At 70.8% G+C, this 55,966-nt stretch carries 53 protein-coding genes and 7 tRNA genes (1 of these 60 cut by a window edge); 15 read left to right on the top strand and 45 right to left on the bottom strand.

Features of this window, described 5'->3' with window-relative positions; translation table 11 throughout:
• From aroB to ACWD5D_RS40420, 9 genes are all read right to left on the bottom strand, one after another.
• A protein-coding gene (gene aroB, locus ACWD5D_RS40460) for a 3-dehydroquinate synthase (RefSeq protein WP_451377752.1) crosses the window boundary here: on the bottom strand, positions 1–893 show its 5' portion. It extends 253 nt beyond the left edge of the window; 893 of the gene's 1,146 nt are visible here — the first part of the coding sequence; it begins with the start codon at positions 891–893; its stop codon lies off the left edge, out of view.
• Positions 890–1,408 (bottom strand): shikimate kinase, encoded by a 519-nt coding sequence (locus ACWD5D_RS40455; RefSeq protein WP_451377751.1) that lies wholly within the window; start codon positions 1,406–1,408, stop codon positions 890–892. Before ACWD5D_RS40455 ends, aroB begins: the two co-directional genes overlap by 4 nt.
• A complete protein-coding gene (gene aroC, locus ACWD5D_RS40450; RefSeq protein WP_451377750.1) occupies positions 1,405–2,589 on the bottom strand; it encodes a chorismate synthase in 1,185 nt (394 codons plus the stop codon). The genes ACWD5D_RS40455 and aroC overlap by 4 nt, the downstream gene beginning before the upstream one ends.
• 178 nt (positions 2,590–2,767) lie before the next feature.
• On the bottom strand, positions 2,768–3,607 hold the full coding sequence (locus ACWD5D_RS40445) for a shikimate dehydrogenase (RefSeq protein ID WP_451377749.1): 840 nt from the start codon (positions 3,605–3,607) through the stop codon (positions 2,768–2,770).
• Positions 3,588–5,294 (bottom strand): endolytic transglycosylase MltG, encoded by a 1,707-nt coding sequence (gene mltG / locus ACWD5D_RS40440; RefSeq protein ID WP_451377748.1) that lies wholly within the window; start codon positions 5,292–5,294, stop codon positions 3,588–3,590. Before mltG ends, ACWD5D_RS40445 begins: the two co-directional genes overlap by 20 nt.
• A 124-nt stretch (positions 5,295–5,418) precedes the next feature.
• Positions 5,419–5,883 (bottom strand): Holliday junction resolvase RuvX, encoded by a 465-nt coding sequence (gene ruvX / locus ACWD5D_RS40435; RefSeq protein WP_451377747.1) that lies wholly within the window; start codon positions 5,881–5,883, stop codon positions 5,419–5,421.
• Between the two features lie 14 nt (positions 5,884–5,897).
• Positions 5,898–8,570 (bottom strand): alanine--tRNA ligase, encoded by a 2,673-nt coding sequence (alaS, locus tag ACWD5D_RS40430; RefSeq protein ID WP_451377746.1) that lies wholly within the window; start codon positions 8,568–8,570, stop codon positions 5,898–5,900.
• Positions 8,570–8,932 carry a hypothetical protein gene (locus ACWD5D_RS40425; RefSeq protein WP_451377745.1) on the bottom strand — a complete coding sequence of 121 codons (363 nt, stop codon included), beginning with the start codon at positions 8,930–8,932 and terminating at the stop codon, positions 8,570–8,572. Before ACWD5D_RS40425 ends, alaS begins: the two co-directional genes overlap by 1 nt.
• 7 nt (positions 8,933–8,939) lie before the next feature.
• Positions 8,940–9,395 carry a DUF948 domain-containing protein gene (locus tag ACWD5D_RS40420; protein ID WP_451377744.1) on the bottom strand — a complete coding sequence of 152 codons (456 nt, stop codon included), beginning with the start codon at positions 9,393–9,395 and terminating at the stop codon, positions 8,940–8,942.
• Between the two features lie 163 nt (positions 9,396–9,558).
• Here ACWD5D_RS40420 and ACWD5D_RS40415 point away from each other — a divergent pair, with 163 nt between their 5' ends.
• On the top strand, positions 9,559–11,772 hold the full coding sequence (locus ACWD5D_RS40415) for an ATP-binding protein (protein WP_451377743.1): 2,214 nt from the start codon (positions 9,559–9,561) through the stop codon (positions 11,770–11,772).
• A 21-nt stretch (positions 11,773–11,793) separates the two neighbouring features.
• Here ACWD5D_RS40415 and rpsD read toward each other — a convergent pair whose 3' ends face one another.
• From rpsD to ACWD5D_RS40390, 5 genes are all read right to left on the bottom strand, one after another.
• Positions 11,794–12,408: a 30S ribosomal protein S4 gene (gene rpsD, locus ACWD5D_RS40410; protein WP_451377742.1), complete on the bottom strand. Its 615-nt coding sequence runs from the start codon at positions 12,406–12,408 to the stop codon at positions 11,794–11,796.
• A gap of 303 nt (positions 12,409–12,711) precedes the next feature.
• Complete coding sequence (locus ACWD5D_RS40405; protein WP_451377741.1) at positions 12,712–14,067, bottom strand: replication-associated recombination protein A; 1,356 nt, start codon at positions 14,065–14,067, stop codon at positions 12,712–12,714.
• Between the two features lie 67 nt (positions 14,068–14,134).
• Positions 14,135–14,791, bottom strand: coding sequence for a vitamin K epoxide reductase family protein (locus ACWD5D_RS40400; protein ID WP_451377740.1), 657 nt, complete (start codon positions 14,789–14,791; stop codon positions 14,135–14,137).
• Between the two features lie 209 nt (positions 14,792–15,000).
• A complete protein-coding gene (gene hisS, locus ACWD5D_RS40395; RefSeq protein WP_451377739.1) occupies positions 15,001–16,263 on the bottom strand; it encodes a histidine--tRNA ligase in 1,263 nt (420 codons plus the stop codon).
• Positions 16,264–16,276: 13 nt separating this feature from the next.
• Positions 16,277–16,984 (bottom strand): MBL fold metallo-hydrolase, encoded by a 708-nt coding sequence (locus tag ACWD5D_RS40390; protein WP_451377738.1) that lies wholly within the window; start codon positions 16,982–16,984, stop codon positions 16,277–16,279.
• A 178-nt stretch (positions 16,985–17,162) separates the two neighbouring features.
• On the opposite strand from ACWD5D_RS40390, the gene ACWD5D_RS40385 reads away from it, so the two are divergent.
• Both ACWD5D_RS40385 and ACWD5D_RS40380 read left to right on the top strand, forming a co-directional pair.
• Positions 17,163–17,981, top strand: coding sequence for a peptidylprolyl isomerase (locus ACWD5D_RS40385; RefSeq protein ID WP_451377737.1), 819 nt, complete (start codon positions 17,163–17,165; stop codon positions 17,979–17,981).
• 156 nt (positions 17,982–18,137) lie between these two features.
• Complete coding sequence (locus ACWD5D_RS40380) at positions 18,138–19,367, top strand: DUF349 domain-containing protein (RefSeq protein ID WP_451377736.1); 1,230 nt, start codon at positions 18,138–18,140, stop codon at positions 19,365–19,367.
• A gap of 63 nt (positions 19,368–19,430) precedes the next feature.
• Here ACWD5D_RS40380 and ACWD5D_RS40375 read toward each other — a convergent pair whose 3' ends face one another.
• The 15 genes from ACWD5D_RS40375 to pgsA form a co-directional block, all read right to left on the bottom strand.
• Entirely contained in the window at positions 19,431–21,986 is a 2,556-nt protein-coding gene (locus ACWD5D_RS40375; RefSeq protein WP_451377735.1) for a RelA/SpoT family protein, read from the bottom strand.
• 273 nt (positions 21,987–22,259) lie between these two features.
• A complete protein-coding gene (locus tag ACWD5D_RS40370) occupies positions 22,260–22,799 on the bottom strand; it encodes an adenine phosphoribosyltransferase (RefSeq protein WP_451377734.1) in 540 nt (179 codons plus the stop codon).
• The gene (secF, locus tag ACWD5D_RS40365; RefSeq protein WP_451377733.1) at positions 22,796–23,902 is read right to left on the bottom strand and encodes a protein translocase subunit SecF; all 1,107 of its coding nucleotides are present in this window, start codon (positions 23,900–23,902) and stop codon (positions 22,796–22,798) included. Before secF ends, ACWD5D_RS40370 begins: the two co-directional genes overlap by 4 nt.
• A gap of 4 nt (positions 23,903–23,906) precedes the next feature.
• Positions 23,907–25,694: a protein translocase subunit SecD gene (secD, locus tag ACWD5D_RS40360; RefSeq protein WP_451377732.1), complete on the bottom strand. Its 1,788-nt coding sequence runs from the start codon at positions 25,692–25,694 to the stop codon at positions 23,907–23,909.
• A 141-nt stretch (positions 25,695–25,835) separates the two neighbouring features.
• On the bottom strand, positions 25,836–26,342 hold the full coding sequence (gene yajC, locus ACWD5D_RS40355; protein ID WP_451377731.1) for a preprotein translocase subunit YajC: 507 nt from the start codon (positions 26,340–26,342) through the stop codon (positions 25,836–25,838).
• A gap of 178 nt (positions 26,343–26,520) precedes the next feature.
• Complete coding sequence (ruvB, locus tag ACWD5D_RS40350) at positions 26,521–27,615, bottom strand: Holliday junction branch migration DNA helicase RuvB (RefSeq protein WP_451377730.1); 1,095 nt, start codon at positions 27,613–27,615, stop codon at positions 26,521–26,523.
• A 28-nt stretch (positions 27,616–27,643) separates the two neighbouring features.
• On the bottom strand, positions 27,644–28,249 hold the full coding sequence (ruvA, locus tag ACWD5D_RS40345) for a Holliday junction branch migration protein RuvA (protein WP_451377729.1): 606 nt from the start codon (positions 28,247–28,249) through the stop codon (positions 27,644–27,646).
• A complete protein-coding gene (gene ruvC / locus ACWD5D_RS40340; protein ID WP_451377728.1) occupies positions 28,246–28,785 on the bottom strand; it encodes a crossover junction endodeoxyribonuclease RuvC in 540 nt (179 codons plus the stop codon). The genes ruvA and ruvC overlap by 4 nt, the downstream gene beginning before the upstream one ends.
• 159 nt (positions 28,786–28,944) lie before the next feature.
• Positions 28,945–29,697, bottom strand: a complete 753-nt coding sequence (locus ACWD5D_RS40335) for a YebC/PmpR family DNA-binding transcriptional regulator (protein WP_451377727.1) — start codon at positions 29,695–29,697, stop codon at positions 28,945–28,947.
• 49 nt (positions 29,698–29,746) lie between these two features.
• Positions 29,747–30,352 carry a pyridoxal 5'-phosphate synthase glutaminase subunit PdxT gene (pdxT, locus tag ACWD5D_RS40330; RefSeq protein ID WP_451377726.1) on the bottom strand — a complete coding sequence of 202 codons (606 nt, stop codon included), beginning with the start codon at positions 30,350–30,352 and terminating at the stop codon, positions 29,747–29,749.
• Positions 30,353–30,365: 13 nt separating this feature from the next.
• On the bottom strand, positions 30,366–31,271 hold the full coding sequence (gene pdxS, locus ACWD5D_RS40325; RefSeq protein WP_031161827.1) for a pyridoxal 5'-phosphate synthase lyase subunit PdxS: 906 nt from the start codon (positions 31,269–31,271) through the stop codon (positions 30,366–30,368).
• A gap of 118 nt (positions 31,272–31,389) precedes the next feature.
• Positions 31,390–31,932, bottom strand: coding sequence for a hypothetical protein (locus ACWD5D_RS40320; protein ID WP_451377725.1), 543 nt, complete (start codon positions 31,930–31,932; stop codon positions 31,390–31,392).
• A 229-nt stretch (positions 31,933–32,161) separates the two neighbouring features.
• Positions 32,162–33,322 carry a glycosyltransferase family 4 protein gene (locus ACWD5D_RS40315; protein WP_451377724.1) on the bottom strand — a complete coding sequence of 387 codons (1,161 nt, stop codon included), beginning with the start codon at positions 33,320–33,322 and terminating at the stop codon, positions 32,162–32,164.
• A complete protein-coding gene (locus tag ACWD5D_RS40310; RefSeq protein WP_451377723.1) occupies positions 33,319–34,227 on the bottom strand; it encodes a phosphatidylinositol mannoside acyltransferase in 909 nt (302 codons plus the stop codon). Before ACWD5D_RS40310 ends, ACWD5D_RS40315 begins: the two co-directional genes overlap by 4 nt.
• Positions 34,224–34,898, bottom strand: a complete 675-nt coding sequence (pgsA, locus tag ACWD5D_RS40305) for a phosphatidylinositol phosphate synthase (RefSeq protein ID WP_451377756.1) — start codon at positions 34,896–34,898, stop codon at positions 34,224–34,226. Before pgsA ends, ACWD5D_RS40310 begins: the two co-directional genes overlap by 4 nt.
• 281 nt (positions 34,899–35,179) lie before the next feature.
• Here pgsA and ACWD5D_RS40300 point away from each other — a divergent pair, with 281 nt between their 5' ends.
• Both ACWD5D_RS40300 and ACWD5D_RS40295 read left to right on the top strand, forming a co-directional pair.
• On the top strand, positions 35,180–37,378 hold the full coding sequence (locus ACWD5D_RS40300) for an elongation factor G-like protein EF-G2 (RefSeq protein ID WP_451377722.1): 2,199 nt from the start codon (positions 35,180–35,182) through the stop codon (positions 37,376–37,378).
• 212 nt (positions 37,379–37,590) lie between these two features.
• Entirely contained in the window at positions 37,591–39,243 is a 1,653-nt protein-coding gene (locus ACWD5D_RS40295) for a hypothetical protein (protein ID WP_451377721.1), read from the top strand.
• Positions 39,244–39,314: 71 nt separating this feature from the next.
• Here ACWD5D_RS40295 and ACWD5D_RS40290 read toward each other — a convergent pair whose 3' ends face one another.
• Positions 39,315–39,875 carry an HIT family protein gene (locus ACWD5D_RS40290; RefSeq protein ID WP_451377720.1) on the bottom strand — a complete coding sequence of 187 codons (561 nt, stop codon included), beginning with the start codon at positions 39,873–39,875 and terminating at the stop codon, positions 39,315–39,317.
• A gap of 67 nt (positions 39,876–39,942) precedes the next feature.
• Between ACWD5D_RS40290 and ACWD5D_RS40285 the strand changes: the two genes are divergently transcribed.
• The gene (locus ACWD5D_RS40285) at positions 39,943–40,614 is read left to right on the top strand and encodes a potassium channel family protein (protein WP_451377719.1); all 672 of its coding nucleotides are present in this window, start codon (positions 39,943–39,945) and stop codon (positions 40,612–40,614) included.
• A gap of 66 nt (positions 40,615–40,680) precedes the next feature.
• Here the strand turns inward: ACWD5D_RS40285 and thrS are convergent, their stop codons facing one another.
• From thrS to ACWD5D_RS40270, 3 genes are all read right to left on the bottom strand, one after another.
• A complete protein-coding gene (gene thrS / locus ACWD5D_RS40280) occupies positions 40,681–42,657 on the bottom strand; it encodes a threonine--tRNA ligase (RefSeq protein WP_451377718.1) in 1,977 nt (658 codons plus the stop codon).
• A 98-nt stretch (positions 42,658–42,755) separates the two neighbouring features.
• The gene (locus ACWD5D_RS40275) at positions 42,756–44,000 is read right to left on the bottom strand and encodes a hypothetical protein (RefSeq protein ID WP_451377717.1); all 1,245 of its coding nucleotides are present in this window, start codon (positions 43,998–44,000) and stop codon (positions 42,756–42,758) included.
• On the bottom strand, positions 43,997–44,563 hold the full coding sequence (locus ACWD5D_RS40270) for a DUF4365 domain-containing protein (RefSeq protein WP_451377716.1): 567 nt from the start codon (positions 44,561–44,563) through the stop codon (positions 43,997–43,999). The genes ACWD5D_RS40275 and ACWD5D_RS40270 overlap by 4 nt, the downstream gene beginning before the upstream one ends.
• Positions 44,564–44,731: 168 nt before the next feature.
• On the opposite strand from ACWD5D_RS40270, the gene ACWD5D_RS40265 reads away from it, so the two are divergent.
• Positions 44,732–45,457 (top strand): exonuclease domain-containing protein, encoded by a 726-nt coding sequence (locus tag ACWD5D_RS40265; RefSeq protein WP_451377715.1) that lies wholly within the window; start codon positions 44,732–44,734, stop codon positions 45,455–45,457.
• An 80-nt stretch (positions 45,458–45,537) separates the two neighbouring features.
• On the opposite strand, the gene ACWD5D_RS40260 is transcribed toward ACWD5D_RS40265, so the two are convergent.
• From ACWD5D_RS40260 to ACWD5D_RS40245, 4 genes are all read right to left on the bottom strand, one after another.
• A tRNA-Val gene (locus ACWD5D_RS40260) sits at positions 45,538–45,609 on the bottom strand.
• A gap of 39 nt (positions 45,610–45,648) precedes the next feature.
• A complete protein-coding gene (locus ACWD5D_RS40255) occupies positions 45,649–46,095 on the bottom strand; it encodes an SRPBCC family protein (RefSeq protein ID WP_451377714.1) in 447 nt (148 codons plus the stop codon).
• Between the two features lie 439 nt (positions 46,096–46,534).
• A tRNA-Val gene (locus tag ACWD5D_RS40250) sits at positions 46,535–46,606 on the bottom strand.
• A 96-nt stretch (positions 46,607–46,702) separates the two neighbouring features.
• Entirely contained in the window at positions 46,703–47,209 is a 507-nt protein-coding gene (locus ACWD5D_RS40245) for a TIGR02611 family protein (protein WP_451377713.1), read from the bottom strand.
• 191 nt (positions 47,210–47,400) lie between these two features.
• On the opposite strand from ACWD5D_RS40245, the gene ACWD5D_RS40240 reads away from it, so the two are divergent.
• Together ACWD5D_RS40240 and ACWD5D_RS40235 are read left to right on the top strand one after the other, a co-directional pair.
• Complete coding sequence (locus tag ACWD5D_RS40240) at positions 47,401–47,814, top strand: SsgA family sporulation/cell division regulator (RefSeq protein WP_004002642.1); 414 nt, start codon at positions 47,401–47,403, stop codon at positions 47,812–47,814.
• A 305-nt stretch (positions 47,815–48,119) separates the two neighbouring features.
• Positions 48,120–48,680, top strand: coding sequence for a CGNR zinc finger domain-containing protein (locus ACWD5D_RS40235; protein WP_451377712.1), 561 nt, complete (start codon positions 48,120–48,122; stop codon positions 48,678–48,680).
• 65 nt (positions 48,681–48,745) lie between these two features.
• Here ACWD5D_RS40235 and ACWD5D_RS40230 read toward each other — a convergent pair whose 3' ends face one another.
• Entirely contained in the window at positions 48,746–48,898 is a 153-nt protein-coding gene (locus tag ACWD5D_RS40230) for a hypothetical protein (RefSeq protein WP_451377711.1), read from the bottom strand.
• A gap of 165 nt (positions 48,899–49,063) precedes the next feature.
• A complete protein-coding gene (locus ACWD5D_RS40225) occupies positions 49,064–49,507 on the bottom strand; it encodes a hypothetical protein (RefSeq protein ID WP_451377710.1) in 444 nt (147 codons plus the stop codon).
• Between the two features lie 215 nt (positions 49,508–49,722).
• On the opposite strand from ACWD5D_RS40225, the gene ACWD5D_RS40220 reads away from it, so the two are divergent.
• The gene (locus ACWD5D_RS40220; RefSeq protein ID WP_451377709.1) at positions 49,723–50,244 is read left to right on the top strand and encodes a DsbA family protein; all 522 of its coding nucleotides are present in this window, start codon (positions 49,723–49,725) and stop codon (positions 50,242–50,244) included.
• A 76-nt stretch (positions 50,245–50,320) separates the two neighbouring features.
• Here ACWD5D_RS40220 and ACWD5D_RS40215 read toward each other — a convergent pair whose 3' ends face one another.
• The 3 genes from ACWD5D_RS40215 to ACWD5D_RS40205 all read right to left on the bottom strand — a co-directional run bounded on the left by ACWD5D_RS40215 (position 50,321) and on the right by ACWD5D_RS40205 (position 53,098).
• Positions 50,321–51,145 (bottom strand): GNAT family N-acetyltransferase, encoded by an 825-nt coding sequence (locus tag ACWD5D_RS40215; RefSeq protein WP_451377708.1) that lies wholly within the window; start codon positions 51,143–51,145, stop codon positions 50,321–50,323.
• A gap of 79 nt (positions 51,146–51,224) precedes the next feature.
• Positions 51,225–52,046 (bottom strand): aminotransferase class IV, encoded by an 822-nt coding sequence (locus ACWD5D_RS40210; protein WP_451377707.1) that lies wholly within the window; start codon positions 52,044–52,046, stop codon positions 51,225–51,227.
• Positions 52,043–53,098 carry a chorismate-binding protein gene (locus ACWD5D_RS40205; protein ID WP_451377706.1) on the bottom strand — a complete coding sequence of 352 codons (1,056 nt, stop codon included), beginning with the start codon at positions 53,096–53,098 and terminating at the stop codon, positions 52,043–52,045. The genes ACWD5D_RS40210 and ACWD5D_RS40205 overlap by 4 nt, the downstream gene beginning before the upstream one ends.
• 177 nt (positions 53,099–53,275) lie before the next feature.
• On the opposite strand from ACWD5D_RS40205, the gene ACWD5D_RS40200 reads away from it, so the two are divergent.
• The 5 genes from ACWD5D_RS40200 to ACWD5D_RS40180 all read left to right on the top strand — a co-directional run bounded on the left by ACWD5D_RS40200 (position 53,276) and on the right by ACWD5D_RS40180 (position 53,743).
• Positions 53,276–53,348, top strand: a tRNA-Gly gene (locus ACWD5D_RS40200).
• Positions 53,349–53,386: 38 nt separating this feature from the next.
• A tRNA-Cys gene (locus ACWD5D_RS40195) sits at positions 53,387–53,460 on the top strand.
• Position 53,461: 1 nt separating this feature from the next.
• Positions 53,462–53,533, top strand: a tRNA-Val gene (locus tag ACWD5D_RS40190).
• 37 nt (positions 53,534–53,570) lie between these two features.
• Positions 53,571–53,642 (top strand) — tRNA-Val (locus ACWD5D_RS40185).
• A gap of 29 nt (positions 53,643–53,671) precedes the next feature.
• Positions 53,672–53,743: transfer RNA gene (locus tag ACWD5D_RS40180), tRNA-Val, on the top strand.
• A gap of 47 nt (positions 53,744–53,790) precedes the next feature.
• On the opposite strand, the gene ACWD5D_RS40175 is transcribed toward ACWD5D_RS40180, so the two are convergent.
• From ACWD5D_RS40175 to ACWD5D_RS40165, 3 genes are all read right to left on the bottom strand, one after another.
• Entirely contained in the window at positions 53,791–54,075 is a 285-nt protein-coding gene (locus ACWD5D_RS40175; RefSeq protein WP_451377705.1) for a TFIIB-type zinc ribbon-containing protein, read from the bottom strand.
• An 80-nt stretch (positions 54,076–54,155) separates the two neighbouring features.
• The gene (locus tag ACWD5D_RS40170) at positions 54,156–55,112 is read right to left on the bottom strand and encodes a phosphotransferase family protein (RefSeq protein ID WP_451377704.1); all 957 of its coding nucleotides are present in this window, start codon (positions 55,110–55,112) and stop codon (positions 54,156–54,158) included.
• A gap of 218 nt (positions 55,113–55,330) precedes the next feature.
• Positions 55,331–55,507, bottom strand: a complete 177-nt coding sequence (locus ACWD5D_RS40165) for a hypothetical protein (protein ID WP_451377703.1) — start codon at positions 55,505–55,507, stop codon at positions 55,331–55,333.
• Positions 55,508–55,966: the final 459 nt, after the last annotated feature.

Below are 55,966 nucleotides of genomic sequence, written 5' to 3'. Positions count from 1 at the left end.
TCGGCGGCGAAGTGCATGCCGACAGCGACCGCGGCGCCGTGCCGCCACTTGTAGCGCTCGTTCTTCTCGATGGCGTGGGCGAGCGTGTGGCCGTAGTTGAGGATCTCCCGGCGGCCCGACTCCTTCAGGTCGTCGGAGACGACCTCGGCCTTGACCCGGATCGAGCGCTCGATCAACTCGGCCGTGTGCGGGCCCTGCGGAGAGCGCGCGGCCTCGGGGTCGGCCTCGATGAGCTCCAGGATCACCGGGTCGGCGATGAAGCCGGCCTTGATGATCTCGGCGAGCCCGGAGACGTAGTCGTTGACCGGCAGCGAGTCCAGCGCGGCGAGGTCGCACAGGACGCCGGCCGGCGGGTGGAAGGAGCCGACCAGGTTCTTGCCCTCGGCGGTGTTGATGCCGGTCTTGCCGCCGACCGCCGCGTCCACCATGGCCAGCACGGTGGTGGGGACGGCGATCCAGCGAACTCCGCGCAGCCAGGTCGCGGCGACGAAACCGGCGAGGTCCGTGGTCGCCCCGCCGCCGACGCCGACGATGACGTCGGAGCGGGTGAAGCCGGACTGGCCGAGCGCCTTCCAGCAGTAGGCGGCGACCTCGGCGGTCTTGGCCTCCTCGGCGTTCGGCACCTGGATGGCGACCGCCTCGTAGCCCTGCTCGACCAGGTCGGCGCGGAGCGCGTCGCCGGTCTCGGCGAGCGCCTCGGGGTGGATCACCGCGACCCGTTGGGCATCACTGCGGCGCGAAGCGCCTCCGCTGAGGGTGGTGGTGGGCGACGGGTGGGGCCTGGAGCCGATCAGCCCGGCCAGCTCGCCCAGGAGTTGCCGGCCCACCAGCACCTCGTAGGGGTCGGTGCCGGCCGTGCCGGCGACCTGGATCCGGGTGACTGCCTCGCTCATGCTTCCTTCAACTCCAGTGCGTCCAACGCTGCTTGGGTGACCTCTTCGGGGCTGCGCCCGTCGGTCGGTACGACGGCCGTGGCGACCTCTTCGTACAGGTGCCGCCGGGCCTCCATCAGCTCGCGCCACTGCTTGCGCGGGTTGACGGCGAGCAGCGGCCGGGCCACGCCCAGGCCGGTGCGCCGCACGGCCTCCTCGACGTCCATCGAGAGGTAGACGACCCGGTGCCCGGCGAGCAGCGCGCGGGTGTCCGCGTCGAGGATCGCCCCGCCGCCGAGCGCGAGGACACCCTCGTGCTCGGCGAGCGCGGTGTGCACCGCCCGCTTCTCGATGGCCCGGAAGGTGCCCTCGCCGTCGTCCACGAAGATCTCGGCGATGGTGCGGCCCTCGGCGGCGACGATGTCGTCGTCGGTGTCCCGGTAGCCGAACCCGAGTCGCTCGGCCAGCAGGTGTCCGACCGTGGACTTGCCCACGCCCATCGGGCCGACCAGGACGACGGCAGGCACGGCGCTCATCCGATCTTCAGGTTGGCGAGGTACGACTGCACGTTGCGGCGGGTCTCGGGGACGGAGTCGCCGCCGAACTTCTCGGCGACCGCGTCCGCGAGGACGAGCGCCACCATGGCCTCGGCGACGATGCCGGCGGCCGGTACGGCGGAGACGTCGGAGCGCTGGTGGTGAGCCTGCGCGGCCTCGCCGGTGGTCACGTCCACGGTCCTCAGGGCGCGCGGCACGGTCGCGATGGGCTTCATCGCGGCCCGCACCCGCAGCAGCTCACCGGTGCTCAGGCCGCCCTCGGTGCCGCCGGCGCGGCCGGAGACGCGCCGGATGCCCTCGGGAGTGTTGACGATCTCGTCGTGCGCCTGGGAGCCGGGCACCCGGGCCAGCTCGAAGCCGTCGCCGATCTCGACGCCCTTGATCGCCTGGATGCCCATCAGGGCGCCGGCGAGACGGGCGTCCAGCTTGCGGTCCCAGTGCACGTGCGAGCCGAGGCCGACCGGCACGCCGTACGCCAGCACCTCGACCACGCCGCCGAGCGTGTCGCCGTCCTTGTGGGCCTGGTCGACCTCCGCCACCATCGCCTTCGACGCGTCCGCGTCCAGGCAGCGCAGCGGGTCGGCGTCCAGCTTGTCGACGTCGGCCGGCGTCGGGTACACACCCTGCGGGGCCTTCACGGAGCACAGCTCGACGACGTGCGAGACGATCTCGACGCCGGCCGTCTCCTTCAGGTACGACCGGGCGACGGCGCCGAGCGCCACACGCGCGGCGGTCTCACGGGCGGAGGCGCGCTCCAGGATCGGGCGGGCCTCGTCGAAGCCGTACTTCTGCATGCCGGCGAGGTCGGCGTGACCGGGGCGGGGCCGGGTCAGCGGCGCGTTGCGGGCGAGGCCGTCCAGGATCTCGGGGTCGACCGGGTCGGCCGCCATGACCTGCTCCCACTTGGGCCACTCGGTGTTGCCCACCATGATCGCCACGGGAGAGCCGATGGTGAGGCCGTGCCGGACGCCACCCAGGAAGGTGACCTCGTCGCGCTCGAACTTCATCCGTGCACCACGGCCATAACCGAGCCGCCGCCGCGCGAGGTGGTCCGCCACCATCTCCGTGGTGATCGGCACGCCGGCGGGAAGGCCCTCCAGCGTCGCGACAAGTGCGGGACCGTGGGACTCCCCCGCGGTCAGCCAACGCAGCCTGCTCAACGGTGCTCCTCCGTGTTCGCGCCCGGTACTGCCCTGTGTACGCATGTCCTCGCGTACGGCGACGGCACGACCGGGTGCGCGATTCCGGCCTGCCACTCCCGATCCTCCCACGACGGGGGCCGGATCCGGCCCCCGGTCCAGCAGGCGGGACGTCGGCGGCAGAAACGGAATACGAGATTCAGCGTGCCGCGAGAGCCTTCTCGCCCGCGTGGCGCATGGCCTCCAGCGGGGCCGGAGCGTGGCCGGTCATGCGCTCAACCTGCAGAACTGCCTGGTGCACCAGCAGATCCAGGCCGCTGACGACGGCGCCGCCGAACATCGACCAGCGGGCCGCGAGCTCGGTCGGCCAGGGGTCGTAGAGCACGTCGAAGAGCGTCGTCGGACGCTCGGGCACGGCCGTCGCGAGGGCGTCCGTGGTGCCCGCGGGCGTGGTCGCGATCACCAGCGGGGCGCTCAGCGCCTCGGCCGCGTCCGCCCAGTCCGCGATGCGCACCTCGACCTCGAGCCGCTCGCCCCACCGCCGCATCTCGGCGGCGCGCGCCTCGCTGCGCACATAGGCGACGACCTCGCCGCTGCAGATCCGGGCCAGGGCGGCCAGCGCCGAGGACGCGGTGGCGCCGGCGCCGAGGATCGCGGCGGACTCGACCTGCTCGATGCCGTGCTCGCGCAGCGCGGCCACCATCCCCGGGATGTCCGTGTTGTCGCCGACCCGGTGGCCGTCCTCGGCGAAGACGACCGTGTTGACCGCGTCCACCGAGGCGGCCGTCTCGGTGATCTCGTCCATCAGCGGGATGACGGCCCGCTTCAGCGGCATCGTCAGCGACAGCCCCGCCCACTCCGGCCCGAGCTGCCTCAGAAAGTCCGGCAGCGCGGCCTCGTCGATCTCGAAGCGGTCGTACGACCACCCGGTGAGCCCGAGCGCTTCGTAGGCCGCCCGGTGCAGCACCGGCGAGAGGGAGTGGGCGATGGGCGAACCGAGCACGGCGGCCCGGCGGGCATCAGTTGCCCGAGTTGGCATTGAACTTGTCCTTGAGCTGCTTGAATTCTTCGTAGGTCTTGGCGAATTCGGTATTGGTCGTACCGTCGGTCGCCACGAAGTAGATCCAGCCGTCGTGCGTCGGATTCAGTGTCGCCTTCAGCGCGTCCTCGCCGGGGTTGCCGATCGGACCGGGCGGAAGTCCCTTGTGGGTGTAGGTGTTGTACGGGCTCTGGTTGCTGTTGATCTCCTTCTCGGAGATATGGATGTTGCTCGTGCCCTTGAGGTAGTTGTAGGTCGAGTCGAACTGCAGCAACTGGTTGGTCTCGGTGTTGTCGGGCTTCAGGCGGTTGAAGACCACCTCCGCCATCTTGCGGAAGTCGTCGTGCGTCTTGCCCTCGGCCTGGACCAGGCTGGCGACGACCACGAGCTGGAACGCGTTGTCCATGCCCAGGCTCTTGGCCTTGTTCTCCAGGCCGAGTTCCGCGTACTTCTCCTTGGCCCGGCCGACCATCGACTTCAGGACGGCCTCGGGCTTCTGCCCCTTGGTGACCGGGTAGCTGGAGGGGTAGAGGAAGCCTTCCAGCGGGTCCCTCACGTTGGCGTGATTCACTGCCCAGCCAGGCAGTCCCAGGGATTTGTACTTCTGCTTCGCGATCTTCTGCGTCGTGCCCGCAGGCACCTGGAGGCGCTTGTCGATCGCCGCGTAGACCGCGGCGTTGCGTGTGCCCTCGGCGATGATCAGGTTGCTCCGGCTCTTCGGGCTGAGCATCAGCTCGACGGCGCTGGCCGCGGACATGTGCTTCTGCAGCGTGTAGATGCCGTCCTGGAGCGACTTGCCGTTGGGGTTGGCCTGCTGTGCGGAGACGAAGGCGTCGACGCTCTCGACGACGCCGGCCTCCTTCAGCTTCTGACCGATGACATAGCCGCCGGCGCCCTTCGGGATGTCGACCGTCACCATCTGGCCGTTGCCGTCGCCCGCGTAGTCCGGAGCCGCGGCGAAACGATTTTGGTAGAACTGCCAGCCGAAGTAGCCGATGGTGCCGAGGCCGCCGCCGAAGACCAGGACGACGACCATGCAGGCGCAGCCGGTGCGCCGCTTCTTGGTCTTGACGGGTTTGCGGCCCTTGCCGCGCCGGTCACCACGACCGCTCCGGCTCTCCGCCTCGTCGTCCGCGTCGTCGTCATCGCCGCCGCCTCCGGCGAAGAAGGCGTGCTCACCCTGGTCCTCGCCGGGGTCCCAGCCGGTCTCCGGGTCGGGCCCGGGCGATGGTTCGGGGCGCCGGCGGCCGGGGGGCTGCGGCGGCGGATAGGCGTCCTCGGTGCCGTAGAAGTCGGGATGCTCTCCGCCGTACGCCACGGGCTGCTGGTTGTAGGGGTCGCCCGGGTCCGCGGCGTAGGGAACATGGCCGTGGGTGCCGGACGCGTCCCAGCCGTCCTGGGGCTGCTGGTGCTGCTGCTGGTACTGCTGAGTGTGCCCCGCGTACTGCTGGTCGTATGAGGACTGGCCCTGTGCGTCCTGGTACGGGTACTGCTGCTGGCCGTACCCGGAGTTCTGCCCCTGGGTCCAGTCGCCGTAGTGCGGCTGCTGCGGGTACTGCTGCGGCTGGCCGCCGTAAGGGGGCTGCTGACCCGCGTGGGTCTGCTGCCCTTCCCATCCGCCGTCCCCGAGCAACGGGTCCTGCGGATGCCACGGTTCGGAGCCAGGGCCCCGGCCATACTCAGTCATCGATCCCCTAGAGCCGCGAGGCCGACGGCCGCGCAGCCGGTGGACCCGCTTCCGTTCCGCCTCTTTGCTGTGCGGCGGCTGTTTCGAACGCCGCCGCATCGCGCGGAACGTTACCGTATCGCGATCAGATGACCACTTCGACGCCCTCGCCGGGTGCTTTACCTGACACCCGTTCGGATTCCAGGGCCTGCTGGAGGATGATGACGGCGGCCGCCTGGTCGATGACGGCCCGGCCCTTCTTGGACTTCACACCGGAGGCGCGCAGTCCCTGGCTGGCCGTCACGGTCGTCATCCGCTCGTCCACCAGCCGGACCGGCACGGGCTTGATGCCCTCGGCGAGTTCCCGGGCGAAGGCGCGAACCTTTACCGCGGCCGGGCCCTCACCCCCCTTGAGGGAGCGAGGGAGGCCGACGACGACCTCGATCGGTTCGTACTCCTCGACGAGCTGCCGCAGTCGGCGGTGGGCTGCCGGGATGTCACGTCCGGGGACCGTCTCCACCGGAGTGGCGAGGATCCCGTCGGGGTCGCACGAGGCGACCCCGATCCGGGCGTCCCCGACGTCGATCGCGAGTCGACGTCCTCTGCGCATGTCCTACCGTTTCCTTACTTCGCTGTCTCGGCGACAAGACGCTCGACGGCGTCGACGGCCTCGCCGACAGCGGCCGGGTTCTGCCCGCCGCCCTGGGCGACGTCCGGCTTGCCGCCACCGCCGCCACCGAGGGTCTTGGCAGCGGTACGGACCAGGTCACCGGCCTTGAGACCACGCTCACGGGCGGCCTCGTTGGTGGCGATGACGGTCAGCGGCTTGCCGTTGTTGACCGTGAACAGGGCGACCACGGCGGCCCGGCCGCCCTGGATGCGACCGCGCACGTCCAGGACCAGCTTGCGCAGGTCGTCCGGCGTGGTGCCGTCCGGGACCTGGCCGGTGACCAGCGCGACGCCCCGCACGTCCTTGGCGGACTCGGCGAGCCCGGCGGCGGCCTGCAGCACCTTCTCGGCGCGGAACTTCTCGATCTCCTTCTCGGCGTCCTTCAGCTTGCCGAGCATCGAGGAGACCTTCTCCGGCAGCTCGTCCGGGCGGCCCTTGAGCAGCTCGGTCAGCTGGTTGACGACCGTGTGCTCCCGGGCGAGGAAGTTGTAGGCGTCGACGCCGACGAGGGCCTCGATACGACGGACACCCGAGCCGATGGAGGCCTCGCCGAGCAGCTTCACCAGGCCCAGCTGGGCGGTGTTGTGCACGTGCGTGCCGCCGCACAGCTCCTTGGAGAAGTCGCCGATGGTCACCACACGGACCCGCTCGCCGTACTTCTCGCCGAACTCGGCGATGGCGCCCCGCTTCTTGGCCTCGTCGATGCCCATGACCTCGGCGTACACGTCGAGGTCGCGGGCGAGCACCTCGTTGATCTTCTGCTCGACGTCGGTCATCACGGCCGTCGGGACGGCGGACGGGGAGCCGAAGTCGAAGCGGAAGCGGCCGGGCTGGTTCTCGGAACCGGCCTGGGCGGCCGTCGGGCCGAGGGCGTCGCGCAGGGCCTGGTGGGTGAGGTGCGTGGCCGAGTGGGCGCGGGCGATGGCCTTGCGGCGGCGGGCGTCGATGGAGGCGTGGGCCTTGGCACCGACGGTGACCTCGCCGACCTGGACGACGCCCTTGTGGACGTACACGCCCGGGACCGGCTTCTGGCAGTCGCGGATCTCGATGACGGCACCGGAGTCGACCTTGATGCGGCCGGTGTCGCCGATCTGGCCGCCGCCCTCGGCGTAGAACGGGGTGCGGTCGAGGACGATCTCGACCTCGTCGCCCTCGGTGGCGGCCGGGGAGGAGACGCCGTCGACCAGGATGCCGACGATCGTGGACTCGCCCTCGGTGTCCGTGTAGCCGATGAAGTCGGTGGCGCCGGCCCTGTCGGCGATCTCGCGGTAGGCGCCCATGTCGGCGTGGCCGGTCTTCTTGGCCTTGGCGTCGGCCTTGGCGCGCTCCCGCTGCTCCTTCATCAGGCGGCGGAAGCCGTCCTCGTCCACGGACAGCCCCTGCTCGGCGGCCATCTCGAGGGTGAGGTCGATCGGGAAGCCCCAGGTGTCGTGGAGCAGGAAGGCCTTGTCGCCGGCGAGGACGGTGCCACCCGACTGCTTGGTCTCGGTGACGGCGGTGTCGAGGATGTTGGTGCCGGCCCTCAGCGTCTTGAGGAAGGCGTTCTCCTCGGCGACGGCGACCTTCTCGATGCGCTCGCGGTCGGTGACGAGCTCCGGGTACTGCTGGCCCATCATGCGGATCACGATGTCGATCAGGTCCTTGACGACCGGACCGGTGGCGCCGAGCAGACGCATCTTGCGGATGGCGCGGCGCATGATGCGGCGCAGGACGTAGCCGCGGCCCTCGTTGCCGGGGGTGACGCCGTCGCCGATGAGCATCGTGGCCGTGCGCATGTGGTCGGTGACCACGCGCAGGGAGACGTCCGAGGTGTGCGATTCGCCGTAGTGGACGCCGGTCAGCTCGGTGGCCCGCTTGATGACGGCCATGGAGGTGTCGATCTCGTACATGTTCTGCACGCCCTGCAGAATCATGGCGAGGCGCTCCAGGCCGAGGCCCGTGTCGATGTTCTTGCTCGGGAGGTCGCCGAGGATCTCGAAGTTGTCCTTGCCGGTGCCCTCGCCGCGCTCGTACTGCATGAAGACAAGGTTCCAGATCTCCACGTACCGCTCGTCGTTGACGGCGGGGCCGCCCTCGACGCCGAACTCGGGGCCGCGGTCGTAGTTGATCTCGGAGCAGGGGCCGCAGGGGCCGGGGACGCCCATGGACCAGAAGTTGTCCTTCATGCCCAGGCGCTGGATGCGCTCCTTGGGCACACCGACGACCTCGTGCCAGATCTGCTCGGCCTCGTCGTCGTCCTTGTAGACGGTGATCCAGAGCTTCTCCGGCTCCAGGCCGTAACCGCCCTTGTCCTGGGGGCTGGTGAGCAGCTCCCACGCCAACTTGATGGCGCCTTCCTTGAAGTAGTCACCGAAGGAGAAGTTGCCGCACATCTGGAAGAACGTGCCGTGGCGGGTGGTCTTGCCGACCTCTTCGATGTCCGGGGTGCGCACGCACTTCTGCACGCTGGTGGCGCGGTCGAAGGGCGGCTTGACCTCACCCAGGAAGTAGGGCTTGAAGGGCACCATGCCGGCCGGGACGAGGAGCAGAGTCGGGTCGTCCGCGATGAGCGACGCCGAAGGGACGACGGTGTGCCCGCGCTCCTCGAAGAAGCTCAGCCAGCGGCGGCGAATCTCGGCCGACTCCATCAGTGGTCCTCATTCCGGTTGTACGAGTACTTCGTGTGCGAAGACATCGGGGCCTCGATGTACTTCGGGGTGCTGCGGTTGTTCTCGATGGCGGCGAACCGCCGCGGCGCGGGGAGTTCGGGGCTCTCGTGGATGCCGAGCGCCTCCTCCAGTTCGGCCTCCCGCCGGGCCATGTTGTCGCGGACGTCGAGCGCGAATCCGACCGCGCGGTCCTTGAGGCGCTGACCGGTCTCCAGGGCCTTGTCGGCCGCGGTCGCGGCGAGGCTCTCGGGCGTCAGCTGCTTCAGCTTGCGGTTGACCTTGGTGGTGGCCCACACGCCGGCGGCGACACCCGTGGTGAACCAGAACGTTCGGCGGAACATCCTTGACCTAGTCCCTCTTTCCGCGGTTGTTCCGCTTGCCCCGCCGCGCGGCCGGGACCGTCCGGCCCACGATCACCGTACGCCTCGGGGCCTTCGCGGGCACGTCCTCCTTGCGGCCGCCCAGGGCCCGGCGGACCCCGTAGCCGAAGGCCGCGACCTTGACCAGCGGGCCGCCGAAGGTCGAGGCGACGGTGGAGGAGAGCGCGGAGGCGTTCGAGGTGACCTCCTGGACGTCGGAGGCGATCGCGTCGACCCGGTCGATCTGGGTCTGCGCGGACCGCACGGCCGAGGAGGCGTCGGCGAGCAGGGGAACGGCCTGATCGGTCACGTCCGCGACGAGCTTGGTGGTCGCCTTGAGCGTCTGGGCCAGCCTCGCCAGTGCGACGGCGAGGAAGGAGACCAGGATCGCCCAGAAGACGGCCACCAGAATCCCGGCCACCTCTCCACCGGACACTGTGCGCACCCGCTCCCTGAAACGTGCTCTGAGACATCGGAACCTTGAAAAAGCAGTGGACCGAGCCTATCGCGCCGCTGGTCGCGCTCCGTACCGGATTATCGCCCGCGGCGGGCGGAGTCGCGGGAAGCGATTGTACGGAATGAACATGCTTCAGTACGCTCCGTGTCCCATGCGAGGTCCTCAGCGCCCCGGCCCCCAGAACGACGGCGTCCCACCCGTCGAACTCGCCGAACTCACCCAACTCACCGCGTTCGTCGGGCGCTCGGCCGAACTCGCCGAGCTGGCAGGGATCCTGGAGACGGCCCGTCTGGTCACCGTCACCGGGGTCGGCGGCGTCGGCAAGTCACGGCTGGCCGCGCGGGTGGCGGCGCGCTGGGCGTCCGAGGACGCTTCCCGGGCGGCGCGGGCGGAGTCGGGTGCGTGGGTGCGGGTCGAACTCGCGGCGGTACGGGATCCGCAGTTCGTGCCGTACGAGGTGGTAGAGGCGCTGGGGCTGACCGACCACACCACACGGGAGCCGGCGCAGACGCTGTTCGACCACCTCGCGGGCCGCCGGATGCTGCTCGTGCTCGACGGGTTCGAGCATCTGGTGGCGGCCTGTGCCGCGCTGGTCGCGGATCTGCTGCGCAGGCTGCCGGAGCTGCGGGTGCTGGCGGTGGGCCGGCGCCCGCTGGCCCTGACCGGCGAGCGGCTGTTCCCGCTGGAGCCGCTCGGCGAGGACGAGGCGGTCGAGCTGTTCGCGGACCGGGCCCGGCAGCACGGGCTGGACATCGGCGACCGTCCCGAGGTGCGGGAGCTGTGCCGTCGACTGGAGGGGATCCCGCTGGCGGTGGAGCTGGCCGCGGGACGGCTGCGGGCCCTGTCCCCGGCCCAGCTGCTGGAGCGGCTGGACGACCGGTTCCGGCTGCTGACCGGCGGCGGCCGGGACGCGCTCCCCCGCCATCAGACGCTGCGGACCGCTATCGGCTGGAGCCACGAACTGTGCACGCCCGCCGAGCGGCTGCTCTGGGCGCGTCTTTCGGTGTTCGCGCAGACCTTCGACCTGGAGGCGGCCGAGTACGTGTGCAGCGGGGACGGGATGCCGGCCGAGGACGTCCTGGACGTGCTCTCGGAGCTGCTGGCCCAGTCCGTGCTCTCCCGCGAGGACACGGCGGCGGGTCCCCGCTACCGGATGCTGGGTACGGTCCGGGCCTACGGCACCGACTGGCTGGAGTCGGCCGGGGACGCGGCCCGGCTGCGGCGCAGGCACCGGGACTGGTTCCTGGGGCTGGCGACCTGGTGCGAGCTGGACTGGTTCTCGCCCCGGCAGCGCGAGGTGGCCGCGCGGGTCGAGGCCGAACTTCCGAACCTGCGGGACGCGCTGGAGTTCTGCCTGACCGAGCCCGAGGAGACGCACCTCGGCCAGTACCTGGCGGGCTCGCTGTGGTTCTGCTGGGTGGGCTGTGGCCGGCTGTCGGAGGGGCGGCGCTGGCTGGAGCGCAGCGTGGAGCTGGAGTCGGAGTACGAGCAGTCCCGGTTCAAGGCGCTGCGGGTGCTCGGCCATGTCGCGATCCTCCAGGGCGACACCGTCTCGGCACTGACCACGCTGCGGGAGTGCCGGGAGCGGGCGGAGGGGGCCGCGGACGCGACGGCGGTGGCGTACGCGGAGCACCGCACCGGGTGTCTGGCCCTGGTCACGGACGACATGGCGCGCGCGGAGACGCTGCTGCGGTCGGCGCTGGACCGCTACCAGGAGATCGGCGAGCTGAACAGCAACGTCCTGATGGGCCAGGTCGAGCTGGCGATGACGCGGGCGTTCCAGGGGGACCTGGCGGCCGCGGTGCGGCTGTGCGAGGACGTGCGCCGGGTGTGCGAGGACCACGGGGAGCGGTGGACCAGGTCGTACGCGCTGTACGTGCTGGCGTACGCGGCCTGGCAGGACGGGGATCCGGTGCGCGCGCGGGAGCTGCTGGCGGAGTGCCTGGGCACCGCGCACGCCTTCCACGATCTGCTGGGCTCGGTGCTGGCCCTCGAGCTGCTGGCCCTGGTGACGGCGTCCCAGGGCGAGGCGGCCGAGGCGGCGGTGCTCCAGGGCGCCGCGAGCCGGCTGTGGCCGTCGGTCGGTCTGCCGCTGTTCGGCTCGGCGTACTACAACGCCCCGCACGAGCTGTGCGAGGCGACGGCCCGCAAGGCCCTCGGCGACGAGCGGTACGAGGAGTGCGTACGGGAGGGTGCGCGGCTGGACCGGGCGACGGCCGTGGCGCGGGCGCTGGGGCAGGGCGGTGTCCGGCCGCTGCGGGCGCTGCCCGCGCCCAGGGGGCCGGTGCGGCACGCGCGCGAGGAGGCCGGGAAACGCGAACCCGCCGCCTCGCCCACCCGCAAGGGTGGCGAGACGGCGGGCTGAGATGCCACGCCGGGGCTGGGATCAGCGGGCGTAGTACTCGACGACGAGCTGCTCGTCGCAGATCACCGGGATCTCCTTGCGGTTCGGCTCACGGTCCAGGCGGAACGCCAGGGCCCTGAGGTTCACCTGGAGGTAGCGCGGGGTCTCGCCGTCGGGGGCGAAGCCACCCTCACGGGCGATCGTGAAGAGCGTCTTGTCCTTGGAGCGGTCGCGGACCTGCACGACGTCGTCCGGGCGGACACGGAAGGACGGCTTGTCGACCTTCTGGCCGTTGACCTGGATGTGGCCGTGGACGACCATCTGGCGGGCCTGGTAGATCGTGCGGGCGATGCCCGAACGCAGGACCAGCGCGTCGAGGCGGCGCTCGAGCTCGATGATCAGGGCCTCACCGGTCTTGCCCTGGACCTTGGCGGCACGCTCGTAGGCGCGGACGAGCTGACGCTCGGACACGTCGTACTGCGCGCGCAGACGCTGCTTCTCGAGCAGACGGACCTTGTAGTCCGAGTTCTGCTTGCGGCCGCGGCCGTGCTCACCCGGCGGGTAGGGACGGGCCTCGAAGTACTTGACGGCCTTCGGGGTCAGCGCGATACCGAGGGCACGCGACTTCTTGACCTTGGGGCGGGACTGGTTCGCCACTGTCTTTCTCTTTCCTCGTTTTCGGCTTGTCAGAGTTGAGGGAGGTCGCATCCGCAGCCGGGGAAACCCGCCGGGTCCGCATGGGACCTGTCGGGCAGCCGCTCCCCTGGTCTGGGCACATACGTGCAGCACGCGAGTGGCCCACCGACCCTCCCCGGGATTCCGGGTGGTGGTGGGCTGCCCGCGACACCGTTCGACGGTGCGCGACGCTCCTGGAGCCGATCCGGGAAGGACCGGGTCTCCGGCTGGCTGTCCCGCTCTGACTGCGCGGGACTCAGCACTTCGGGGCAGTCTACAGGGTGGTCAGGGGCGCCTGCGACCGAGGTGTCTGCGGGTCCATTCGGCGGCGTCCGCGTACCGCGCCTCGGCGCCGTGGCGGGTCGGAGTGTAGTACTCGCGGTCCTTGAGGGCGTCAGGGGCGTACTGCTGCTCGGCGATGCCCTCGGGCAGGTCGTGCGGGTACACGTACCCCTGGGCGTGCCCCAGTTTCCTCGCACCCTGGTAGTGCCCGTCCCGAAGGTGCGGCGGCACCGGGCCGGCCAGTCCCTTGCGTACGTCCTCCATGGCGGCGCCGATGGCGGTGGTCGCGGCGTTGGACTTTGGGGCGAGGGCGAGGGCGATGGTGGCGTGGCTGAGGGTGAGGGCGGCCTCGGGGAAGCCGATCATGGCGACGGCCTGGGCGGCGGCGACCGCGATCGGCAGCGCGTTCGGGTCGGCCAGGCCGATGTCCTCGCTGGCGGAGATCATCAGACGGCGGGCGATGAAGCGGGGGTCCTCGCCGGCCTCGATCATGCGGGCCAGGTAGTGCAGGGCGGCGTCGACGTCGGAGCCGCGGATGGACTTGATGAGGGCGCTGGCGACGTCGTAGTGCTGGTCGCCGTCGCGGTCGTACTTCACCGCGGCACGGTCGACGGTCTGCTCCAGGGTCTGCAGCGTGATGGCGCTCTCGCCCTGGTCGAGGGCGGCTCCGGCGGCGGCCTCCAGGGCGGTCAGGGCGCGGCGGGCGTCGCCGCCGGCGATGCGCAGCAGGTGTTCCTCGGTGTCCTCGGGGAGGGTGACGGCTTCCTTGAGCCCGCGCTCGTCGGCGAGGGCCCGGCGGAGCAGGCCGCGGATGTCGTCGTCGGTGAGGGGTTCGAGGGTGAGGAGGAGGGAGCGGGAGAGCAGCGGGGAGATCACCGAGAAGTACGGGTTCTCGGTGGTCGCCGCGATCAGGGTCACCCAGCGGTTCTCGACGGCGGGGAGCAGGGAGTCCTGCTGGGCCTTGCTGAAGCGGTGGATCTCGTCCAGGAAGAGGACGGTCTCCTTGCCGAAGCCGCCGGTGGCGCGGCGGGCCCCGTCGATGACCGCGCGGACCTCCTTGACGCCCGCGGTGATCGCGGAGAGCTCCACGAACCGCTTGTTGGTGGCCTTGGAGACGACGTAGGCGAGGGTCGTCTTGCCGGTGCCGGGAGGGCCCCAGAGGATGACCGAGGACGGTCCGGCGGGGCCGCCGTTGCCCTCGCCGACCAGCCGGCGCAGCGGGGAGCCCGGCTTCAGGAGATGCTGCTGGCCCACCACCTCGTCGAGCGTGCGCGGGCGCATCCGCACCGCCAGGGGACTGGCCGCCGGGTCCTTCTCCTGGCGTTCTTCTGCTGCGGCGGTGAAGAGGTCGGGTTCCACGTCGAAAACCCTATGCCACACCACTGACAACCGGATCCGGGCTGTACCGACAACCGGATCCTGGCCGTCAGCTGGTCCAGAAGTCCCACCAACGAGTGAGGATCAGCATGCCGATGATGCCGATGTGCAGGACCGGCATCACCCAGGTGAACTCGCCGAAGAAGGACTTCAGCCAGCGCGGGGCCGGCAGGAAGTCGTTGCGGATGTTGAACGACGTGACGTACCAGAACATGGTGATCGTCGCGACCCAGGCGAGCGAGCACCACAGGCACAGGGCGTTGATCCGGTACAGGGACTGGAACTGCAGCCAGGTGCAGAAGGCCACGCCGAAGAGGGTGCCGAAGTTGAAGGTCAGCCAGTACCAGCGCGGGAAGCGGGCGCGGGCGAGCAGGCTCATGCCGACGCAGATGACGATGCCGTAGCAGACCAGGCCGAGCATCGGGTTCGGGAACCCGAAGGCGGCGGCCTGCTTGCTCTCCATGACGCTGCCGCAGGAGACGACCGGGTTGAGGCTGCAGCCGGGGGTGAAGGTCTTGCCCTCGACCTTGGCCTCGAGCAGCTTGAACTTGTCGATCGTGATGACCCAGGCGGCCAGCAGCCCGGCCGCGCCGGTGATCAGCAGCAGCAGGGCGAAGGCGCGACTGCCGCCCACCACGCGGGGCGCGTCGACGGCACGCTCGGGCCCGGGCTCGGTGGAGACGTCCTTGACTGTCGTCTTGCTCATCACGCCGATTCCGTCACTGGAGACTTGGACCATCTTCGGGCAGGGCCATTGTGCCGCACCCGTGCGGGTGCGCACCGTCTGCTCCGCATAAGCATGTACGTATGACCGGGGCCGTCCGCTCGGTTCCGGACAGCGTCCGCACCCGCCTACGACAAGGGCGCCGGACGCTCCTCGGGGAGCATCCGGCGCCCACGCGCGCGTGTGTGCGGCTAGCCGAGCCGCGCCTCCAGCTCGGCCACGATCTCGTTCACGCCGATCGCCGTCTGCTCGCCGGACTCCATGTCCTTGAGCTGGACGACGCCCTCGGCGAGGTCGCGCTCGCCGGCGACGATCGCGTAGCGGGCCCCGCTGCGGTTGGCGTTCTTCATGGCGCCCTTCAGGCCCTTGCCGCCGTAGGCGAAGTCCGCCGCGACACCGGCCTTGCGCAGCTCGGTGACCTTGGCGAACAGCACCCGGCGGGCCTCCTCGCCGAGCGGCACCGCGTACACGCTGGTCGAGGACGGGATGTCGAGCTCCACACCCTCGGCCTCCAGGGCGAGCACCGTGCGGTCGACGCCGAGAGCCCAGCCGACGGACGGCAGCGCGGGGCCGCCGATCATCTCGGACAGACCGTCGTAGCGGCCGCCGCCGCCCACCGCGGACTGGGAGCCCAGACCGTCGTGCACGAACTCGAAGGTGGTGCGGGTGTAGTAGTCCAGGCCGCGCACCAGCTTCGGGTCGTCCTCGAAGGAGACGCCCGCCGCCGTGATCAGGTCACGGACCTCCTCGTGGTACGCCTTGCAGGCGTCGCAGAGGTAGTCCCGCAGGAGGGGTGCGTCGCCCAGCTGCTTCTGGACCGACTCACGCTTGTCGTCGAGCACCCGGAGCGGGTTGATGTCGACGCGGCGGCGTGTGTCCTCGTCCAGGTCGAGGCCCCGAAGGAAGTCCACCAGCGCGGCCCGGTACACCGGACGGCACTCCTTGTCGCCCAGGCTGTTCAGCAGGATGCGGAAGTTCCTGAGGCCCAGGGAGCGGTACGCCTGGTCGGCCAGGATGATCAGCTCGGCGTCCAGCGCCGGGTCCTCGGCGCCGATCGCCTCCGCGCCGACCTGGGAGAAGTGCCTGTAACGGCCCTTCTGGGGGCGCTCGTAGCGGTAGTACGAGCCGGAGTACCAGAGCTTGACGGGGAGGTTGCCCGTCTTGTGCAGGTTGGCCTCGAGGGCCGCGCGCAGCACGGAGGCCGTGCCCTCGGGGCGCAGGGCGAGCTTGTCGCCGCCCTTGGTCTCGAAGGCGTACATCTCCTTGGTGACGATGTCGGTGGACTCGCCGACTCCGCGCGCGAACAGCTCGACGTTCTCGAAGCCGGGCGTCTCGATGTAGCCGTAGCCGGAGTTGCGCAGCGGAGCGGCGATGGCCTCGCGGACGGCCAGGTACGTCGCCGAATCCGGCGGAATCAGGTCGTAGGTGCCCTTGGGGGCCTGGAAGGTACTCACGGAAGCTCTCTCGTCACATTCCTCGTCGGGGAGCCGGGGAGGCTCCCTGGCCGGCCGCCACCTGCCGCAGATAGGGGTTGGTGGCGCGCTCCTGGCCGATGGTCGTGTGCTCGTTGTGGCCGGGCAGCACCACGGTGGAGTCGTCGAGCGGCAGGCACACGCGGGCCAGCGATTCGAGCATGTCCTCCATGGAGCCACCGGGCAGGTCGGTGCGTCCGATGGAGCCGGCGAACAGCAGGTCGCCCGAGAACATGATCGGCGGGATGTCCGCCGCCCCGGGCAGGCCGAAGGTCACCGACCCCTTGGTATGGCCCGGTGCGTGCGCGACGGAGAACTCCATACCGGCCAGCGCCAGCTTCGCGCCGTCGGTCAGCTCCAAGACGTCGTCCGGCTCGCCCACGGTCAGCTCGCCCATCAGCGGCATGCCGATGGACCGGCCGAGGGCCTTCTCGGGGTCGCTCAGCATGTACCGGTCCTCGGGGTGGATCCAGGCCGGCACGTCGTGCGCGCCGCACACGGGGACGACCGAGGCCACATGATCGATGTGGCCGTGGGTGAGGACGACGGCGACGGGCTTGAGCCGATGCTTCCTGAGTGCGTCCTCGACTCCTGCGGCGGCCTGGTGGCCCGGGTCGATGATCACGCACTCCTCACCGGCGGCGGGGGCGACGAGATAACAGTTCGTCCCCCAGGCCCCGGCGGGGAACCCGGCAATGAGCACGATCGTCCTTCGTTGTGTCGATACGGGAGGGCTCACGGGCGCGACGCCCGTGGCCCAGAGCCTACCGGCGCTGCCGTTTACTCAGCGAACCCATATACGGTACGGGGCTAGACGCGGCCGTCGGCTCACAGACGCACGCGTACCGGTCGGCACACGACACGCATGAGGAGAGAACCCGGTGGTCAGCCAGGAGCAGCGGCGGCGTCAGCTCGCCCGGGAGAAGTTCTTGCGGCAGCAGCAGCGGCGCACCAGCGCACGGCGCAAGTCACGCATGCGCAACTCCGTCATCGCGTCGGTGCTCGGCGTGGTCGTGATCGGCAGTGTCGCGCTGTACACGACCGGGGTGCTGAAGAACGACGACAAGAAGGCGAACGCGAGCGCCGACGTGACGCCGAGCCCGTCCGCGCCCAGCAAGGCTCCGGACCCGTGCGAGAAGCCCGCCAAGGGTTCGGTGGAGAAGCTGAGCTGGAAGAAGGAGCCGGCGATGACCATCGACACGTCGGCGAACTACACGATGAAGCTCGCGACGACGTGCGGTGACATCGACGTGGCGCTGAAGGCGTCCGCGGCGCCGCACACGGTGAACTCCTTCGCCTTCCTCGCCGGCAAGGGCTACTTCGACCACACCAAGTGCCACCGTCTGACGACGAACGGCATCTACGTGCTGCAGTGCGGCGACCCGACGGGCACCGGCAGCGGTGGTCCGGGCTACCAGCTCAAGGACGAGAACCTGAAGGACAAGAGCCTGAAGGGCAGCACCTACCCGACGGGCACGGTGGCGATGGCCAACGCCGGTCCGAACACCAACGGCAGCCAGTTCTTCCTGGTCTACAAGGACAGCCCGCTGCCGCCGAACTACACGCCGTTCGGCACGATCGACAAGGCCGGCCTGAAGGTGCTGGGCAAGATCGCCGCGGCGGGCGAGAACTCCGGCGCCGGTGACGGGGCCCCGAACGCGACGGTCGTGATCGACAAGGCGACCGTCACGAAGTCCTGACGCCGTACCGAAGCCCGAGACCGCCAGCTGCGGAATTTCGGTCGCGCTGGATGCGGACAGGCCACCCGCTGGTCGCCTATGTTGGCCGTGACGAAACTGTGGACGATGCCCGGGGGCCGGGAGGCACCTCGCACGGCATCATGTGGAGGAGGCGCTGTGAGCAGCGACCCGTGGGGCCGCGTCGACGAGACGGGGACCGTGTACGTGCGTACGGCCGACGGCGAGCAGGTCGTCGGTTCCTGGGCGGCAGGCTCCCCTGAGGAGGCGCTTGCCTACTTTGAACGCAAGTACGAGGGCCTGGTTGTCGAGATCGGCCTCCTCGAGAAGCGAGTGCAGACCACCGACCTGTCGGCGAAGGACGCCCAGACCGCGATCGACCACCTGCGCGAGCAGGTGGAGGCGCACCACGCGGTCGGCGACCTGGACGTTCTGCGGACCCGCCTCGACAAGCTCGTGGCGACGGTCGCGTCCCGGCGTGAGGAGCGCAAGGCGCAGCGCGCCAAGCAGTCCGACGAGGCCCGCAAGGCCAAGGAGGACCTGGTCACCGAGGCCGAGCAGCTGGCGCAGTCCGACCAGTGGCGGGCCGCCGGTGAGCGGCTGCGCGCGCTGGTCGACACCTGGAAGGGGCTGCCGCGGCTGGACCGCAAGTCCGACGACGAGCTGTGGCACCGCTTCTCGCACGCCCGGTCGGCGTTCTCCAAGCGTCGCAAGGGGCACTTCGCGCAGCTGGACGCGCAGCGCGAGGAGGCTCGCAAGATCAAGGAGCGGCTGGTCGCCGAGGCCGAGTCGCTGTCCGCCTCGACGGACTGGGGTCCGACGGCGGCCCGGTACCGCGAGCTGATGGCCGACTGGAAGGCCGCCGGCCGTGCCCAGCGTGAGCACGAGGACGACCTGTGGAACCGCTTCCGCGGTGCCCAGGACGTGTTCTTCGCGGCGCGCAGCTCGGTGTTCGCCGAGCGGGACGCGGAACAGTCGGAGAACCTCAAGCTGAAGGAGGAGCTGGCCGGGGAGGCCGAGAAGCTCCTCCCGATCGCGGACCTGAAGGGCGCGCGGGCTGCCTTCCGCTCGATCAACGAGCGCTGGGAGGCCATCGGTCACGTCCCGCGGGACGCGCGTCCGAAGGTCGAGGGCCGGATGCACACGGTCGAGCGGGCGCTCCAGGAGGCCGAGGAGGCCGAGTGGCGCCGGACGAACCCGGAGGCACGCGCGCGTGCCGAGGGTCTGACCGGTCAGCTCCAGACCGCCGTGGACAAGCTGAAGGGCCAGATCGAGCAGGCACGCGCCCAGGGCAACAGCTCCAAGGCCGACAAGCTGGAGCGGGAGCTGGAGGGCCGTCAGGCGCTTCTGGACCAGGCTCTGAAGGGCCTTCAGGAGTTCGGCGGCTGAGGTCACCCCTCACCCGCATGTGAAAGGGCCCCGTACGCGTACGGGGCCCTTTCACATGCGCTGTCACGAGCGGCTGCGGCCCGACGTCACGCGGTAGACGTCGTACACGCCTTCCACTCCGCGCACGGCCTTCAGGACGTGGCCGAGGTGCTTCGGGTCGCCCATCTCGAAGGTGAAGCGCGAGGTGGCCACGCGGTCGCGGGAGGTCTGCACGGCCGCCGAGAGGATGTTGACGTGCTGGTCGGACAGGACGCGGGTGACGTCCGACAGCAGCCGGGAGCGGTCCAGGGCCTCGACCTGGATGGCGACCAGGAAGACCGACGACTGCGTGGGCGCCCACTCGACGTCGAGGATGCGCTCCGGCTCACGGGACAACGACTCCACGTTGACGCAGTCGCTGCGGTGAACCGATACGCCGCTGCCCCGGGTGACGAAGCCGATGATCGGGTCGCCGGGGACCGGCGTGCAGCAGCGGGCCAGCTTGACCCACACGTCGTCGACACCCTTGACCACGACGCCCGGGTCGGAGCTGGAGCGGCGCTTGCGGCCGCGCGTGCGCGTCGGCGGGACCGCCTCGTCGATCTCCTCGGTGGCGGCCTCCTCGCCGCCGAGCGCCGAGACGAGCTTCTGGACGATGTTCGGTGCGGACACGTGGCCCTCGCCGATCGCCGCGTACAGCGCGGAGATGTCCGAGTAGCGCATCTCGTGCGCGAGCGTGACCAGCGAGTCACCGGTGAGGATGCGCTGGATGGGCAGGTTCTGCTTGCGCATGGCCCGGACGATGGCGTCCTTGCCCTGCTCGATCGCCTCGTCGCGGCGCTCCTTGGAGAACCAGGCGCGGATCTTGTTGCGGGCACGCGGTGACTTGACGAAGCCGAGCCAGTCGCGGGACGGACCGGCGCCGGCCGCCTTGGAGGTGAACACCTCCACCAGGTCGCCGTTGTCCAGGGTGGATTCGAGCGGTACGAGACGGCCGTTGACCCGCGCTCCTATGGTGCGGTGGCCGACCTCGGTGTGGACGGCGTAGGCGAAGTCGACCGGGGTGGCCCCGGCCGGGAGCGCTATGACGTCGCCCTTCGGGGTGAAGACGAAGACCTCGTTGCGGGACAGGTCGAAGCGCAGGGACTCCAGGAACTCGCTGGGGTCCTCGGTCTCCTTCTGCCAGTCGAGCAGCTGCCGCAGCCACGCCATGTCGTTGAGGTGGTCGTCCTTGCCCTTGCCGGACGACTTGGGCACGTCGGTGCGGACCTTGGAGGCACCGGCGACGGCTTCCTGCTTGTACTTCCAGTGCGCGGCGATGCCGTACTCCGCGCGCCGGTGCATGTCGAACGTGCGGATCTGCAGCTCGACGGGCTTGCCGTTGGGCCCGATGACCGTCGTGTGCAGCGACTGGTACATGTTGAACTTGGGCATCGCGATGTAGTCCTTGAACCGGCCGGGGACCGGATTCCATCGCGCGTGCACGGTGCCGAGGGCGGCGTAGCAGTCGCGGACCGTGTCGACAAGGACACGAATCCCCACCAGGTCGTAGATCTCCGCGAAGTCACGGCCGCGGACGATCATCTTCTGGTAGACGCTGTAGTAGTGCTTGGGGCGGCCGGTGACGGTCGCCTTGATGCGGGCGGCGCGCAGGTCGGCCTGGACCTCGTCGGTCACTATGGCGAGGTACTCGTCGCGCTTGGGCGCCCGCTCGGCGACGAGCCGCACGATCTCGTCGTACATCTTGGGGTAGAGGATCGCGAAGGCGAGGTCCTCCAGCTCCCACTTGATGGTGTTCATGCCGAGGCGGTGGGCGAGGGGCGCGTAGATCTCGAGGGTCTCGCGCGCCTTCTTCTCCTGCTTCTCGCGCTTGAGGTAGCGCATGGTGCGCATGTTGTGCAGGCGGTCGGCGAGCTTGATGACCAGGACGCGCGGGTCCTTGGCCATGGCGACGACCATCTTGCGCACGGTCTCCGCCTGCGCGGCCTCGCCGAACTTGACCTTGTCCAGCTTGGTGACGCCGTCGACGAGCAGGGCGACCGTGTCGCCGAAGTCGCGGCGCAGCTGGTCGAGACCGTACTCGGTGTCCTCGACGGTGTCGTGCAGCAGCCCCGCCATGAGCGTGGCCGGGTCCATGCCCAGCTCGGCGAGGATGGTGGTCACGGCGAGGGGGTGCGTGATGTACGGGTCGCCGCTCTTGCGCTTCTGGCCGCGGTGCCAGCGCTCGGCGACCTGGTAGGCGCGCTCGACCTGCCGCAGGGTCGAGTTCTCGATCTTCGGGTCGTTGCTGCGCACTATGCGCAGCAACGGTTCGAGAACCGGGTTGTACGGGTTCGCGCGCTGCACGCCGAGGCGGGCGAGACGGGCGCGGACGCGGTTGGAGGAACCGGAGCGGGGCGTGGGCTGGACGGCGGCGGGACGCACGGGAGATGGGGGTCCCCCCGCTCGAGCGGAGCCGAGAGCGGGGGAAGGCTTGGGCCGCGCGGCGTCCGAGGTCTTCTCGACAGGCGCGGACTGGGCGTGCTCCACCGTCCCGCGGGCGTCGTTCTTCGCGTCGGACGCGTTCGGCGCGGGCTTCACCGTGGAGGCCGAGGCAGGCTCGGGCTTGGCGGCGGTCAGTGGCTGGGCCTCGTCTGGCAAGAGGGCTCCTCGTGCGCGATCCGGGTCCCCCGGTCAGGCTCCGGAGACCCCATGGTAGCGATCCCGGGGCTTGTCATCGCCTTCAGACGAATGTGAGGACCCGGTACCAGTGAAACGCCGAGAGTCGAGAAGGGATTCCTGCGAACGGCCGAGAGGTGTTGTGCCGGTGGCCGAGGGGTGTCACGGGGATGGCGGAGGCGCCGGAGCGGAGGGCGGGAAACGCGGAACGGCCCCGGCGGGGCCGGGGCCGTTCCGTGTGCGCATACCGTGCGCTCAGATCTGGAGCAGCGCCTCCAACGGCGCCCCGCTCAGCGCGGACTCCAGCCGCGCCCGGCCTCCCAGGAAGCCCAGCTCCATCAGCACCGCGAGCCCGCAGACCTCGGCACCCGCCCGCTGGATCAGCTGGATCGCGGCCTCGGCCGTACCCCCGGTGGCGAGTACGTCGTCGACGATCAGCACCCGGTCCTCGGAGGTCAGGTCCTCCGCGTGCACCTCGATCTCGGCCGACCCGTACTCCAGGTCGTACGCCTGCCGCAGCGTCGCACCGGGGAGCTTGCCCGCCTTGCGGACGGGGATGAACCCGAGCCCGGCCCGCACGGCCACCGGCGCGCCCAGGATGAATCCCCGGGCCTCCAGCCCGACGACCTTGGTCGCCCCGGTGTTCGCGGCGATCTCGGCCAGCGCGTCGGTCAGCGCCGTGAACGCGGCCGGGTCCGCCAGGAGCGGCGTGATGTCCTTGAACATCACGCCCTGCTCCGGGTAGTCGGCCACATCGCGGATGCGGCTGAGCAGCAGCTCCTGGATGTCCGTCATCGACGCTTCCCCGAGGTGCGGCCGCGTCCCCGGTTGCGGGGTGCGACCTGGTCGCGCGGACCCACCACGGCGTGCGCTGCGTCGTCGGCCTCGGCACCGGCGGGCCGGGGGTCCTCCGTGTCCGCCTCGGTGGCGGCCTGCGCCCGCTTGGCCAGGACCCGCTTGCGCAGGGCCTTCATCGCCGGCTCGCGCTCCTTGAGGTCGGCGACGAGCGGCGTGGCGATGAAGATCGACGAGTACGCACCGGCCGCGAGGCCGACGAACAGCGACAGCGAGATGTCGTTCAGCGTGCCGGCGCCGAGGAAGCCGCCGCCGATGAACAGCAGGCCCGCCACGGGCAGCAGCGCGACCACGGTGGTGTTGACGGAGCGCACCAGCGTGCCGTTGATCGACTGGTTGGCGATGTCGCTGTAGGTGAAGCGGGTCTGCTTGGTGATGTCCTTCGTCTGCTCCTTGAGGCTGTCGAAGACGACGACCGTGTCGTAGAGCGAGTAACCCAGGATCGTCAGCAGACCGATGACCGTACCGGGCGTGACCTCGAAGCCGACGAGGGCGTAGATACCGGTCGTGATGGTGATGTCGTGGATCAGCGCGACGAGTGCCGCGATGGCCATGCGCCACTCGAAGGCGATGGCCAGGTAGATCACCACGAGCACCATGAAGATCGCCAGGCCCTGCCAGGCCTTGCTGGCGATCTGCTCACCCCAGCTGGGGCCGACGAGGTCGGCGTTCAGCTTCTCGGGGTTGAGGTTCAGGTCCTTGGCCAGCGTCTGCTTGATCTGGTCGGACTTGTCGGTCTCGATGCCCGCGATCTGGATGCGCAGGCTGCCGTTGCCGAGCTTCTGCACGACGGCCTCGTGGCCCGAGGCGTCCTTGGCGTAGCCCTCCGCCTGGGCGACGGAGGTGCTCATGCCCGTCGGCGTCGTGAAGACCGCTCCGCCCTGGAACTCGATGCCCATGTTCAGGCCGCGCACCGCCAGGCCGACGATGGCCGTGATGGTGATCAGGATGGAGATGCCGTACCAGAGCTTGCGCTTGCCGATGAAGTCGTAGCTGATCTCGCCGCGGTGCAGCCGGGCGCCGAGGTTGCCGAGTTTCGACATTCGCTCACGCCTCCTTCGGGTCGACGGAGCCGGCGGCAGGACCGGCGGGACGGCGGGTACGGCGCAGCGGCGGCTTGGCGCCCAGGCTCTTGGGGTCGAGTCCGGACCACTTGTGGCCGTTCGCGAAGAACGGGCGGCGGGCGAGGAGCGTCATGAGCGGCTTCGTGAAGAAGAAGACCACGACCACGTCGAGCACGGTGGTCAGGCCGAGCGTGAACGCGAAGCCCTGCACCTTGCCGACGGTGACGATGAACAGCACGGCGGCGGCGAGGAACGACACGAAGTCGGAGACCAGGATGGTGCGCCGGGCGCGCGGCCAGGCCCGCTCGACGGCGGGGCGCAGCGAGCGGCCCTCGCGGATCTCGTCCCGGATGCGTTCGAAGTACACGATGAACGAGTCCGCGGTGATACCGATGGCCACGATGGCGCCACAGACGGCCGGCAGGTTCAGCGCGAAGCCGATGGCCGGGCCGAGCAGCGACATGAGCACGTAGGTGAGGATCGCCGAGACCAGCAGGGAGGCCATGGCCACGAGCGACAGACCGCGGTAGTAGGCGACCAGGTAGATCACGACCAGGGCGAGGCCGATGGCGCCTGCGAGCAGACCGGCGTGCAGCTGCTCGCCGCCGAGCGCGGCGGTCACCGTGGTGACGGTCTCCTCCTTGAAGGAGAGCGGCAGAGCACCGTAGGACAGCATGTTGGACAGGCTCTGCGCCTCCGCTTGCGTGAACCTGCCGGTGATCTCCGCCTGGCCGCCGGTGATGGCGCTCTGCACGTACGGGCTGGAGACGACGTTGCCGTCGAGGACGATGGCGAACTCGTTCTGCGGCTGCTGGTTCTTGGCCAGCGTGCCGGTGATGTCCGCGAACTTCTTGGACCCGCCGGAGGTGAAGTTCATCTGGACCTGCCAGCCGGCGGCGCCCTGGGTGTCGAAGGTCGCCTGGGCGTTCTTCACGTCGGTACCGTCCACGGCGGCCGGGCCGAGCAGGTACTTGTACCAGACCTTGTCGACCTCACCACAGGCCACGGTGGGCTCGCCGGGCTTGGCGCTGGTGCCGGCCTTCGCGCGGTCGGCGGGCTTGGAGCAGTCCAGGGCGGCGTACTGGGCCTGGAGCTTGCTTTCGGCGCTGCTGCCGGAGGGCGACGCGGAGGGGCTCGCGGAGGAGCTGGAGCCGGCCGAGGCGCTCGGGGAGGACGACGGCGTGGCGTCGGCCTTGAGAGCGTCGGTGACCGCGCGGCCCTGCGAGGTGGCGGAGGCCGTCGGGGTGGGCGAGGACGCCTTCTGGCCCGAGGAGGCGCTGCTCGACGGGCTCGCGGACGTGCTGCCCGAGGGGCTCGGGGAGCCGCTGCCGCTGGAGGAGGCGCTGGGCGACGGGTTCGCCGCGGGGCCGGTGGGCTGGCTGGCGAGGACCGGGCGGAAGTACAGCTTGGCGGTGGTGCCGACCTGCTGCTGGGCCTCCTTGGAGTTGGTGCCCTTGGGGATGTTGACGATGATGTGGTCGTTCCCCTGGGTCTGCACCTCCGCCTCGGAGACACCAAGACCGTTGACACGGCGGTTCATGATGTCGACCGCGGTGTCCATGTTGGCCTTGTTGATCGCCGACCCCTGGTCGGCCTTCGCCTTGAGCGTGATGCTCGTGCCACCGGCCAGGTCGATGCCGAGACGCGGAGTGGTGTGTCCGGAGAGGAACATCCCCCCGGTGAGCGCCACGATGGCGATCAGGATGAGGGCCAGCGAGCGCCCTGGCTTGCTCTGGGCACTCGCACTCCGGCCCCTCTTAGGTGCTGCCACCTTCTCGTACTCCCTCTCGGGCCGCTCGGCGCCCGGTCGGCGCGGTCGGCCATGACATGGTGTCGGGTTCCTCTGCGGGAAACAGAAGCGCCCGGGGACGCGCAGTGCGGTCAAGCCGCGCCGCGCCGCCCCGGGACGTGACTACTTCGCGTCGGAGTCGCCGTCGGTCTTCTTCGGCTCTTCGTCGGACTTCGCCTCGGCGGCCTCGGCCGTGTCGGCCTTGTCCTCGGCCTTGTCCTCGTCAGCGTCCTTCTTACCGAGGTCGACGGCCTTGTCGTCGGAGGCGGCGGCAACGGCGTCGGTCGCGTCGCTCTCGGTGAGGGAGGAGGCGTCGTCCGGGACGATGTCGGACTTCAGGTCGTGCTCGATGCCGTGGACGATGCGGTTGTACTCGTCGTCGGAGAGGACGGCGCCGATGGCGTTCTTGGCGAAGAGGAGATCGATACCAGGGCCGGCGTCGAGGAGGACCGTGTCCTCGTTGACCTCCTTGACCGTGGCGTACATGCCCCCGATGGTGCGGACACCGGATCCGGGCTGCATCTCGTTCCGCATGTTCGCGGCCTGCTGCTGCTTCTTCTTCGCCGAGCGCGTCATCAGGAACATGGCCGCGATGAGCACGATGAACGGGAGAAGGGTCAAGGTATTCACGGGACGGAATTTCCTTCGCGCGACCGCGCGGTGAGAGCGGCCTGTTGTATGGGGGTTGGTCGACGCCGCCCGCATGGGCGGCATCGGCGGAGTCTAAGCGAGTCCGCGTGCATGGAACAACGCTCAGCATGGCACCTGGGTTCCTGACCCCGCCAATGCCCTCGTCACCGCGGCGCCGTCACGCCCCGAACAGGTCCTGTTGTCCGTTTCCCGCAGCTGACGAGCGTGGTGCGGTCAGGCCGAGATGTGCCCACGCAGCGGGCGTGGCGACCCGGCCGCGCGGAGTGCGGGCGAGCAGACCCTCCCGGACGAGGAAGGGCTCGGCGACCTCCTCCACGGTCTCGCGCTCCTCCCCCACCGCGACCGCGAGCGTCGACAGGCCCACCGGACCGCCGCCGAAGAGCTTCAGCAGCGCTTCCAGGACGGCCCGGTCCAGGCGGTCGAGGCCGCGCTCGTCCACCTCGTAGACGGCCAGGGCGGCCGCGGCGATCTCGCGGGTGATCACGCCGTCCGCCTTGACCTGCGCATAGTCGCGCACCCGGCGCAGCAGGCGGTTGGCGATGCGGGGCGTGCCCCGGGAGCGGCCGGAGATCTCGGCGGCGCCGCGCGGGTCGATCTCGACGTCGAGCAGACCGGCCGAGCGGTGCACGACCCGCTCCAGTTCGGTCGGCTCGTAGAACTCCATGTGCGCGGTGAAGCCGAAGCGGTCGCGCAGCGGGGGCGGCAGCAGGCCCGCGCGCGTGGTGGCGCCGACCAGGGTGAACGGGGGCAGTTCCAGGGGGATGGCGGTGGCGCCGGGTCCCTTGCCGACGATGACGTCGACGCGGAAATCCTCCATCGCCATGTACAGCATCTCCTCGGCGGGCCGGGACATGCGGTGGATCTCGTCGAGGAAGAGGACCTCGCCCTCCTGGAGGGAGGAGAGGATCGCGGCGAGGTCGCCTGCGTGCTGGATGGCGGGGCCCGAGGTGATGCGGATGGGAGCGCCCATCTCGGCCGCGATGATCATCGACAGAGTGGTCTTGCCGAGGCCGGGGGCGCCGGAGAGCAGCACGTGGTCGGCGGTGGCGCCGCGCGCGCGTGCGGCGCGCAGGACGAGGTCGAGCTGCTCGCGGACCTTCTCCTGGCCGATGAACTCGCCGAGGTCCTTCGGGCGCAGGGCCGCCTCGACGGCCTGGTCCTCCCCGCCGGCCACCGAGTCCACCAGCCGCTCGGCGGCGGGGTCAACGAGCCGCTCCTCGGCGGACGTGTCGGTGGTGTCGTCCCAGTTCACTGAGGTACTCCTAGCTGGGTGGCGCAGGTCAGCGGGCGCGGTTCAGGGTCTGCAGGGCGGCCTTCAGCAGCGGGCCCACCTGGGGGGTGCCGCCCGCGGCCTCGGCCTGGGGGGCCACGGCGGAGACCGCCTCGTCGGCCTCGCGGGTGGCATAGCCGAGACCGATGAGTGCCGCGTGCAGCTGGTCGCGCCAGCCCTGGCCGGCCGGGGCGCCGACGGAGGGGGCGCCGGTGGGTGCGCCGAGCCGGTCCTTCAGCTCCAGCAGCAGCTTCTGCGCGCCCTTCTTGCCGATGCCGGGGACGGCGGTGAGTGCCTTCTCGTCACCGGTGGCGACGGCACGGCGCAGGGCGTCCGGAGTGTGCACGGCGAGCATCGCCTGAGCGAGGCGCGGGCCGACCCCGCTCGCGGTCTGCAGCAGTTCGAAGACCTGGCGCTCGTCGTCGTCGGCGAAGCCGTAGAGGGTCAGCGAGTCCTCGCGGACCACGAGGGAGGTGTGCAGCTTGGCGGGCCGGCCCATGCGGAGCGTGGACAGCGTGTTCGGCGTGCACTGGACGGCCATGCCGACGCCGCCGACCTCGACGACCGCGGCGTCGGGGGCGAGTGCGGCGACCGTGCCGCTGACGAAGGCGATCATGCCGTACGGCCTTTCGTTGCGTTGACTGTGTGGCGGGCGACCGCCTGCTGGAGCCGGTTCTGGGCGGGGGCGCGCCAGATGTGGCAGATGGCGAGCGCGAGAGCGTCGGCGGCGTCGGCCGGTCTGGGCGGCGCGGAGAGCCGCAGCAGCCGGGTGACCATGGCGCCGACCTGCGCCTTGTCGGCCCGTCCGCTGCCGGTGACGGCGGCCTTGACCTCGCTGGGCGTGTGCAGGGCGACCGGGATGCCGCGCCGGGCGGCGCACAGCATGGCGACGGCGCTGGCCTGGGCGGTGCCCATGACGGTACGGACGTTGTGCTGGCTGAAGACGCGCTCGACGGCGACGAACTCGGGCCGGTGCGTGTCCAGCCACTCCTCGAGGCCCTGCTCGACGGCGAGCAGCCGGTGGCTCAGATCCGCGTCCGCGGGCGTACGTACGACGCCCACGCCGAGCATGGTGAGCGGGCGGCCCGCGACCCCCTCGACGACGCCGACACCGCAGCGTGTCAGCCCGGGGTCCACCCCCAGTACGCGCACGCGCGCCCCTCCCTCCGCCGACTCGATCAGCCGACTCGATCAGCTGTTTGTGCAGGCTATCGGTTGCCACCGACAACGCCCCGCACCGTCGACGGTACGGCGACGGGCCGACGGGGTGTGTCCCGTCGGCCCGTAAGACCTGCGAAGCTCGCGGCAGCGCTACGCGTCGACCTTCTCCATGATCTCGTCGCTGACGTCGAAGTTGGCGAAGACGTTCTGCACGTCGTCGCTGTCCTCCAGCGCGTCGATCAGCTTGAAGATCTTCCGGGCGCCCTCTTCGTCGAGTTCGACCTGGACCGAGGGGACGAAGCTGGACTCGGCGGAGTCGTAGTCGATGCCGGCCTCCTGGAGGGCGGTGCGGACCGCGACCAGGTCGGTGGCCTCGCTGATGACCTCGAAGGTCTCGCCGAGGTCGTTGACCTCCTCGGCGCCCGCGTCCAGCACGGCGTCGAGGACGTCGTCCTCGGACAGCTCACCCTTGGGAACGATGACGACGCCCTTGCGGCTGAACATGTACGACACCGAACCGGGGTCGGCCATGTTGCCGCCGTTGCGGGTCATGGCGACGCGCACGTCGGAGGCGGCGCGGTTGCGGTTGTCGGTGAGGCACTCGATCAGCACCGCGACGCCGTTGGGGCCGTAGCCCTCGTACATGATCGTCTCGTAGTCGGCGCCACCGGCCTCGAGTCCACCGCCGCGCTTGATCGCGGAATCGATGTTCTTGTTCGGTACCGACTGCTTCTTGGCCTTCTGGACGGCGTCGTAGAGGGTCGGGTTACCCTCCAGGTCGACGCCACCCATGCGCGCCGCGACCTCGATGTTCTTGATCAGCTTCGCGAAGAGCTTGCCGCGCTTGGCGTCGATCACGGCCTTCTTGTGCTTCGTCGTGGCCCATTTAGAGTGGCCGGACATCTGCCTGTCTCCTTCGCGTAACCCATCTCTGTAACGAACGCCAGAGATCCTACAAGGACTCCGCCGCCGTGCTCGCGCGCACCATGTCCACGAACAGGGAGTGCACGCGGTGGTCGCCGGTCAGTTCCGGGTGGAACGACGTGGCGAGCGCGTTGCCCTGACGGACCGCGACGATGTGGCCGTCGTGCTCGGCGAGCACCTCGGCCCCGGCGCCCACGGACTCGACCCAGGGGGCGCGGATGAAGACGCCCTCCACAGGATCGCCCGGGACGCCCAGGACGTCGACCGAGGCCTCGAAGGACTCGTTCTGGCGGCCGAAGGCGTTGCGGCGCACGATCATGTCGATGCCGCCGATGGTCTCCTGGCCCGAGCGCGGGTCGAGGATCTTGTCGGCGAGCATGATCATGCCGGCGCAGGTGCCGTAGACGGGCATGCCGTCCCGCACGCGCGCGCGGAGGGGCTCCATCACTCCGAAGAGGACGGCCAGCTTGGAGATGGTGGTGGACTCGCCGCCGGGCAGGACGAGACCGTCGACCTCGGCGAGTTCCTCGGGGCGCCGCACCGGCCTGGCCACGGCGTCTGCCGCGGCCAGGGCGATGAGGTGCTCCCGTACGTCGCCCTGGAGGGCCAGGACGCCAATGACGGGGGTGTTCATGTGTTCCGGCGCCTTACCAGCCGCGGTTGGCGTAGCGCTCGGTCTCGGGGAGCGTGTCGCAGTTGATGCCGACCATGGCCTCGCCGAGGTTGCGGGACGCGTCCGCGATGATCTTCGGGTCGTCGTAGAAGGTGGTGGCCTTCACGATGGCGGCGGCGCGCTTGGCCGGGTCGCCGGACTTGAAGATGCCGGAGCCGACGAAGACGCCCTCGGCGCCGAGCTGGCGCATCAGAGCGGCGTCGGCCGGGGTGGCGACGCCACCGGCGGAGAAGAGGACCACCGGGAGCTTGCCCAGCTCGGCGACCTCCTTGACCAGCTCGTACGGGGCGCGCAGCTCCTTGGCGGCGGCGTACAGCTCGTGGTTGTCGAAGCCGCGCAGCTTGGCGATCTCGTTCTTGATCTGGCGCAGGTGACGGACGGCCTCGACGACGTTGCCGGTACCGGCCTCGCCCTTGGAACGGATCATCGCCGCGCCCTCGGCGATGCGGCGCAGGGCCTCGCCCAGGTTGGTGGCACCGCACACGAAGGGGGTCGTGAAGGACCACTTGTCGGAGTGGTTGACCTCGTCGGCCGGGGTGAGGACCTCGGACTCGTCGATGTAGTCCACGCCGAGGGACTGCAGGACCTGGGCCTCGACGAAGTGGCCGATGCGGGACTTCGCCATGACCGGGATGGAGACGGCGTCGATGATGCCTTCGATCATGTCCGGGTCGGACATACGGGCCACGCCGCCGTCCTTGCGGATGTCGGCCGGGACCCGCTCCAGGGCCATGACGGCGACGGCGCCCGCGTCCTCGGCGATCTTCGCCTGCTCCGGCGTGACGACGTCCATGATCACGCCGCCCTTGAGCTGCTCGGCCATGCCGCGCTTCACGCGCGCGGTGCCGGTCTCGGGAGCCTGGTTCTCGGTGGTGGACACGGGTGACCTCGCTGAAGGAAAAAAGAGGGTTTCTGGTGCCAGAGCAGGAAACGTGAACGGACCAGGCCACAGCAAGGGCCAATGGCAACCCGGTGGATCGTTTTCGTCCACCGCGGGTTCAGGCGGCCCGCTCCACCAGGGCCGTGGGCGGCTCGTCGTCCATCTCGAAGGCCAGCGGGAACGGGGCGTGACCGGCCAGCCGGAACCAGCGCACCTTGCGGTGCTCGCGGAGCCTGCGAGCGGCCCCCACGGCGTCGTTGTGGAAGCGGCGGGCCATCGGTACCCGGCGCACCGCCTCGGCGAGCTCACGGGCCGCCTCCTCGCCTCCAGGGGCCTCTCGTACGGCCTCGACCTGCTGCGGATCCGCGAAGACCGCGCGAAGGGCCTGGCTCAGCTCGCTCTCCGCGACCTCCCGCTGCTCCTCCTCGGCCTGCCGGGCGGCGTGCGCGGCCTCGTAGAGCACGATCGAGGCGGCCGGGTCCAGCACGCCCGAGGTGGCCAATTCCTGGGCCACGGACGCCCTGCGCAGCAGCTGTGCGTCGAGGGCCGCGCGGGCGGCGTCCATCCGCACGTGCAGCCGGTCCAGCCGCCCGGCCGTCCAGCTCAGGTACAGGCCGACGGCCACGAGGGCGACGAGGATCCAGATGAGGGTTGGAGTCACGGGCGAAGGCTATCGGGGCATCGCGGCCACGCACGAAGGCGTCGGCGCCCCGCTCCGTCCGGCTCCTACCTGCTCCACCCCGCTCCGACCCGCTCCGCCTCGATCCCGAGGCGGTGCCGCGTCGGTCTCCGGTCTCAGGCCGGTGCACCGCCGCGGTCTCAGGTCGGCGCCGCGTCGGTCTCAGGTCGGCGCCGCGTCGGCCCCAGGCCGGTGCCGCGCCGCTCTCGCGTCAGTCCCGTGCCAGCCCGAACCGCGCCCGCAGCCTCGACCGCTCGTCCGCCGCCACCGCCGCCGTGCCCGTCGTCACCGTCTCGTACACCGACAGGATGTCCGCGCCGACCGTGGACCAGTCGAACCGCCGCACGTGGGCGCTCCCCCGCTCGCGCAGTTCGGCCCGCCGCTCCGGGTCCGCGAGCAGGCGTACGGCCGCTTCGGCGAGCGCGTCCGCGTCCTCGTTGGCGAAGACCTCGCCGGCCGCGCCCTGGTCGAGGACCTGGACGAAGGCGTCGAGGTCGGAGGCGAGGACGGGGGCGCCCGCCGACATGGCCTCCACGAGGATGATGCCGAAGCTCTCGCCGCCGGTGTTGGGCGCGACGTACAGGTCGACGCTGCGCAGGAAGCGGGCCTTGTCCTCGTCGCTGACCATGCCGAGGAACTCCACGCGCGAGCGCAGTTCCGCGGGCAGGTCCTCGACGGCCGCCTCCGCGTCGCCCCGGCCCGCGACCAGCAGGCGCGTCTGCGGGCGGGCGGCCAGGATCTTCGGGAGCGCCTTCATCAGCACCGGAAGGCCCTTGCGGGGCTCGTCGATCCGGCCGATGAAGCCCATCGTGTCCCCCTGCCACTCGGGCTTGGGCTCGGCCCCGGCGAAGAAGTCGACGTCGACACCGTTGGGGATGACCACCGCGTCCCCGCCCAGGTGCTCGACCAGGGTGCGGCGGGCGTACTCGCTGACCGCGATGCGGGCGCTGATCTTCTCCAGCGCGGCCTGGAGGATCGCGTACGCGGCGATCATCGCGCGCGAGCGCGGGTTGGAGGTGTGGAAGGTGGCCACGATGGGGCCCTGTGCCGCCCAGCAGGTCAGCAGGCCCAGCGACGGGGACGTCGGCTCGTGGATGTGGACCACGTCGAACGCGCCCTCGTGCAGCCAGCGCCGCACCCGCGCGGCCGACAGGAACCCGAAGTTCAGGCGGGCCACCGAGCCGTTGTACGGCACCGGGACCGCGCGGCCGGCCGAGACGACGTAGGGCGGCAGCGGGGTGTCGTCGTCGGCCGGGGCGAGGACGGAGACCTCGTGACCCAGCCGGATGAAGTACTCGGCGAGGTCGCGGATGTGGAACTGGACGCCACCGGGCACGTCCCAGGAGTACGGGCAGACGATCCCGATTCTCACGAGGGTCCCTTCGCGGGGTCGAGGTCGGCGAGCCACAGCCGCTGGAGCATGTGCCAGTCCTCCGGATGATCGGCGATCCCGGTGGCGAAGGCGTCGGCCAGCGCCTGTGTCATCACAGACGTCTTCTCGGCCCGCGTACCTGACTCCGGTACCTCGATCGGGGGATGCACCCGGCCTTGCATGACGGGCGACTCGTCGTACCAGAGCGTGACGGGCAGCAGCAGGGCGCCGGTCTGCTGGGCGAGCAGGGCCGGGCCCGCGGGCATCCGGGTGCGCTCGCCGAAGAACTCGACCTCGACGCCGGAGGCGGACAGGTCCCGGTCGGCGACCAGGCAGACCAGGCCGCCGTCGCGCAGCCGCCGGGCCAGGGTGCCGAAGGCGGAGCCGCCGCTGTGCGGCAGCACCTCCATGCCGAGGCCCTCGCGGTAGGCGACGAAGCGGTCGTAGAGCGTCTCGGGCTTCAGGCGCTCGGCGACCGTCGTGAAGGGCGTCTCCAGCTTGGTGGTGACCCAGGCGCCCGCGAGGTCGTAGTTGGCCATGTGCGGCAGCGCGAGGAGAACGCCCTGGTCCGAGGCGAGGCCGTCGGTCAGGTGGTGCACGTCCTTCGGGTCGAATCCGTTCCGTACGCGCTCACGGCTCCAGGCCGGCAGCCGGAAGGACTCCATCCAGTAGCGCAGGTAGGAGCGCATGCCCGCGCGCGAGAGCTCCGCGAGCCGCTCGGGGCCGGCGTCGGGCACCACGCGCGCGTAGTTGCTCTCCAGCCGCTGGACGCCCTTGCCGCGCTGCTTCCAGGCGAGGTCGGCGATGGTCCGCCCGAGACGGACCGCGACGGGTTCGGGGAGCTTCTTGACGGTGCTCCAGCCGAGGCCGTACAGCGCGTCGGTGAAGCGGTCGGCGGTGCTCACTTGGCCGCCTCGCTCCCCCGGGACGCGTTGTGCCGCGCGGCCTCGTCCGCCTCAGCGGACTCGCGGCGGACGGTGACGACGCGCTGGACCAGCGTGACCAGGCTGCCCACGGCGACGATCCACAGGGCGATCGGCAGGAGCCACTGGATGCCCGGCACGCCGAACTTGTGAAGGCCCGCGAAACCGGCCGCGACCAGCGAGATCACCAGGCGCTCGGCGCGTTCGACGAGCCCGTTGACGGCGACGGGCAGCCCGATCGACTCGCCGCGCGCCTTGGTGTACGACACCACCTGGCCGCTGGCCAGGCAGAAGATCGAGACGGCGCACAGGACGTTGTCGTCGCCGTTGCCCGCGTACCACAGGGCGAAGCCGCCGAAGATCGCGCCGTCGGCGACCCGGTCCAGGGTGGAGTCCAGGAAGGCGCCCCAGCGGCTGGAGCGGCCCAGCTGGCGGGCCATGTTGCCGTCGACGAGATCGGAGAAGACGAAGAGCGTGATCACGACCGTTCCCCAGAAGAACTCGCCCCGGGGGTAGAAGACCAGCGCGCCCGCCACGACACCGGCCGTGCCGATGAGCGTCACCGTGTCGGGGCTCACGCCCCGGCGGATGAGAAACGCGGCGAACGGTGTGAGGACACGCGTGAAGAATGCACGCGCGTACTTGTTCAGCATGGCCTTCCCGACGGTCGGTGTCGCCGCGGCCCTGGTGGTCGCCGGCTGGCCCATCGTAGCCACGCACGCGCGCACGTGGCGGGCGGGCACCCGCAGCCGGTGCCGCGATCCCGTGATCATGCCTGCGAGCGTCCCGGGCGGTGCTTCGTGGTCATTCGTATGGACGCGACGTGACGGGAGTGGAAAGCTCGAAGGACCGCGGGCGTCGCCGGAGCCGCCACCGCACGCGGTTCCGCGTGTCCGTGCCCGCAGTGACCTCACCGTGTACGGGAGGCAGGATCATGGGCGACAAGGCGCAATCACACCCCGGGGCCGCCGGCAGGGCAGTGGCGGCCGACCAACCCGCGTCCGTACGGAATGTGGTGCTGGTCGGCCACTCCGGATCGGGCAAGACAACTCTGGTGGAGGCCCTCGCGCTGACCGCGGGGGCGGTGAACCGGGCGGGCCGCGTGGAGGACGGCGGCACCGTCTCCGACTACGACGACATCGAGCACCGGCAGCAACGTTCGGTACAGCTCTCCCTGGTCCCGGTCGTATGGGACGGCATCAAGATCAACATTCTCGACACCCCCGGCTACGCCGACTTCGTCGGGGAACTGCGGGCCGGTCTGCGCGCGGCGGACGCGGCCCTCTTCGTCGTCTCGGCCTCGGACGGGGTGGACGGCTCGACCCGGATGGTGTGGGAGGAGTGCGCGGCGGTCGGCATGCCCCGCGCGATCGTGATCACGCACCTGGAGGCCGCCCGCGCGGACTTCGAGGAGATGACCCGGATCTGCGCCGAGGCCTTCGGCGCCGACGACCCCGACGCCGTGCTGCCGCTGTACCTGCCGCTGCGCGGGCCCGAGGGTCCCGACGGGCACGCGCCCGTGACCGGGCTGGTCGGGCTGCTGTCGCAGAAGCTGTTCGACTACTCGACCGGGGAACGCGAGGAGTCCGAACCCGGCGAGGAGCAGCTGCCGGACATCGCCGGGGCCCGCAACAGGCTCATCGAGGGGATCATCGCCGAGAGCGAGGACGAGACCCTCATGGACCGCTATCTGGGCGGCGAGCAGATCGACGTCAAGACGCTGATCGAGGACCTGGAGCGGGCCGTCGCGCGCGGCACGTTCTTCCCCGTCCTGGCGGCCGCTCCCGCCGCCGAGGGCGCCCGGCAGGGCCTGGGCACGGTGGAGTTGCTGGAGCTCGTCACCCGCGGGTTCCCGACCCCGTTCGAGCATCCCCTGCCCGGGGTCACGACGATCGACGGCCGGACACGTGAGCTGACGCCCTGCGACACGGACGGTCCGCTGGTCGCCGAGGTCGTGAAGACCTCCTCCGACCCGTACGTCGGCCGTGTGTCCCTGGTGCGTGTCTTCTCCGGCACCCTGCGTCCCGAGGTGACGCTGCACGTCTCCGGGCACGGCCTCGCCGACCGCGGGCACGAGGACCACGACGTCGACGAGAAGATCGGCGCCCTGTCCATGGCCTTCGGCAAGCAGCAGCGCCCGGTGTCCCACGCCGTCGCGGGCGACCTGGTGTGCGTGGCCAAGCTCGGCCGCGCCGAGACCGGGGACACGCTCTCGGCCAAGGACGACCCGCTCCTGATGGAGCCCTGGCAGATGCCGGACCCGCTGCTGCCGCTCGCCATCCAGGCACACAGCAAGGCGGACGAGGACAAGCTCTCCCAGGGGCTCGCCCGCCTGGTCGCCGAGGACCCGACGATGCGGCTCGAACAGAACCAGGACACCCACCAGGTGGTGCTGTGGTGCCTGGGCGAGGCCCACGCGGACGTGGCCCTGGAGCGGCTGCGCAACCGGTACGGCGTCCAGGTCGACGTCGTCCCGCACCGGGTCTCCCTGCGGGAGACGTTCGCCGCGAAGGCCGGCGGGCGCGGCCGGCACGTGAAGCAGTCCGGCGGGCACGGGCAGTACGCGATCTGCGAGATCGAGGTGGAACCGCTGCCGGGCGGCTCAGGCATCGAGTTCGTGGACAAGGTGGTCGGCGGCGCCGTGCCCCGGCAGTTCATCCCGTCCGTGGAGAAGGGCGTACGGGCGCAGGCCGCCAAGGGCGTGGCCGCCGGGTATCCGCTGGTCGACGTGCGGATCACGCTGCTGGACGGCAAGGCGCACTCGGTGGACTCCTCCGACGCCGCCTTCCAGACGGCGGGCGCGCTCGCGCTGCGCGAGGCCGCGGCCGAGAGCCGGATCCATCTGCTGGAGCCGGTCGCCGAGGTGAGCGTGCTGGTCTCCGACGACTACGTGGGCGCGGTGATGAGCGACCTGTCGACCCGGCGCGGCCGGGTGCTCGGCACCGAACAGGTGGGCTCCGGGCGGACCTTGATCCGGGCCGAGGTCCCCGAGTTCGAGATCGGCCGGTACGCGATCGACCTGCGTTCCCTGTCGCACGGCACGGCCCGCTTCGACCGCGCGTACGTGCGGCACGAGCCGATGCCGCCCCAGGTGGCCGACCGGATCCGCGAACAGGCGGGCGAGACCCCCTAGTTCGCGCCTCGTCCACTCCGTGCGCCGGCGGGCGGCTTCGGCCGTCCGCCGACGCGCTGTCAGTGGTGGCGGATACGCTGATCTCCTGATCACGTCATGCCGAAGCCGTGCGGTCGCCGGACGATTTCGGCACGATGGCCTGTTCAACAGGTGTGCGGAGCAAGGAAGTCGGGAAGGCCGCAGGAGCGACACGGGCGGCGATGGGGGCGGGAATGTCGGTGGCAACGGAGTGGGACGGGCCTCAGGTGCCGGTCTCCGGTGACGCGGAGCAGGCGGCGACCTTCGCGCTGGCCTCGGCCGCCTACCGGGACAACGTGGTCGAGGACATCAAGAAGACCGACAACGAATGGCACAAGTCCACCGTCAAGCCGGGTCGCAAGTGGGCGACGATCCTCCGGCCCAACCTCGGCGAGGCCTTCTCGCGGGCCGTCGTCGACCGCATGCTGGCGCCTGGCCGCAAGCCGCTGATCCAGTCCTTCGGCGCCGAGCCACAGGTCGTCGTGGAGCACTGTCTGGCGGCGAACAACCTGCGCCGCGAGCGCGACAACCGGCTGTCCGCGGTGATGGTGCTGTGCGGCCTCATCTTCCTGCCCGGCCTGATCGGCTGGCTGCTCGTCTTCCAGCTGCGCACGTTCGTCGCCAAGCGGGACGACAAGCGGGCCGGTGCCCTGGCCACCGCACTGCTCACCGCGGTCGGCGTGGTCGCCGCCCTGTTCCTGCTGAAGATGCCGTTGAACGGGTTCTGGGGCTGGTACGCGCGTGCGTGCGTCGTCGTGCCGGTGCTCGGCTGGTTCTGGGCCAAGCAGATCTGCGAGCGCACCGCGAAGGACCTGCGGGCACGCTGGGACGGCCTACTCTCCGGCAGCAGTGTCGGCGCCAAGGTCCCCGAGGCCGTGCCGCGCGCCCCCGGCGAGACGGCCGCCGAGGCGCTGCGTCAGTCGCTGGCCCGGCTCAGCGCCGAGCAGCAGTCCAACTCGGTCTTCTACGCCGGCCCCAAGGGCATACTCGGCATGGGCACCCGCTGGGGTGCCTGGCAGCTCGCCGAGGAGCTGTCCCCCGCCGACCCCACCCGGGAGATCCACCCCTTCCGCAGCTGGGACGTCATACGCTCGATCCACGACCAGCTGCGCATGCTGGAGCGCGGCCCGCTGAACACCGGCGGCTTCCCCAAGCCGTCCATACGGCACTGGATCGTCACGCCGATCGGGGAGGGCGCGACCGCGGTGTCCCGGCCGGAGGGCACGGACGTCGAGGCGTTCCAGGTCAAGCAGCACGCCATACAGGAGATCTGCAACAAGCAGCAGTTCGGCAGCGGCGACCGGCACTACCTGGGCGTCCAGTGGACGCTGTGGGACGGGCAGCTGGTGATCACCATGATGATCACGGTCACCGTGCTGCACGAGACGCTGCGCATCGAGGTGACCGGGCACGCGCTGGGCCCGGTGAACCCGCTGTTCACCACCAAGCCGGAGCCGCCGAGCAAGGAAGTCGCCAAGTCCCTCAAGCCGTGGGAGACCCGCAAGGTCATGCTGCCGCTGGTCCCCACCGACGAGGTCGTGCGGCTCACCGCGCGCGCCCCGCTGACCTGGTACCCGCCGCTGCTCAACTGGCTCGGCGGCTCGCTCGCCCTGCCCGAGCCGTTCGGCCTGCGGCACGCCTGGGCCGACCAGCCGTGGCGGCACCGCTTCATGGCCGACGACGCGCTGCGTGCGGCCACGCCGGTGCTGCGAGTGGTGCACTCGGCCGCGATCAAGCTGCTCGAGGAGAACGGCGTGGACACGGAGAAGTTCGGCACGCGTTCGTCGTTCCTGAGCGGTCAGGTGCAGGACCCGACGCCGAGGAAGGCCGACCTGTACGACGCGTAGGCCTCCGGAGGTTCGGCCGGTGGGGATTCGTGGGCGCGCCTCGGAGGCTGCCGCCCCCGAACCCCCGCTGTTCAGCTCGCCGGCCAGGCCTCCGCGAGCATCTTCCGAGTGTCCGCCAGCAGCTGCGGCAGCACCTTCGTGTGGCCCACCACCGGCATGAAGTTCGTGTCGCCGCCCCAGCGCGGGACGACGTGCTGGTGCAGGTGGGCGGCGATGCCGGCGCCGGCGACCGTGCCCTGGTTCATGCCGATGTTGAAGCCGTGGGCGCCGGAGGCGGTGCGCAGGGCGGTCATCGCCTGCTTGGTCAGCTCGGCCAGCTCGGCGGTCTCGGGGCCGGTCAGGTCGGTGTAGTCGGCCACGTGCCGGTAGGGCACGGTCATGAGGTGGCCGCCGTTGTAGGGGTAGAGGTTGAGCACGGCGTACACGTGCTCGCCGCGGCGGACGATCAGACCGTCCTCGTCGGACTTCGCCGGGATCGAGCAGAACGGGCAGCCGTCCCCGGCCCCAGGGCCGGTCGGCTTGTTCTCGCCCTGGATGTAGGCCATCCGGTGGGGCGTCCACAGGCGCTGGAACGCGTCCTGCGTCCCCACTCCGATCTGCTGCTCCGGCTCACTCGTCATGCTAGGCAGCATATGGCTTCGCCCGTTCGCGGCGTGTCGCCGGGGCGGCGGGAAGCAGGCCACCGGCCAAGCTTGGCCGGTGGACGACGACAACCGGATGCGGCGCTGGGAACGGCGGACCGACCTCCCGCTCACCTTCGCCTGGCTGGTCTATCTCGGCGCCTACGCCGTGCATGTCCTCGCCCACGGTCTGTCCGGAGCCGCCCACGACCTGCTGCTGTCGCTGACGAGCACCGCTTGGGCGTTCTTCGCCGTCGACTACGTGGTGCGCTGGCGCCTCAGTGGCACGAGGCTGCCCCTGTTCGTCCGGCGGCACTGGCTGGACTCGGTCGTCGTCATCCTGCCCCTGCTGCGGCCGGTGCGGATCGTGCGGACCTACGAGACGGTGGAGCGGCGGCACGGACGCTCGCGGCTGCCGCTCCAGATCCGCGTGATGCTGTACGCGGGCCTGGGCTCGGTTCTGGTGGGCTTCGCCGGGGCGCTGGAGGTGTACCAGGCCGAGCACGACGCACCGTACGCCTCGATCCGCACCTTCGGCGACTCGGCGTGGTGGGTCTGCTCGACCCTGTCGACGGTCGGGTACGGCGACGTGGTCCCGGTGACGGTGCGGGGGCGGCTCATCGCGGTGGTGATGATGATCTGCGGCCTGGCGTTGCTGGGCGCGGTGACCGGTTCGTTCACCTCGTGGCTGATGCAGCGTTTCGCGCGGGGCGGCGACGGCGGGGACGGGCAAGGGCCCCCGGGGCGGTGATCCCCGAGGGCCCTGCGAGCCGGCCGGACCGGTTCAGGACTCCTGGCTCCGGCCAGGCGGTCCGGATCAGACCTGGACGCGATCCTCCACGGCCTTCGCGATCTTCGCGATGGCCTCGTCGAACGGGATGCCGTTCTCCTGCGAGCCGTCGCGGTAGCGGAAGGACACCGAGCCCTGGGACATGTCCTCGTCGCCCGCGATGACCATGAAGGGCACCTTCTGCTTCTGAGCGTTGCGGATCTTCTTCTGCATGCGGTCCGAGGAGGAGTCGACCTCGACGCGCAGACCCTGCTTCTTGGCCGCCGCGGCGAACTTCTCCAGGTACTCGACGTGCGCGTCGCCGATCGGGATGCCGATCGCCTGGACCGGGGCGAGCCACGCCGGGAAGGCGCCCGCGTAGTGCTCCAGGAGCACCGCGAAGAATCGCTCGATGGAGCCGAACAGCGCGCGGTGGATCATGACCGGGCGCTGCTTGGAGCCGTCCGGGCCCGTGAACTCCAGGTTGAAGCGCTCGGGCAGGTTGAAGTCGAGCTGGATGGTCGACATCTGCCAGGTGCGGCCGATGGCGTCCTTGGTCTGGACGGAGATCTTCGGTCCGTAGAAGGCGGCGCCGCCCGGGTCGGGCACGAGGGGCAGGCCCTGCTTCTCGGCGACCTGGCGGAGGGTCTCGGTGGCCTCCTCCCAGGTCTCGTCGGAGCCGACGTACTTCTCCGGGTCCTTGGTGGACAGCTCCAGGTAGAAGTCGGTCAGGCCGTAGTCACGCAGCAGGCCGAGGACGAAGGTGAGCGTCTTGTCGAGCTCCTCCGACATCTGCTCACGGGTGCAGTAGATGTGCGCGTCGTCCTGGGTGAAGCCGCGGGCACGGGTGAGACCGTGCACGACGCCCGACTTCTCGTACCGGTACACCGTCCCGAACTCGAAGAGACGCAGCGGCAGTTCACGGTACGAGCGGCCGCGCGCGTCGAAGATCAGGTTGTGCATCGGGCAGTTCATGGGCTTGAGGTAGTAGTCCACGCCCTCGTCGAGCTGCATGGGCGGGTACATGCCGTCGGCGTACCAGTCCAGGTGGCCCGAGGTCTCGAAGAGCTTCCCCTTCGTCGCGTGCGGGGTGTAGACGAACTCGTAGCCCTCCTGCTCGTGCCGGCGGCGCGAGTAGTCCTCCATCACACGGCGGACGATGCCGCCCTTGGGGTGGAAGACGGCGAGGCCGGAGCCGATCTGCTCGGGGACCGAGAAGAGGTCCAGCTCGTGGCCGAGCTTGCGGTGGTCGCGCTTCTCGGCCTCGACGAGGAAGTCGAGGTGCGCCTTCAGCTCGTCCTTGGACGGCCAGGCGGTGCCGTAGATGCGCTGGAGCATCGGGTTCTTCTCGCTGCCGCGCCAGTAGGCGGCCGCGTTGCGCATCAGTTTGAACGCCGGGATGAGGCGGGTGGAGGGCAGGTGCGGACCGCGGCACAGGTCCTTCCAGCACAGCTCGCCGGTCTTGGCGTCGAGGTTGTCGTAGATGGTCAGCTCGCCGGCGCCGACCTCGACGTCCGCGCCGTCGTCGTGCGACGCCGAGCCCTTGAGGCCGATCAGCTCCAGCTTGTACGGCTCGTCCGCCAGCTCCGCGCGGGCCTCGTCGTCGGTGACCACCCGGCGCGAGAACTTCTGCCCGCGCTTCTGGATCTCCTGCATCTTCTTCTCGATGGCCTTGAGGTCATCGGGGTGGAAGGGCTTCTCGACGTCGAAGTCGTAGTAGAAGCCGTCCTTGACGGGCGGGCCGATGCCCAGCTTGGCCTCGGGGAAGAGCTCCTGCACGGCCTGCGCCATGACGTGCGCGGTGGAGTGGCGCAGGATGTCGAGACCGTCCTTGGAGGAGATCTCGACGCCCTCGACCTCGTCGCCGTCGGACAGTTCGTACGCCAGGTCCTTCAGCTCGCCGGCCACGCGCGCGGCGATGATCGAACGCTCGCCCGCGAAGAGATCCGCGGCCGTGGTGCCCGGCGTCACCACACGTTCTTCCCGCTCGGAATCCCGTTGGATGATCACACGGACGTCTGACACCGGTCTCTCCTGACTGAAGGTGGGTGCGGCGCCATACCAGGAGCGCGCGCTGAACGGATCGTACCGACCCGACACCTCCGATCGCGAAACGGTTACTTTCAGTCCTCGCTCCCGTACGCCTCCCCGCACGCCTCCTCGAAGAAGTCGAGGTTCTCCTGGAGCGACTTCATCAGCCGGTCCCGCTCGGCCTCGTCCACCTGGACGGGTACGACGCCGCAGGCGCCGGTGAGCCTGCGGAACCCGCCCCGGCGCTCCAGCCGGCCGTGCACCCGCACCGGGAGGCCGACGAGGTGGGCGTGGCCGGCAATGCGGTAGTCCTCCTCGCTCAGGGTGACGCGGACGTGCGGGACCTCGGCGCCCGCGAGCACCCGCAGTCGTACGGCGCCCTCGCCGCGAGGCCCGGACCGGCGCAGGCGGACGACGGCCCCGGTGATCCGGACCGGAACGGAGGGTTCCTCCTGGAGGTAGCGGGTGCCGGCCGCGCGCAGCACGGGCAGGTCGCAGGGTGAGAACTCGACGGGTTCGGCAAAGGCGGCGCAGCCCTCGGGGACGCCGGAGCCGGGAGCCCAGGCGACGGCGATGCGGGCGCCCTCGGTGCCGCGGACGAGCGTGGTCAGCGCCTCGGTCAGTTCGCGGCTGACGCCGGCTTCGACGGCGCCGTCGAAGGCGTCCATGCCGCCGGTGGCGCGCTCGTAGTCGATGGCCTCGCGGGCCGCGTGCAGGGCCTGGTGGAGGCGGACGGCGAGGGCACGGCCGGCGGGCACGGGGACGAAGGCGGTCAGCCGGCCGTCCTCGGCGGCGGGTCCGACGAGGACGTTCTCCAGCAGGGCGGCGGCTGAGCGCCGGTGCCGGGCGCCGTAGTAACCGGCACGCGCGCGCGTGGCGAGCGCGGCGGCCAGCAGCATCTGCCGGGCGGCGGCGCGCAGTTGCTCGTCGACGGCCCAGGGCGCGGCGCCGACGGGACCGCTGCGGGTGTCCCGCCACCAGCGGATCTCGTCGCTGGGCACGGCGAGGGAGATCAGTACCTCGCGCGCGGAGGGGGTGTCGCTGCGGGCGAGCGCGTCGAGGGCCTCGCCGAGCAGGTCGTCGCTGTCGGGGAAGGCGCGGCTCTCGGGCACCAGCAGGCTGGTGCCCGCGGCGGCCGGGCCGGGCGGGGTCCAGCGGCCGTAGCGGCCGGCCGCCCCGCCGCGCCGGTGCCAGCCGTGCCGGCGCAGCAGCGCGCCGAGCACGGCCGGGTCGACCCCGGCGGGGTCGGGGGGCTCGTTCCAGGGGACGGTTCCCGGGGAGGTGTCGGGGTGCGGCCGGACCTGCCGGACCTGCTCGTCGTAGGGACGGCTCCTCATGGTCTGCCTCCCGTCCCGACCCGCGTCATGATCTCGCACAGCGCCCGGTCGTCGAAGATGCGTGAGGTCGGTATCCGCACGGTGGTCCGGTGCCGGCCGGTGACCGGCTGACCGGCCAGGTTGACCCAGTAGCAGCAGTGCCGGAGGTCGAGCCGGTCGTGGCTGGCGCGCAGCCAGTCGTCCTGCGAGCGCGGGACGAGCATGACGACCAGGATCTTGTGCACCGAGACGGGTGTGCGGGCGAGCTTGCGCAGATGGTCGTTGTCGAGGGTGAAGGAGAAGAAGCGGCCCGGGGGGTTCGGCGGGACCTGGTAGGTGCACTTCAGCTGCACCTTGATGGTCACCTCGTCGTCGACGGTGTGTCCGGGGGCGCTGTGGCTGACGTGCCAGTCGATGCCGTTGTCCGGGAAGGGCTGGGACAGCGAGCAGCCGGCCGCGGCGGCGACCGCGTGCAGATAGCCGACCTGCAGCGTCTCCATGCAGGCGGTGGTGGCGAGCGTGCCGCGAAGGGGGCCCGAGCGGTCGGGCAGCAGCCCGCCCCGCTCGGGCTGCGCTATGGCCATGACCAACAGCCTTCCAAGCCAAGAATTTCCCCGATGTGGGCCGCTGAACTGCAAAGACCCGTACTCCTGTTGTGTCCTTCCGGCGTACGGCGCAAACGGCCCGGGTATCACCAAACGGGCAGAAGACGGAACGTCATCTGCCGTGGGTGAACGAGGAGTTGGGTTGGGATGACGAACTGGTACGAGGGGCCGCTGGCCGCCTTCGACACGGAGACGACGGGCGTCGACGTCGAGACCGACCGGATCGTGTCGGCCGCCGTCGTCGTCCAGGATGCGCCGGGCACCCGGCCCCGGGTCACCCGCTGGCTGGTGAACCCGGGCGTTCCGGTGCCGGAGGCCGCGACGGCGGTGCACGGTCTGACGGACGAGCACCTTCAGCACAACGGCCGTTGGCCGGCGCCGGTGATGTACGAGATAGCCGAGCAGCTGACGGAGCACGCGGCGATGGGGCGTCCGCTGGTGGTGATGAACGCGCCGTTCGACCTCACGCTGCTGGACCGGGAGTTGCGCCGGCACCGGGCGTCCTCGCTGGACCGCTGGTTCGAGGGGGCGCCGCTGCGGGTGCTGGACCCCCGGGTGCTGGACAAGCATCTGGACCGCTACCGCAAGGGGCGCCGCACGCTGACCGACCTGTGCGAGCACTACGGCGTGACGCTGCAGGGCGCGCACGAGGCGGCGGCGGACGCGGTGGCCGCCCTGGATGTCGTACGGGCCCTGGGCCGGCGCTTCGCGACCCGGCTGGAGCGCCTGTCCCCCGCCGAGCTGCACACCCTCCAGGCCACCTGGCACGCGGCCCAGGCCCGCGGCCTGCAGGCGTGGTTCGCGCGCAGCGGCTCGGAGGAGACGGTGAGCACGGACTGGCCGTTGCGACCGGAGCTGCCGGCGGCGGCCTGACGGCGGTGCCCGTTCCTCGCCCGAGACGCCCCAGGACAGCAGAAGAGCCGGTCCGCTGCTGCGGACCGGCTCCTTCCCGGTGGGCGATACTGGGTTCGAACCAGTGACCTCTTCGGTGTGAACGAAGCGCTCTCCCACTGAGCTAATCGCCCGGGAACGCACCGAACAATACAGGGCGGCACGGTGTTACTTCAAACCGCTCCCAGACGGCGGAGCAGTCCACGCCGGCCGGCCCGCATCATCAGGCTGTGGTTGGCGCGGAAGAGAAGCCGCCCCGGCACGGCCAGCTTCCTGAGCAGGGGTTTGCTGACGTCCACCTCCTGGTCGTAGCGGGCCGCCGTGCCGCGGCCGTCGGCCGTGACCGTCCAGCGGGCCCAGCCCTCGATGTCGCCGGACATGACCGCCTCCAGGACTCCGGCGACCGGGTCGCGGCGGGTCTCGCGAGCGGTGAGGGTCAGCTCGTACGGCAGGACGGACCGGATGGTGAGGACTCCGGTGGAGGTGTCGAGCAGCGTCACCGAGCGCACCTGCGGCCACCAGTGGGGATAGTCCTCGATCCGCTCCAGTGCCGTGTAGACGACGGCGGGCGGGGCGGGCAGGGACCACAGGGTGCGGAATCGGTAGTGGTTCCAGTCCATGGAGTGAGTCTGCCTGTACGGGCGCGCCGATTCTGAGTACGCGTACTCATGCGTCGCGCCGTGACGCGGCCCACACTCGGTGGCGAGCGCCGCCGCCCGTGCGACGGCGCTCTTCCCTCGCCCGTGAAGCGGTTTCCGTCTCCCTATGTGATCGGCCCTCAGATTGCCTGTCGGCAGGGCGGTTTGGGGATGAAAGGAATTCCTTCATTTCCGCGCCCTGCGACGAATTCCGACGCTATTCCGAAAAACATCCAGAGGATTCCGCGGGCGACCTCAGGCGTCCCGGACACACGGGACGGCAGGAACCCGGCACAGATAACGGATCGTCACCGTCCTCTTCCCGGAGGGCTGTCGCCGTACGGGCCGGCGACGGAGGCACGGACGGGCGTACACACGACGACGGCCCACCCGCTGTTCGCGGATGGGCCGTCGGTCCGGGTGGGCGATACTGGGTTCGAACCAGTGACCTCTTCGGTGTGAACGAAGCGCTCTCCCACTGAGCTAATCGCCCGGACGCAGGAAGAACATTACCCCATGTCAGGGGGTGCCTCCGACCAGGCACCGGGGGGCGAGGGCCGCGGGACGGCCGCCACCCTCGGGCGCCGGATCACTGATCCTTGATCTTCCAGGGCATCACGACGCCGAACTTCCACAGGTAGATCCCGGCGAGCACAGCCACGATCACCAGACCGATCACCGTGAGCGTGATGTTGCGGCGGCGCACCCGGGGGTCGAGGGCCCGCTGGGCCGCCTCGGTCACCTTGCGCTTGGTCCAGCGCAGGACGAGCTGGGCCCAGACGAACTCGGTCGCCCAGATCGCCATGCCGCCGAAGATCACGACCCAGCCGGGTCCGGGCAGCGGCAGCATGACGATCCCGGCCACGACGACCGCGAGCCCGACGACGAAGACACCGACCTGCCAGCTCACGTGCAGGGCCCTGCGGGCCCTGATGAAATGCGGCGCCCGGGATCCGAGCCCCCGCTCGGACCGCCCCTCGCCCGCCGGCGCCGCGTCCGCACCGGCCACACCGGCCGCGTCGCTCACGCCATCCGCGCCGTCCGCCTGGTTCGATGCCACGGCAACCTCGCCCGGATCGTCACTCCCCGTATTCATACGTACAAACCCTACCGGAACGAATCCGGTCACCGGAATGGTCGTAGGACGCGTGCGAGTTCTCGGCCGGAAGAGTTACGTAAAGCCAGGCAAAACACGCAGAGGGGTTTACAACGGCACCGTAGGTGGCATGTCGATTTCGCCGACGTGCGAATCCCCGAGCGCACACTGAGCGAAAGGCCCTGGCGCTTATGAACACCACGGTCAGCTGCGAGCTGCACCTGCGCCTCGTTGTGTCGAGCGAGTCATCCCTGCCTGTCCCCGCAGGCCTGCGGTACGACACGGCCGACCCCTACGCCGTGCACGCGACCTTCCACACCGGAGCCGAGGAGACCGTCGAGTGGGTGTTCGCCCGCGACCTCCTGGCCGAGGGGCTCCACCGCCCCACCGGCACCGGCGACGTCCGCGTCTGGCCATCTCGTAGTCATGGCCAGGGCGTGGTGTGCATCGCCCTGAGTTCTCCGGAGGGAGAGGCTCTGCTGGAGGCCCCCGCGCGGGCCCTGGAGTCCTTCCTGAAGCGAACGGACGCCGCCGTGCCGCCCGGCACGGAGCATCGGCACTTCGATCTGGATCAGGAGCTGTCGCACATCCTGGCGGAAAGCTAGATCACCGCCCTCCAAGCCGCCCGGCGCCGTCCACTCGGGGAGACGGCTCGGGCCAAAACAACCGCATACGGCACAGGCCGGCGTCGTCACCGTGAGTGTTCGCGGGACGACGTCGGCCCGTGCCGGTTTCGCTCCGGAGCGTGACGAGAGCGGGAACACGGGCGCTCTCCGGGGCGTTTTCCTGGCGTCAGGGAGCTTCCAGCAGCAAATTCGATGGCCTGAGGTCGGTGCGCCGGGCGCGGTTGTCGCTACCATCGGCCAGCATCGGAGGGCGCCCGCCCGACCCCCATGCCAGGGAGCGAAACGTGCTGATCACCCACGACACCCGGTGCGCGCTCGACACCGTGGTGGATCTGGTGAACACCGCACCGGAGGACGACACGGAAACGGAGGGACTGCCGGATGTCACGGCTCTCACCGATTTCGTGCGAAGCCACAAAATCAGTGACGTGGGGGTGCTGTCCGAGTTCGACCTGTCGGCTGTGCGCAAGGTCCGCGGCCGGTTCGCGGGGATCTTCGCGGCCCCGGACGCCCGGGCCGCCGCCGGGTCGATCAACGAGCTGGTGGCCGCGGCCGGCACCACGCCTCGCCTGACGGACCACGACGGCTACGACTGGCATGTGCACTACTTCGCCCCCGGCGCCTCCGTGGCCGACCACCTCGCCGCGGACTGCGGGATGGCGCTCGCCTTCTTCGTGGTGGCCGGGGAGCAGGAGCGGCTGCGGCGCTGCGAGGCGCCGGACTGCCGACGGGCCTTCGTGGACCTCTCCCGCAACCGCTCACGCCGTTACTGCGACAGCCGCACCTGTGGGAACCGGCTGCACGTGGCCGCGTACCGGGCCCGGCGCAAGGAGGCCGCGGGCTGATCGAGGGGCGTGCGCCCCGGGCGACGCCGGTCCCGGCGGGTGGCGCCGGGACGGACGTGTACGGCTCACAGCAGCAGCAGGTCGTGCAGCGCAGCCATGAGGATGAGACACCCGATCACCGCCAGGAAGATCATCAGCGGTGGCTGGGAAAGGGCGAAGAGGCACCCGCGCGGCTCGTCCTTCGGCGGCGCGGCCTCGCTCTGTTGCGTGTCCAGCATCTCGCCGGTGATGATGACGCAGAGGCCGCCCTGTACGCGATCAACACGCCTGTAAAGTGCGCTACTTCGCTGAATTCGCCCCGTCCCGTTCGAGTCGCTCCGCGTCGTGACCGCTTCCGGACGTGCGAGGGGCGGTCCGTGTCGCTTCAGCCCATCATGCGCGGGTCATATGCCGTGCTTCTTGAGGATGGCCTCGATGTCGCTGAAGTCGTCGGCGGAATCCGTGGCCCGGGGGGCGGCGCCGGGGCGTGCCGCGGGACGGGCGGCCGGGCCGAGGGCGGGGGCGGAGGCCGCCGGAGCCACCGCGTCGCTCCGACCGGCACGGGCGGCTCTGCGCTCGGCACGGGTGCCGCCGCGCCTGCGCTCGACGGCACGAGTGCCCGCGAACAGCAGCCAGGCCGCGCCCAGCACACCGAAGCCCGCCCAGGCCGTGGGGCTGAAGGCGGTGTCCGCGAGCCAGCCGACCACACCGGTCATCACCAGGCCGACCGGGACCAGCGAGTAGGCCGCGATGCGGGCGGCCGCCACGAAACGCTTGCGGTACGCCGTGACCGCCGCGATGCCCAGGCCGGCCGCGGACACGGCGGAACAGACGGTCTCGGCAATCATCCGGTCCTCCTGGCGGGCTCGGTCGGTGGGCAGGGGACGCAAGGGCACCGGCGAGGTGCGCTTCGTCCCTTCCATCCTGCACCGTCCGCCACCCGAGATGCCATGCTCCGGCGCGACATCAGGGACATCTCCGGGTCGCCTCCTCCTGGGGTGCCGGGTGGACGCCGTGGCGTCCCGATTCGGTCACCCCGGGCTCGCCTGGAAGACTGGTGGGCATGAGCGACTCCTCCCCCGTGCGCACCGAGCCCGTCGTCCTCGACGTGTGGTGCGAACTCCAGTGCCCCGACTGCCGCAGCGCCCTGAACGACGTCCGCGCGCTGCGCGAGCGTTACGGCGACCGGCTGGACGTGCGGCTGCGGCACTTCCCGCTGGAGAAGCACAAGCACGCCTTCGCCGCCGCCCAGGCCGCCGAGGAGGCCCTGGAGCAGGGCAAGGGCTGGCCGTACGTCGAGGCGGTGCTCGCCAGGGCCGAGGAGCTGGACCGTACGGGAGAACCCCTCCTGGTCGAGACGGCCCGTGAACTCGGACTGGACGCCGAGGAGTTCGACACCGCGCTGATCGACGGCCGGCACATCCTGATCGTGGACGCGGACCAGGCCGAGGGCAAGGCGATCGGTGTGACCGGCACCCCGACGTACGTCATCGGCGGCGAGCGTCTGGACGGCGGCAAGAGCCAGGACGGGCTGCGCGAGCGGATCGAGGAGATCGCGGACCGGCTGCTGGCCGGGGAGGCGTGAGCCGATCCCGCAGAGACGGATCCCCGCGGAACCGGATCCCCGCGGAACCGGATCCCCGCAACGCGGAACCGGACCTCTACACCAGGGGCTTGGAGAAGGAGCGGTCCGTCGTCGCGTAGCCGAGCGACTCGTACAGCCGCTCGGCCGGGAGGTTGCCCGCGAACACGTTGAGCCCCAGGACGGACCGGCCGGCGCCGATCGCCTGGCGCTCCGCGAGCAGCATGAGCGCCCGGCCGTGCCCCCGGCCGCGGTGGGCCGCGTCGGTCTCGACGTCGAAGACGAACGCCTGGTCGTCCCGGACACACAGCCACAGGGTGCCCACCCGCGTCCCCTCGTGTTCCAGGACGCTGAGCAGCATGCCCTCGCTCCCGAGCCCCCGCGGCAGCAGCGTCTCGTGGTCCCGGCGGGACTTCGCGCGGGCCGCTGCCTCGGGGACGCCCCGCTCGATCCAGTCCCGGGCGTAGGACTCGGACTCGTGCGCGTACCACGCCTCGAACTCGTCCGGCGTCATCGGCCGCGCGCCGCTGCCCGGGGGCAGTGCGGGCGGCGTGTCCGGGAGGCGCTTCTCCATGCCCCGGTTGCGCAAGGTGTACCCGAGGGCGCCGACGAGCCGCAGCGCGGCCTCCGCCCCGGCGGGGACCAGGGCCTCGATCCCGGTGCAGCCCCAGCCGCGCGCCACCTCCTCCGCGGCGAGCGCGGCCACCGTGCCCCGGCCGCGCCGCCGGTCGGGCTCGGCTATCCGCAGGTCGTGGACGCGGGCCACCGACGGGCCGAGGGAGGGCGAGGTGCCCAGGTGGATCTCGCCGACAGGACGGCTGTTCACGCACACCTGGTAGCGGCGTGAACGGGTTCCGTCGGGATGCTGCTGAAGCGGCTCGGTCGGCCGCAGGGTCGTCGTCATCACGGGTGTTCTACCCGCTGCGGACCCTTCGGTCAGCCGATTTTTCCGTGACCGGCAGGGGGCGGGTGTTCCGCGGCTGTCAGGGGTCGAGGTCCGCGCCGGATCGCTCGTCGAAGATCCGCATCGCCTTGGCGGTCACCGGGCCCGGCGCGGCGGGAAGCTCCCGCTCGTCGACCCGGTGCACGGCCTGGACGTCCCGCAAAGTGGAGGTCAGGAAGATCTCCTCGGCCCGTTCCAGGACCTCCAGCGGCAGGTCGGTCTCCTTGGCGCCGGTCCACTCCGCGGCCAGGGCACGGGTGATGCCGGGCAGGCAGCCGGAGGCGACCGGCGGGGTGTGGATCTCACCGTCGAGGACGACGAAGACGTTGGACCCGGTGCCCTCGCAGAGCTGTCCGACCGTGTTGGCGAACAGCGCCTCGGAGGCGCCGTGTTGGTGGGCGCGGGCGAGGGCGACGACGTTCTCGGCGTACGAGGTGGTCTTCAGGCCGGTGAGCGCGCCGCGCTCGTTACGGGTCCACGGGACCGTGACCACGGCCGTGGAGTCGGGACGCCGGGAGGTCTCGCCGAGGGCGACGACCAGGGTCGGGCCGTGCTCACCCCGGTCGGAGCCGAGCGGGCCGTGGCCGCCGGTGTAGGTGATCCGCAGCCGGCCCAGCGGCATCGGGTTGGCCTCCAGGACGGCCGCGCAGGCGCGGCGCACCTCGTCGAGGTCGGGGTCGGGCAGGCCGAGACCCCGGGCCGAGCGGGTCAGCCGGTCCAGGTGGCGGGTGAGCGCGAACGGCCTTCCGTGGACCGCCTTGACGGTCTCGAAGATGCCGTCGCCGACGGTCAGCCCGTGGTCGAAGACGGAGACCCGGGCGGACTCGAGGTCCCGCAGTGCGCCGTCCAGCCAGATCCTCATGTCAGAGCCTCTCCACTCTCCTGGTACACCCCAGACGCTATCGCGAGCAGCCGGGACGCCTTCAGCTCGGTCTCCCGCCACTCCCCCTCGGGGTCGGATCCCCAGGTGATGCCGGCGCCGGTGCCGAAGCGCAGCTCACCGGCCTCCCGGTCGATCCAGAAGGTGCGGATGCCCACGGCCAGCTCAGCGACCTCCCGGTCCGCGTCGACCCAGCCGATGCCGCCGCAGTAGGGGCCGCGCGGCGCGGTCTCCAGTTCCTCGATGATCCGCAGGGCGCTGGACTTCGGCGCGCCGGTGACCGAGCCCGGCGGGAAGGCCGCGGTGAGCAGCTCGGGCCAGCCGGCGTCGGGGCGCAGCTCGCCGCGGACGGTGGAGACCAGGTGCACCAGGCCGGGGTGCTTCTCGACCGCGCACAGGTCGGGGACGCTCACGCTGCCGGTGGCGCAGACCCGCCCGATGTCGTTGCGGACCAGGTCCACGATCATCACGTTCTCGGCGTAGTCCTTCTCCAGGAGGTCCGCCTCGGTGCGCCCGGTGCCCTTGATGGGTCCGCTCTCGACGATCCGGCCGTCCCGGCGCAGGAACAGCTCGGGCGAGGCGGTGGCGATCTCCACCGCGTGCCCGGGCAGCCGGATCGTGCCCGCGTACGGCGCCGGGTTGCCGCGGGCCAGCAGCGAGGTCAGGGCGTCCACGTCGGCGTCGGGGGCGACGGGCGCGCCGAGCACCCGGCAGAGGTTGGCCTGGTAGACCTCGCCGGCCGCGATGTACTCGCGGATCCGGCCGACGGCCGCCGTGTAGGCGGCGCGGTCCAGGGAGGAGGTCCAGTGCTCCACCGCCGGGCCGTGCCAGCCGCCCGGTGCGGGCGCGGGCACGGGCTGCACACGTACGTCCGCGAAACGGGCGCAGGTCAGGCGGCCCTCGAAGTCCGCGGCCACGGCCCAGAAGCCGGTGGAGTCCAATGCGGCGGGATCGCTGGTGACGTCGAGGAGGCCGGTGGCGACGCGGTCGCCGAATCGGGCGAGAGGAGGGAGGGGAGCGGGGAGGTGGAGCACGTGTCGAGTCTAGGTCGGGTGTCCGAAAGGTGGCCCGGGGATGTCCCGGGCAGGGCCCTGACCACGACCTCTGCCCGGCGCACCGCAGCACGCTGCGCAAACGCGTTTTTGTGCTGGCCCAGGAATCCGCTAGAGTTCAACACGTCGCCGGGACGCGGAAGCGGTCCGAAACGACAAGCGGACGTAGCTCAGTTGGTAGAGCGCAACCTTGCCAAGGTTGAGGTCGCGAGTTCGAGCCTCGTCGTCCGCTCGCAGGAAGTAGGGATCATCCCGATCCCCTACACTCCTGGTGGAGTGGCCGAGAGGCGAGGCAACGGCCTGCAAAGCCGTCTACACGGGTTCAAATCCCGTCTCCACCTCCAAGGACGATTAGCTCAGCGGGAGAGCGCTTCCCTGACACGGAAGAGGTCACTGGTTCAATCCCAGTATCGTCCACTGGATCCGTCGGCTCGGCCGGTCTGATCCGAACCCCGCGCGATTAGCTCAGCGGGAGAGCGCTTCCCTGACACGGAAGAGGTCACTGGTTCAATCCCAGTATCGCGCACTGTCTGTGACTCACGGGTCACGGCCCGCGGACGATTAGCTCAGCGGGAGAGCGCTTCCCTGACACGGAAGAGGTCACTGGTTCAATCCCAGTATCGTCCACACACCGAAGCCCCCGGTCCCACGACCGGGGGCTTCTTCGTGTCCGCTCAGCTGGAGAACAGCATGTGGCCGAAGCTCTTGTGACGCTGGTGGCCGTAGTGGCCGCCGTGACCGCCGTGCGGGGCGCCCCAGGCGGGCGCGGGCGGGGCGGCGGGGTAGGCCTGCGGAGCGGGCGACGGCGGGGCGGGCTGGGACCACTGGGACTCCAGGCGGGTGAGCGCCTCGAGCTCGCCGTAGTCGAGGAAGATTCCGCGGCAGCCGCTGCACTGCTCGATCTGGACGCCGTTGCGGTTGTAGGTGTGCATCGGCGCGTGACACTTCGGACACTGCATGCTCGGCTCAACTCCTCGCCGGTTGGTGCTGCTTCACGTTTCCCCAGGACAGACTCCGTCCGGCCTGGGTCGGTTGCAGCCTACTTCGGGAATTCGTGCGTCAATTGGCGGGGTACGGCCGTCATTCGGGCACAGGCGTCCACCACGGCCTGCTCCACCTCGTCCAGCGGCCGGTTCGCGGCGAGCGCCTTGGTGACGGCCAGGGCGGCGGTCTGCACCGTGAGCGCGCGAGCCGGGACGTCCAGGGCGGCCCAGGGGTCGCCGTCCGGGGGGACGGCCGGGCCGCCGGCCGCTCGGTAGGCGGCCAGGAAGCGGCTCCACTCCTCGGGCGGGAGCAGTCCGCAGGCGTACCAGGCGGCGGGGCGGGCGAGGTCCCAGGCCGGGGTGCCGACGCCGAGGTCGTCCACGTCGATCAGACGCCAGGGGCCGTCGGCTGCCGGGTACCGGACGAGCTGACCGAGGTGCAGGTCGCCGTGACAGAGCACGGGCGCACCGGGCATCGGCGCCTCGGCGCGAGCCCATGCGGGCAGAGCCGCCCAGGCCATGAGGACCGCCGGCCCGCCCACGTGGGACGCGGTGGTCAGCGCGGAACGCAGCCGCGCGACGGCACGGGCGGCCTTGACCGGCCCTCGCATCGCCGGCAGGGCGGGAGGAGGCGCCGTCCGGTGCAGCCGGGCGAGGAGCGTGGCGGCGGCTTCCCAGGGGGCGGCGTCCGGGTCGTCCCGGTCCACGGGGGTGCCGTACGGCCAGAACGTCACGAGGCGGTCGTGCAGGGTGGCCGGGGTCTGGGCGAGCGGTGCGAGGAGGACGTCCGGGACGCGGGTCGCCAGGGCGACGCGGAGAGCCAGTTCGGCGGGATCGGTGTCCGGCGCGTGGGCCTTTGCGACGGTGTCGGCATGCCGGACCACGGTGGCGTCGGCCCGCTCGGCGAGGGCGCCGGTGCCACACGTACAGGGAGCCCCTTCGCTACCGGGGTGGGCGGCGGCCCTGACCTTCACGGTCAGCGCGTCGAGAAGGGCGGTGGTGTCTGCGGTCACTGAGTCCTCGGTCGGTTCGGCTGTCCGGCCGAGCGTACTGACGCCACTTCGGTGCGGACTCCGCCCGCCCCGTCACAACCGCCCCCGAAAACGGCGTAATGCCGGCGCAGCTCCCCAGCTGCGCCGGCATTTGTGCCGTCCGCCGCACCCCCGTCCCCACGGGGTTTCATGGATGGATGTCCCCGCCCGGACCGCTCTTCCGGGCCTGGGGTCGCCGCTCAGCGCCCCAGCATCACACCCACGGACGACGCCTGTGTGGCCACCGTTTCCCAGCCGTCGAAGACGACGAGGAGCAGGGCCGCCAGAGGAAGGGCCATGAGCGTCGCCACCAGGGGGTGGCGGCGGCCCGTGGGGCGGGTGCCGAACGCTGTGCGCCGGGGTGCCGTGTGGGCCATGGTCCCTCTCCTGACCGTCTGTGTCCGGCCGTCCACGTGGGACGGCCTGCGTTGTCATCGGCAGCGGCGGGTGTCTGACCTCGGGGGACGAGTGCTGCACCCGCCGCTTGACCTCAAATCTAGGCTCGGGACACCCGGGGGACGTCATGCCTTCGTACCGAATCGCGGGCCTCCCGGAGGATGAGCCATGACCTGCCGAGTACTCCCCTGGGTGGAGACGGGGCCCCAGGTCTCGGGGTCTTCCCTGAGGGGGCGCCCGCTGTGTCCCGGCATTTCCGAACCGTCCTACGTCCGAGACGAGTGACTTCGATCACTTCGCCCGTATGACAGGGGCCTCCCGGACCCTCCCGGCCCGGGGCGCCGGCCCGGGCCGGCGCCCCCGGGCGGGGGGCCAGCCCCCCCGGCCCGGGCCCCCCCCCCGGGGGACCGACCCCGACACCCACCGCCGTGGGGAGTGGA

The sequence above is a fragment of the Streptomyces sp. NPDC002520 genome (assembly GCF_053595235.1).
Note: the sequence above shows the minus strand (reverse complement) of the source record. Positions and strands in the feature narration are given on the sequence as shown.

Coding starts and splice junctions, on each gene's coding strand:
- ACWD5D_RS40455 (WP_451377751.1), bottom strand. CDS start 1,408: ATGAGCGCCGTGCCTGCCGTCGTCCTGGTCGGCCCGATGGGCGTGGGC.
- ACWD5D_RS40445 (WP_451377749.1), bottom strand. CDS start 3,607: ATGCCAACTCGGGCAACTGATGCCCGCCGGGCCGCCGTGCTCGGTTCG.
- mltG (WP_451377748.1), bottom strand. CDS start 5,294: ATGACTGAGTATGGCCGGGGCCCTGGCTCCGAACCGTGGCATCCGCAG.
- ruvX (WP_451377747.1), bottom strand. CDS start 5,883: ATGCGCAGAGGACGTCGACTCGCGATCGACGTCGGGGACGCCCGGATC.
- alaS (WP_451377746.1), bottom strand. CDS start 8,570: ATGGAGTCGGCCGAGATTCGCCGCCGCTGGCTGAGCTTCTTCGAGGAG.
- ACWD5D_RS40425 (WP_451377745.1), bottom strand. CDS start 8,932: ATGTTCCGCCGAACGTTCTGGTTCACCACGGGTGTCGCCGCCGGCGTG.
- ACWD5D_RS40415 (WP_451377743.1), top strand. CDS start 9,559: ATGCGAGGTCCTCAGCGCCCCGGCCCCCAGAACGACGGCGTCCCACCC.
- ACWD5D_RS40400 (WP_451377740.1), bottom strand. CDS start 14,791: ATGAGCAAGACGACAGTCAAGGACGTCTCCACCGAGCCCGGGCCCGAG.
- ACWD5D_RS40370 (WP_451377734.1), bottom strand. CDS start 22,799: ATGACGGACATCCAGGAGCTGCTGCTCAGCCGCATCCGCGATGTGGCC.
- secF (WP_451377733.1), bottom strand. CDS start 23,902: ATGTCGAAACTCGGCAACCTCGGCGCCCGGCTGCACCGCGGCGAGATC.
- ruvA (WP_451377729.1), bottom strand. CDS start 28,249: ATGATCGCCTTCGTCAGCGGCACGGTCGCCGCACTCGCCCCCGACGCC.
- ACWD5D_RS40335 (WP_451377727.1), bottom strand. CDS start 29,697: ATGTCCGGCCACTCTAAATGGGCCACGACGAAGCACAAGAAGGCCGTG.
- pdxT (WP_451377726.1), bottom strand. CDS start 30,352: ATGAACACCCCCGTCATTGGCGTCCTGGCCCTCCAGGGCGACGTACGG.
- pgsA (WP_451377756.1), bottom strand. CDS start 34,898: ATGCTGAACAAGTACGCGCGTGCATTCTTCACGCGTGTCCTCACACCG.
- ACWD5D_RS40300 (WP_451377722.1), top strand. CDS start 35,180: ATGGGCGACAAGGCGCAATCACACCCCGGGGCCGCCGGCAGGGCAGTG.
- ACWD5D_RS40295 (WP_451377721.1), top strand. CDS start 37,591: ATGTCGGTGGCAACGGAGTGGGACGGGCCTCAGGTGCCGGTCTCCGGT.
- ACWD5D_RS40290 (WP_451377720.1), bottom strand. CDS start 39,875: ATGCTGCCTAGCATGACGAGTGAGCCGGAGCAGCAGATCGGAGTGGGG.
- ACWD5D_RS40275 (WP_451377717.1), bottom strand. CDS start 44,000: ATGAGGAGCCGTCCCTACGACGAGCAGGTCCGGCAGGTCCGGCCGCAC.
- ACWD5D_RS40270 (WP_451377716.1), bottom strand. CDS start 44,563: ATGGCCATAGCGCAGCCCGAGCGGGGCGGGCTGCTGCCCGACCGCTCG.
- ACWD5D_RS40265 (WP_451377715.1), top strand. CDS start 44,732: ATGACGAACTGGTACGAGGGGCCGCTGGCCGCCTTCGACACGGAGACG.
- ACWD5D_RS40255 (WP_451377714.1), bottom strand. CDS start 46,095: ATGGACTGGAACCACTACCGATTCCGCACCCTGTGGTCCCTGCCCGCC.
- ACWD5D_RS40245 (WP_451377713.1), bottom strand. CDS start 47,209: ATGAATACGGGGAGTGACGATCCGGGCGAGGTTGCCGTGGCATCGAAC.
- ACWD5D_RS40240 (WP_004002642.1), top strand. CDS start 47,401: ATGAACACCACGGTCAGCTGCGAGCTGCACCTGCGCCTCGTTGTGTCG.
- ACWD5D_RS40230 (WP_451377711.1), bottom strand. CDS start 48,898: ATGCTGGACACGCAACAGAGCGAGGCCGCGCCGCCGAAGGACGAGCCG.
- ACWD5D_RS40225 (WP_451377710.1), bottom strand. CDS start 49,507: ATGATTGCCGAGACCGTCTGTTCCGCCGTGTCCGCGGCCGGCCTGGGC.
- ACWD5D_RS40220 (WP_451377709.1), top strand. CDS start 49,723: ATGAGCGACTCCTCCCCCGTGCGCACCGAGCCCGTCGTCCTCGACGTG.
- ACWD5D_RS40215 (WP_451377708.1), bottom strand. CDS start 51,145: ATGACGACGACCCTGCGGCCGACCGAGCCGCTTCAGCAGCATCCCGAC.
- ACWD5D_RS40210 (WP_451377707.1), bottom strand. CDS start 52,046: ATGAGGATCTGGCTGGACGGCGCACTGCGGGACCTCGAGTCCGCCCGG.
- ACWD5D_RS40175 (WP_451377705.1), bottom strand. CDS start 54,075: ATGCAGTGTCCGAAGTGTCACGCGCCGATGCACACCTACAACCGCAAC.
- ACWD5D_RS40165 (WP_451377703.1), bottom strand. CDS start 55,507: ATGGCCCACACGGCACCCCGGCGCACAGCGTTCGGCACCCGCCCCACG.